General features: G+C 71.4%; 45 protein-coding genes (1 of these 45 cut by a window edge). 24 read left to right on the top strand and 21 right to left on the bottom strand.

The features are described 5' to 3' along the window. Both ACZ63J_RS17210 and ACZ63J_RS17215 read left to right on the top strand, forming a co-directional pair. Nucleotides 1-1,486: the 3' portion of a DUF885 domain-containing protein gene (locus ACZ63J_RS17210; RefSeq protein ID WP_465404888.1), read on the top strand. 203 nt of this gene lie to the left of the window's left edge; 1,486 of the gene's 1,689 nt are visible here — the last part of the coding sequence; its start codon lies off the left edge, out of view; it ends in the stop codon at nt 1,484-1,486. Nucleotides 1,487-1,702: 216 nt separating this feature from the next. Beyond that, nucleotides 1,703-2,578, top strand: coding sequence for a DMT family transporter (locus ACZ63J_RS17215; protein ID WP_465404886.1), 876 nt, complete (start codon nt 1,703-1,705; stop codon nt 2,576-2,578). A gap of 28 nt (nt 2,579-2,606) precedes the next feature. On the opposite strand, the gene ACZ63J_RS17220 is transcribed toward ACZ63J_RS17215, so the two are convergent. Continuing rightward, complete coding sequence (locus ACZ63J_RS17220) at nt 2,607-3,179, bottom strand: GNAT family N-acetyltransferase (protein WP_465404884.1); 573 nt, start codon at nt 3,177-3,179, stop codon at nt 2,607-2,609. Then, entirely contained in the window at nt 3,176-3,688 is a 513-nt protein-coding gene (locus ACZ63J_RS17225) for a YbaK/EbsC family protein (RefSeq protein WP_465404882.1), read from the bottom strand. Before ACZ63J_RS17225 ends, ACZ63J_RS17220 begins: the two co-directional genes overlap by 4 nt. 1,072 nt (nt 3,689-4,760) lie before the next feature. Between ACZ63J_RS17225 and ACZ63J_RS17230 the strand changes: the two genes are divergently transcribed. The 5 genes from ACZ63J_RS17230 (at nt 4,761) to ACZ63J_RS17250 (ending at nt 8,709) form a co-directional block, all read left to right on the top strand. After that, complete coding sequence (locus ACZ63J_RS17230) at nt 4,761-5,174, top strand: SAV_6107 family HEPN domain-containing protein (RefSeq protein WP_465404880.1); 414 nt, start codon at nt 4,761-4,763, stop codon at nt 5,172-5,174. Beyond that, nucleotides 5,164-5,931: a maleylpyruvate isomerase family mycothiol-dependent enzyme gene (locus tag ACZ63J_RS17235; RefSeq protein ID WP_465404878.1), complete on the top strand. Its 768-nt coding sequence runs from the start codon at nt 5,164-5,166 to the stop codon at nt 5,929-5,931. Before ACZ63J_RS17230 ends, ACZ63J_RS17235 begins: the two co-directional genes overlap by 11 nt. A 59-nt stretch (nt 5,932-5,990) precedes the next feature. Beyond that, a complete protein-coding gene (locus tag ACZ63J_RS17240; RefSeq protein ID WP_465404876.1) occupies nt 5,991-6,722 on the top strand; it encodes a VOC family protein in 732 nt (243 codons plus the stop codon). Between the two features lie 14 nt (nt 6,723-6,736). Continuing rightward, entirely contained in the window at nt 6,737-7,573 is an 837-nt protein-coding gene (locus ACZ63J_RS17245; RefSeq protein WP_465404874.1) for an alpha/beta fold hydrolase, read from the top strand. Nucleotides 7,574-7,647: 74 nt separating this feature from the next. After that, nucleotides 7,648-8,709 (top strand): GNAT family N-acetyltransferase, encoded by a 1,062-nt coding sequence (locus tag ACZ63J_RS17250; protein WP_465405036.1) that lies wholly within the window; start codon nt 7,648-7,650, stop codon nt 8,707-8,709. Nucleotides 8,710-8,715: 6 nt separating this feature from the next. Here the strand turns inward: ACZ63J_RS17250 and def are convergent, their stop codons facing one another. The 6 genes from def to ACZ63J_RS17280 form a co-directional block, all read right to left on the bottom strand. Continuing rightward, nucleotides 8,716-9,216, bottom strand: coding sequence for a peptide deformylase (gene def / locus ACZ63J_RS17255; RefSeq protein WP_465307895.1), 501 nt, complete (start codon nt 9,214-9,216; stop codon nt 8,716-8,718). A 428-nt stretch (nt 9,217-9,644) separates the two neighbouring features. Continuing rightward, nucleotides 9,645-14,309, bottom strand: a complete 4,665-nt coding sequence (locus ACZ63J_RS17260; RefSeq protein WP_465404872.1) for a DEAD/DEAH box helicase — start codon at nt 14,307-14,309, stop codon at nt 9,645-9,647. Then, nucleotides 14,287-15,087, bottom strand: coding sequence for a DeoR/GlpR family DNA-binding transcription regulator (locus tag ACZ63J_RS17265; RefSeq protein ID WP_465404870.1), 801 nt, complete (start codon nt 15,085-15,087; stop codon nt 14,287-14,289). Before ACZ63J_RS17265 ends, ACZ63J_RS17260 begins: the two co-directional genes overlap by 23 nt. After that, complete coding sequence (locus ACZ63J_RS17270; protein WP_465404868.1) at nt 15,059-16,336, bottom strand: MFS transporter; 1,278 nt, start codon at nt 16,334-16,336, stop codon at nt 15,059-15,061. The genes ACZ63J_RS17265 and ACZ63J_RS17270 overlap by 29 nt, the downstream gene beginning before the upstream one ends. Further along, nucleotides 16,333-17,361 carry a 4-hydroxythreonine-4-phosphate dehydrogenase PdxA gene (gene pdxA / locus ACZ63J_RS17275; protein WP_465404866.1) on the bottom strand — a complete coding sequence of 343 codons (1,029 nt, stop codon included), beginning with the start codon at nt 17,359-17,361 and terminating at the stop codon, nt 16,333-16,335. Before pdxA ends, ACZ63J_RS17270 begins: the two co-directional genes overlap by 4 nt. After that, on the bottom strand, nt 17,358-18,608 hold the full coding sequence (locus ACZ63J_RS17280; RefSeq protein ID WP_465404864.1) for a four-carbon acid sugar kinase family protein: 1,251 nt from the start codon (nt 18,606-18,608) through the stop codon (nt 17,358-17,360). The genes pdxA and ACZ63J_RS17280 overlap by 4 nt, the downstream gene beginning before the upstream one ends. Nucleotides 18,609-18,791: 183 nt before the next feature. Between ACZ63J_RS17280 and ACZ63J_RS17285 the strand changes: the two genes are divergently transcribed. The 4 genes from ACZ63J_RS17285 to ACZ63J_RS17300 all read left to right on the top strand — a co-directional run bounded on the left by ACZ63J_RS17285 (nt 18,792) and on the right by ACZ63J_RS17300 (nt 22,898). Continuing rightward, a complete protein-coding gene (locus ACZ63J_RS17285) occupies nt 18,792-20,636 on the top strand; it encodes an Hsp70 family protein (protein WP_465404862.1) in 1,845 nt (614 codons plus the stop codon). Between the two features lie 49 nt (nt 20,637-20,685). Next, a complete protein-coding gene (locus ACZ63J_RS17290) occupies nt 20,686-20,880 on the top strand; it encodes a DUF3046 domain-containing protein (RefSeq protein WP_465404860.1) in 195 nt (64 codons plus the stop codon). Between the two features lie 238 nt (nt 20,881-21,118). After that, nucleotides 21,119-22,165: a recombinase RecA gene (gene recA, locus ACZ63J_RS17295; RefSeq protein WP_465307879.1), complete on the top strand. Its 1,047-nt coding sequence runs from the start codon at nt 21,119-21,121 to the stop codon at nt 22,163-22,165. A gap of 187 nt (nt 22,166-22,352) precedes the next feature. Next, on the top strand, nt 22,353-22,898 hold the full coding sequence (locus tag ACZ63J_RS17300) for a regulatory protein RecX (RefSeq protein ID WP_465307877.1): 546 nt from the start codon (nt 22,353-22,355) through the stop codon (nt 22,896-22,898). Nucleotides 22,899-22,911: 13 nt separating this feature from the next. On the opposite strand, the gene ACZ63J_RS17305 is transcribed toward ACZ63J_RS17300, so the two are convergent. From ACZ63J_RS17305 to edd, 4 genes are all read right to left on the bottom strand, one after another. Then, nucleotides 22,912-24,174: an MFS transporter gene (locus tag ACZ63J_RS17305; RefSeq protein WP_465404858.1), complete on the bottom strand. Its 1,263-nt coding sequence runs from the start codon at nt 24,172-24,174 to the stop codon at nt 22,912-22,914. Between the two features lie 22 nt (nt 24,175-24,196). Next, on the bottom strand, nt 24,197-26,179 hold the full coding sequence (locus ACZ63J_RS17310; RefSeq protein ID WP_465404856.1) for a PEP/pyruvate-binding domain-containing protein: 1,983 nt from the start codon (nt 26,177-26,179) through the stop codon (nt 24,197-24,199). Between the two features lie 213 nt (nt 26,180-26,392). Next, the gene (eda, locus tag ACZ63J_RS17315; protein ID WP_465342242.1) at nt 26,393-26,998 is read right to left on the bottom strand and encodes a bifunctional 4-hydroxy-2-oxoglutarate aldolase/2-dehydro-3-deoxy-phosphogluconate aldolase; all 606 of its coding nucleotides are present in this window, start codon (nt 26,996-26,998) and stop codon (nt 26,393-26,395) included. Beyond that, entirely contained in the window at nt 26,995-28,875 is a 1,881-nt protein-coding gene (gene edd, locus ACZ63J_RS17320) for a phosphogluconate dehydratase (protein ID WP_465404854.1), read from the bottom strand. Before edd ends, eda begins: the two co-directional genes overlap by 4 nt. 254 nt (nt 28,876-29,129) lie before the next feature. On the opposite strand from edd, the gene ACZ63J_RS17325 reads away from it, so the two are divergent. From ACZ63J_RS17325 to ACZ63J_RS17355, 7 genes are read left to right on the top strand one after another with little or no spacing between them, the layout of a single operon-like run. Beyond that, nucleotides 29,130-29,417: a hypothetical protein gene (locus ACZ63J_RS17325; RefSeq protein ID WP_465307867.1), complete on the top strand. Its 288-nt coding sequence runs from the start codon at nt 29,130-29,132 to the stop codon at nt 29,415-29,417. Then, nucleotides 29,414-30,238: a hypothetical protein gene (locus tag ACZ63J_RS17330; RefSeq protein WP_465307865.1), complete on the top strand. Its 825-nt coding sequence runs from the start codon at nt 29,414-29,416 to the stop codon at nt 30,236-30,238. Before ACZ63J_RS17325 ends, ACZ63J_RS17330 begins: the two co-directional genes overlap by 4 nt. 52 nt (nt 30,239-30,290) lie before the next feature. Then, nucleotides 30,291-32,207 (top strand): fumarate reductase/succinate dehydrogenase flavoprotein subunit, encoded by a 1,917-nt coding sequence (locus tag ACZ63J_RS17335; protein WP_465404852.1) that lies wholly within the window; start codon nt 30,291-30,293, stop codon nt 32,205-32,207. Continuing rightward, a complete protein-coding gene (locus ACZ63J_RS17340) occupies nt 32,204-32,956 on the top strand; it encodes a succinate dehydrogenase/fumarate reductase iron-sulfur subunit (RefSeq protein ID WP_465404850.1) in 753 nt (250 codons plus the stop codon). The genes ACZ63J_RS17335 and ACZ63J_RS17340 overlap by 4 nt, the downstream gene beginning before the upstream one ends. Continuing rightward, a complete protein-coding gene (locus tag ACZ63J_RS17345; RefSeq protein WP_465439542.1) occupies nt 32,953-33,543 on the top strand; it encodes a hypothetical protein in 591 nt (196 codons plus the stop codon). The genes ACZ63J_RS17340 and ACZ63J_RS17345 overlap by 4 nt, the downstream gene beginning before the upstream one ends. Nucleotides 33,544-33,555: 12 nt before the next feature. Then, nucleotides 33,556-34,080 carry a GNAT family N-acetyltransferase gene (locus ACZ63J_RS17350; RefSeq protein WP_465404847.1) on the top strand — a complete coding sequence of 175 codons (525 nt, stop codon included), beginning with the start codon at nt 33,556-33,558 and terminating at the stop codon, nt 34,078-34,080. Continuing rightward, nucleotides 34,077-35,192 carry an amidohydrolase family protein gene (locus tag ACZ63J_RS17355; RefSeq protein ID WP_465404845.1) on the top strand — a complete coding sequence of 372 codons (1,116 nt, stop codon included), beginning with the start codon at nt 34,077-34,079 and terminating at the stop codon, nt 35,190-35,192. The genes ACZ63J_RS17350 and ACZ63J_RS17355 overlap by 4 nt, the downstream gene beginning before the upstream one ends. On the opposite strand, the gene ACZ63J_RS17360 is transcribed toward ACZ63J_RS17355, so the two are convergent. After that, entirely contained in the window at nt 35,179-36,030 is an 852-nt protein-coding gene (locus ACZ63J_RS17360; RefSeq protein WP_465404843.1) for a helix-turn-helix domain-containing protein, read from the bottom strand. The genes ACZ63J_RS17355 and ACZ63J_RS17360 overlap by 14 nt on opposite strands. A 303-nt stretch (nt 36,031-36,333) precedes the next feature. Here ACZ63J_RS17360 and ACZ63J_RS17365 point away from each other — a divergent pair, with 303 nt between their 5' ends. Beyond that, nucleotides 36,334-37,023 (top strand): YoaK family protein, encoded by a 690-nt coding sequence (locus tag ACZ63J_RS17365; RefSeq protein WP_465404841.1) that lies wholly within the window; start codon nt 36,334-36,336, stop codon nt 37,021-37,023. Here ACZ63J_RS17365 and ACZ63J_RS17370 read toward each other — a convergent pair. From ACZ63J_RS17370 to ACZ63J_RS17390, 5 genes are all read right to left on the bottom strand, one after another. Next, nucleotides 36,977-37,714, bottom strand: a complete 738-nt coding sequence (locus ACZ63J_RS17370; protein WP_465404839.1) for an SDR family NAD(P)-dependent oxidoreductase — start codon at nt 37,712-37,714, stop codon at nt 36,977-36,979. The two genes, ACZ63J_RS17365 and ACZ63J_RS17370, sit on opposite strands and share 47 nt — an antisense overlap. A gap of 75 nt (nt 37,715-37,789) precedes the next feature. Beyond that, entirely contained in the window at nt 37,790-38,653 is an 864-nt protein-coding gene (locus ACZ63J_RS17375; RefSeq protein ID WP_465404837.1) for an amino acid ABC transporter permease, read from the bottom strand. Continuing rightward, nucleotides 38,650-39,297 carry an amino acid ABC transporter permease gene (locus tag ACZ63J_RS17380; protein ID WP_465404835.1) on the bottom strand — a complete coding sequence of 216 codons (648 nt, stop codon included), beginning with the start codon at nt 39,295-39,297 and terminating at the stop codon, nt 38,650-38,652. Before ACZ63J_RS17380 ends, ACZ63J_RS17375 begins: the two co-directional genes overlap by 4 nt. Nucleotides 39,298-39,380: 83 nt before the next feature. Further along, nucleotides 39,381-40,307, bottom strand: coding sequence for a glutamate ABC transporter substrate-binding protein (locus ACZ63J_RS17385; protein ID WP_465404834.1), 927 nt, complete (start codon nt 40,305-40,307; stop codon nt 39,381-39,383). Between the two features lie 56 nt (nt 40,308-40,363). After that, complete coding sequence (locus tag ACZ63J_RS17390; protein WP_465308270.1) at nt 40,364-41,092, bottom strand: amino acid ABC transporter ATP-binding protein; 729 nt, start codon at nt 41,090-41,092, stop codon at nt 40,364-40,366. Nucleotides 41,093-41,320: 228 nt separating this feature from the next. Here ACZ63J_RS17390 and ACZ63J_RS17395 point away from each other — a divergent pair, with 228 nt between their 5' ends. Together ACZ63J_RS17395 and ACZ63J_RS17400 are read left to right on the top strand one after the other, a co-directional pair. After that, entirely contained in the window at nt 41,321-41,995 is a 675-nt protein-coding gene (locus ACZ63J_RS17395; RefSeq protein ID WP_465307841.1) for a response regulator transcription factor, read from the top strand. 4 nt (nt 41,996-41,999) lie between these two features. After that, on the top strand, nt 42,000-43,391 hold the full coding sequence (locus ACZ63J_RS17400) for a sensor histidine kinase (protein ID WP_465342229.1): 1,392 nt from the start codon (nt 42,000-42,002) through the stop codon (nt 43,389-43,391). Here ACZ63J_RS17400 and ACZ63J_RS17405 read toward each other — a convergent pair. Further along, entirely contained in the window at nt 43,388-44,314 is a 927-nt protein-coding gene (locus ACZ63J_RS17405; RefSeq protein WP_465404832.1) for a TAXI family TRAP transporter solute-binding subunit, read from the bottom strand. The two genes, ACZ63J_RS17400 and ACZ63J_RS17405, sit on opposite strands and share 4 nt — an antisense overlap. Before the next feature lie 81 nt (nt 44,315-44,395). Here ACZ63J_RS17405 and ACZ63J_RS17410 point away from each other — a divergent pair, with 81 nt between their 5' ends. Then, the gene (locus tag ACZ63J_RS17410; RefSeq protein WP_465404830.1) at nt 44,396-47,104 is read left to right on the top strand and encodes a transcriptional regulator; all 2,709 of its coding nucleotides are present in this window, start codon (nt 44,396-44,398) and stop codon (nt 47,102-47,104) included. Here ACZ63J_RS17410 and ACZ63J_RS17415 read toward each other — a convergent pair. Then, nucleotides 47,082-47,765 (bottom strand): DUF4097 family beta strand repeat-containing protein, encoded by a 684-nt coding sequence (locus tag ACZ63J_RS17415; protein ID WP_465404828.1) that lies wholly within the window; start codon nt 47,763-47,765, stop codon nt 47,082-47,084. The genes ACZ63J_RS17410 and ACZ63J_RS17415 overlap by 23 nt on opposite strands. A gap of 109 nt (nt 47,766-47,874) precedes the next feature. After that, complete coding sequence (locus ACZ63J_RS17420) at nt 47,875-49,065, bottom strand: pentapeptide repeat-containing protein (protein WP_465404826.1); 1,191 nt, start codon at nt 49,063-49,065, stop codon at nt 47,875-47,877. A gap of 87 nt (nt 49,066-49,152) precedes the next feature. Here ACZ63J_RS17420 and ACZ63J_RS17425 point away from each other — a divergent pair, with 87 nt between their 5' ends. Together ACZ63J_RS17425 and ACZ63J_RS17430 are read left to right on the top strand one after the other, a co-directional pair. After that, entirely contained in the window at nt 49,153-51,351 is a 2,199-nt protein-coding gene (locus ACZ63J_RS17425; RefSeq protein ID WP_465404824.1) for a tetratricopeptide repeat protein, read from the top strand. Between the two features lie 36 nt (nt 51,352-51,387). Beyond that, the gene (locus ACZ63J_RS17430) at nt 51,388-54,156 is read left to right on the top strand and encodes a TIR domain-containing protein (RefSeq protein ID WP_465404822.1); all 2,769 of its coding nucleotides are present in this window, start codon (nt 51,388-51,390) and stop codon (nt 54,154-54,156) included. The last annotated feature ends 89 nt before the right edge of the window (nt 54,157-54,245 follow it).

The raw sequence follows: 54,245 nt of genomic DNA on the forward strand, positions 1-54,245 counted from the left end.
GGACGCCGCCGAGCGGGCCGCGAAAGCCGTCTTCACCGAGCGGGTCGGCCTGGAGCTGGAGATCCACGAAGCCGGCCTCGACGTGGCGAGCCTGAACGTCATCTCCAGCCCGGTGCAGGAGCTGCGGATGGCGTTCGACCTGATGCCGCTCGACACCGAGCAGGACTGGTCGGTCGTCGCCGCCCGGATCGGCGAGGTGCCGCAGGCGCTGGCGGGCGTCCGCACCGGCCTGCTGGCGGGAGCCGACGCGGGGCGCGTCGCGGCGCTGCGTCAGGTCGCGAAGGTGGCGGAGCAGTGCGAGACGTGGGCGGGCCTGCAGGAGGAGAAGGGCTACTTCAGCGAGCTCATCGGCGGAGCGGCTTCGCAGGGTGAAGCGCTGAAGGCCGATCTCGCCCAGGGCGCGCGGGCCGCCGAGGAGGCGTTCGCGGAGTTCGCCGGGTTCCTCCGCGCGGAGCTGGCCCCGAAGGCCCCGGTCAAGGACGCCGTCGGCGAGGACGTCTACCGCCTGTGGTCGCGGTACTTCGTCGGTGCCGCGCTGGACCTGCGGGAAGCCTACGAATGGGGCTGGGCGGAGTTCGCCCGCATCGAGACCGAAATGCGCGCGGTCGCCAACCGCGTCAAGCCGGGCGCGACCCCGGCGGAGGCCGCGGCCCACCTCGACGCCGACCCGCGGTACCGCATCCAGGGCCGCGCCGAGTTCGAGGCCTGGATGCAGCGCCTCTCCGACGACGCGCTGAAGTCGTTGCGCGGCAAGCACTTCGAGATCTCCGACCGGGTGATGGCGCTGGAGTGCCTGATCGCCCCGCCGGGTGGCGGCGTCGGCGCGTACTACACCGGGCCGAGTGAGGACTTCACCCGTCCGGGCCGCATGTGGTGGTCCCTGCCGGCCGGGCGCGAGGAGTTCGTCACCTGGCGCGAAACGAGCACGGTCTACCACGAGGGCGCCCCGGGCCACCACCTCCAGATCGCGACGGCGGTCGACCAGTCGGAGGTGCTGAACAAGTACCAGCGCCTGATGGCGTTCACCTCGGGCCACGCGGAGGGCTGGGCGCTGTACTCGGAGCGCCTGATGGAGGAGCTGGGCTACCTCTCCGACGACGGCGACCTGCTGGGCATGCTGTCGGAGCAGCTCTTCCGCGCCGCGCGCGTGGTCGTCGACCTGGGGATGCACCTGGAGCTGGAGATCCCGTCGGGCACCGGCTTCCACGAGGGTTCGCGGTGGACGCCCGAGCTGGGCCTGGAGTTCATGCTGACGAGGACGATCACGGACCCGGCCCACGTCCGCGACGAGATCGACCGCTACCTCGGCTGGCCGGGCCAGGCCCCGGCGTACAAGATCGGCGAACGCCTCTGGCTGGCGGCGCGCGCGGAGGCCCAGGGCCGGGCCAGCGGCGCGTTCGACATCAAGCGGTTCCACACGGAGGCGCTGAAGATGGGCGGTATGGGGCTCGACACGCTGCGAGAGCAGCTGGCCCACCTGGACTGAGACGGGCGGACGCGGCCACCGGAAAACCGGTGGCCGCGTTTCGCTGTCGCCACTACGTTCGCCCTCGTGCGCCGAATCCTGTTCGTCACCCCACCGCCCCGCGCCTGAGCGGGGTGGTCCTCCGCCGCGTGGCCTGAGTGCCCGCGGCTTTTTCGGTGTGCCCGCCGCCCCACGTCGTCGACTTCCGTTTTCCTTCGACGCAGGAGCGTTCTTCCGATGTCTCTCGCCCTACCCGTGCGCGCCCGTTCGTCGGCCGCGCTCGTCCTCGCCGGTGTCCTGTGGGGCACCGGCGGCCTCGCCGGCTCGCTGCTCGGCCGGCTCGCCGACCTCCACCCACTCGCCGTCGCCGCCTACCGGCTGCTCGTCGGCGGCGCGGTCGGGACGCTGTTCGTCCTCCTCAACGGCGGCGCCGTGCCGCGCAGCCGGGAAGCGGTCATCCGGCTGCTCGCCGTGGGTGGCCTGTTCGCCTTGTTCCAGGCGAGCTACTTCGCCGCCGTCGAGCTCAGTTCGGTCAGCCTCGCGACGATGACGACGATCGGCGCCGCGCCGGTCATCGTCACCCTCGCCGGCGCCCGGAAACCCCGCGGCTGGACGCTGGTCTCGGTGGCCGGCACCCTTGCCGGGCTGGTGCTGCTGCGCTGGTCGCCCGACGAACCCGCCCACCTCGTCGGCGGTCTTGTGTTCGCCCTCCTCGCGGCGGCCGGGTTCGCGGTGTTGACGATGCTCACCGCGAAGCCGGTCGAAGGCCTGGAACCGTTGCCCACGACGGCGTTCGGCTGCCTCGTCGGCGGTGTGCTGCTGACCCCGCTCGCGAGCTGGTCCGGCATGGCGCTGCCGCTGCACGCGGATGTCCTCGTGGTGGCCTGCTACCTCGGCGCCGTCCCGACCGCGCTCGCCTACGCCGCGTACCTGCGCGGCCTGGCGGACGCGCACCCGGTGCTGGGCGCGCTGTCGGCGGTCCTCGAACCGCTGACGGCGGCGGTGCTCTCCGCGGCGCTGTTCGGGGAACGGCTGGGCGTCACGGCGTGGTGCGGCGCGGCCGTGCTGGTCGCGGCGCTGGCCGTCGGCTACTGGCGGCCCGAACCGCGGTGAACCCCGGCGCTGCCCCTCGGCGCCGCTCTCAGCGTGGCTCGAGGGGCAGCGCCCGCCCGAGGATCGCGAACGGCCGTGGGTCGCCGGCGAAGTGGTAGTCGCGCAGGACGTCGACGAAGCCCGTGCGGCGGTAGAGCTTCCACGCCCGGCTGGTGCCTTCCGGCGTCGAAAGCAGCACGTTCGCGCTCGGCACGCCGTCGAGGAGGGCGCGCAGCAGGTCCTCGCCGATCTGGTGGCCCTGGTTCTCGGGCCGGACGTGGATCTCGGTCAGCTCGAAGTAGTCCGCCAGCCAGCGCTCGGCCTCTTCGGGCCCGGAGCGGCGGCTGAGCCCGTGCCGCACCTGCTCGTGCCACCACTGCCCGGCGCGGCCGCGGTAGCCGTAGGCGACCCCGAGCAGGACGTCGTCGGCGTCGAGGGCGGCCATGCAGCGCCAGCCCTCACGCAGCGCGTGGGTGAGCCACATCGGCGCACGCTGCTCGGCGGTGCCCGCGGGGTACCGCATCGCCCGGACGTAGATGGCGAGCGCCTCGGGCAGGCGCGCGCGGAACTCGTCCGCGGAGAGCTGGACGTAGCGGGAGCAGCCGGCGGGCATCGCGGTCACGGGTGCCCATCTTCCTCCGCGCCGGAGAGCGCGCCCGGGGTGCCCCCGGTCAAGGCCACCAGCCCGGCGAAGGTGGTGGGGAAGACGGTCTTGGGGTGCCCGGCCGCGGCCCACACGACGTCGTGGGCGCGCAGCGCGGTGTCGACGAGCGTGGGCAAGGGTGCCGGGTGCCCGACCGGGGCGACCCCGCCGATCGGCTGCCCGGTGACCGCGCGCACGAAGTCGGCGTCGGCCTTGCCGGTTTCGGCCCCGGCCAGCCGGGCGAGCGTGGCCGGATCCGCCCGGTGCGCGCCCGAGGTCAGCGCGAGGAGCGCTTTTTTGTCGGACCCCAGGCGGAAGATGAGGCTGTTGGCGATGGCCCCGACCGGCACGCCGAGCGCTTCGGCCGCCTGCGCAGCGGTCCGCACCTCGGCGGGCAGGACCCGGATGCCCTCGGCGGCGGCCTGCTGCCCGGCTTCGGCGAGCGCGGCCGCCACCTTGGCGACGGCGGGGTGGTCCAGCGAACTCATGAGCCTATGAGATCACGCCACCGACCTGGTGTCCCGCACCACGTCCGGGGATTCCACCCGTGGGGTTGAGCGGACGCCGGGTCGGGGGTTACTCTGGAAATCGTTCGAACAGGCGTTCGACATTCGGTGAGCGCGCACCGGTCAGGCGTCCGCCGCCGGGACGGGGGAAGCGTCTCGGCGGCGGGCCCGGATCGGGCTCACCCCGCGCAGGAGGAGGGTCGTCATGTCCGTCAAGGTCGTGTCCCCCACGGATCCCGGGCAGCCTCAGCTGCCCCTGTCCCCGCACCCGGCCACGGTGCCGGCGGTCACCCGCCGCCACTCGACGGAGCCTGCTCAGGCGCAGCTGCCCCTGTCAGCCCCGGCGCTGGCGACCCCACCCCAGACCCGGCGGCGCTTGTCGGCCCCGGTGGTGGACTCGCCGCGGCCGCCGTTGCCTGCGCTGCCCGCGCGGTCGTGTTCGACGGCGGTGCAGCCAGGCCGCCGACGCCCGGCGGCTTCGGCGGTGGAGGCTGATCAGCCGCAGTTGCCTTTGTCACCGCGCTCGACAGCCCCGACCTCGGACCCCGCCCAGCTTCAGCTGCCTCAACCGCCGCGCCCGGCAGCGGTCCGCGAGCACCCCGCGGATCCGACCTCGGACCCCGCACGGCAGCCCTCGGCTGCCGATGAGCCCCGCCGGCAGCCGACGACTCCGGCTGTGGCCCAGCCGCTGCTGCCTGTGCCGTCGCGTTCGGCCGCGGTCTCGGCGGCCACCGGCGAGCCCCATCAGCAGCCGTCGGCGGCGGTGGACTCGGCGCAGGCCCAGTTGCCTCTTTCGCCGCGCCCGGCGGTCGCGGCGACTGCCCCGGTGGTGGACCAGCCGCCGCTTCCCGTGCCGTCGCGCTCGGCAGCCCCGACCGCGGGCCCTGCCCAGTCGCAGCTGCCTGCGCCGCCGCGCCCGGCCGCAGTCCGCGAGCACCTCGCAGCCCCGACCGCGGACCCCGCCCAGTCGCAGCTGCCTCTGCCGCCGCGCCCGGCAGCGGTCCGCGAGCACCCCGCGCAGCCGCCCGCCGATCCCACGCAGTCCCAGCTCCCCATGTCCCTCCGCCCTCCCGCCCCGCCCGTGGCCGCCGGTCTGCTCGGTCAAGCGCGTCGGATCCTGGCCGAGGCCGAGCGGGAAACCGACCCCGCCGAACAGTTCATCGGCGCGTACCTCGCCGCCCTGCGCGGCGCCGCCGCCGTGCTGGCCGCGCGGGGGCGGCCGCACCGGGGGCGGGCGCGGCCGGCCAGCACCTGGGTGCTGCTCGACTCCGTTGCGCCCGAGCTGCGGGAATGGTCCGCCTTCTTCGCGGGCAACTCGGCCGCGCGCGCCGCCGCGCAGGCCGGGATCACCGGGAAGGTCACCGCCGAGTCGGCCGCGCAGCTGGTGCGTGCCGCCACGCCGTTCCTCGAGCTCGTGCGCCGGCTCGTGCACGGCCTGCCGATCACCGGGGAAGCCCATGTCGCGTGAGCACGGCCCGGTCGACCAGGGGCGGCTGCTCACCGCGTTGGGGATCGAAGGCCGGGTGCTGGTCGAAGCCGTCGACGCGGCCCCGGCCGAGGCGCCGGTGCCGGCCTGCCCCGGCTGGACGCTCGGCGAGATCCCCCGGCACGTCGGCAGCCTTTACCGGATGGTCCGCCGCCGGCTCGTCGAGGGCCGCGTCCCGGAAGAGTGGCAGCGCGACCCCGAACCCGGCCAGGGCCTGGCCGAATACCTCGAGACGGGCCTCACCGAGCTGCTCGACGAGCTCGCCGCCCACGACCCCGAAGAGCCCGCCGACACGTGGTGGCCCGCCGACCCGACGTTCGGGTTCTGGCGGCGCCGGATGCTCCACGAGACGCTGGTCCACCGCGTCGACGTCGAGCAAGCGGCGGGCACGCCGGAGCGCGGCATCGACGAAGACCTCGCGGTCGACGGCATCGACGAAGCGCTCACCCTGTGGTTCGGCCAGAAACTGCCGATGCTCGGGCTCACCGGCACCAAGGCGGGCTCGGTCGGCGTCCGGACCGGCGCCCACAGCTGGATCGCGCGAGCGGGCCCGGAAGTGACGGAGGCCTGGCGCTGTTCGGCCGAGGAGGCCGAGGCCGCGGACGACGTCGTCACGGCCGAACCCGGGCGGCTCTACCTGTGGCTCTGGGGCCGGGCGTCCCTGACCTCTGTGACCGTGCGAGGAGTGCACGACCAGGCGGCCCAGCTCTGGGCGCTGCTGCGGCTCGCAACCCGATGAACCCGGCCGGTGGGGAAGCCGAACCGGAACTGTCGGAGGTGGCGGCTAGCCTGCGCCGCATGAGCACGCGCCTGGTGAACCTGGTGATCGACGCGGCGCGGCCGGAGGCCCTGGCGGGCTTCTGGGCCGCGCTGCTCGGCTGGCGCGTCGCCGTGGAGCCCGATGGCGAGGTCGACGTCCGGGCTCCGGCGACCGACGGCTGGGACCTGGACCTCGTCTTCCTCCCGGTGCCCGAGCCCAAGGAGGTGAAGAACCGGACCCACCTCGACCTGGCGAGCAGGACCGCCGCGCACCAGGCCGAGCTGGTGCGGCGCGCCCTGGAGCTGGGCGGGCGCCACGTCGACGTCGGGCAGGGTGACGTGCCGTGGGTGGTGCTGGCGGACCCCGAAGGCAACGAGTTCTGCGTCCTCGAGCCGCGCGAGAAGTACGCGGATTCGGGCGCGGTGGCGGCGATCCTGGTCGACACCCACCACCCGGAGCCGCAGGCCGCGTTCTGGGCGCGGCTCACCGGCTGGCCGATCCAGGACCGGGAGGGTGACGTCCTGGTCGGCCTGCGCGCGCCGTCGGGCCGCGGGCCGTGGCTGGAGTTCCTCCGCACCACCGACGTCAAGAGCGTGAAGAACCGGATCCACCTGGACATCGCGCCGCCGGCCGGCGCGGACCACGCGGCGGCGGTGGCGGAGATCGTCGCGCTCGGCGCGGCGCCCGCGGACCTGGGCGGTCCCTCGCTGCCGTGGCGGATGCTGGCCGATCCGGAGGACAACGAGTTCTGCGTGCTGACCCCACGCTGACCTAGCTTGGGATCATGGAGACCTTCGAGTGGCACGGGCGCCGGATCGCCTGGGACCGCGCCGGAGCCGGGCCCGCGGTGGTGTTCTGCCACGGCACGCCGTGGTCGTCGTGGCTGTGGCGCCCCTTCGCCGAAGCGCTGAGCGACGACTTCACCGTCTACCTCTGGGACATGCCCGGCTACGGACGGTCGTCCAAGGACTCCGGTCACGCGGTCGACTTCGGCGTCCAGGCCGAGGCGTTCCAGGCGCTGCTCACGCACTGGGGTCTCGACCGGCCGCACGTCGTCGCCCACGACTACGGCGGCGCCGTGTCGCTGCGCGCCCACCTGGTCCACGGGGTGCCGTACGCGTCGCTGCTGATGGCCGACGTCGTGGCGATCCCGCCGTCGGGCTCGCCGTTCTTCCGGCTGGTCAAGGAACACCCGGACGTGCTCGCGCAGGTGCCGCCGTACATCCACGAGGCACTGGTCCGGGCCTACATCGGCAACGCGAGCTTCCGCGAGCTGCGGGAAGCCGACCTCGCGGAGCTCACCGCCCCGTGGCTGGGCGACGAGGGCCAGCCGGCCTTCTACCGCCAGATCGCCGCTTACGACGAGCGCTACCTGGTCGAAAACGAGGAGCGGCTCGGCGGGATGGACCTCCCGGTGCGCGTGCTCTGGGGCGTCGAGGACACGTGGATCCCGGCCGAGACCGGCGAACGGCTCGCCGCCGGCATCCCCGGCGCGACGTTCACCCCGCTCGCCGGCGCCGGCCACCTCGTCCAGCTGGACGCCCCGGTCGCGCTGGCGACCGAGCTGCGGTCCTGGCTGACGCGTGTTTCGCCCGGGTTGCCGGGGCGCGCCGAACGCTGACCTGCGCGAAACACCGGCGTCCTGGCGCGGCAACAACCCCGCGGGACCGTGGTGACATGGAGACCTCTCGAGCGTTGCCCCAGCCGGGCCGGACGGCCGTCGTCGAGGAGCCCGCCACCCGGTCCGCCTGGCGGGTGCGGGTCCGGATGCACGACCACCCGGGCACGCTGGCCCGCCTCGCGATCCGGCTCGCCGACCTCGAGTGCAACATCCTCGGCCTGTCCGTGCTGCCGGTGCCCGGAGGTGTGCTCGACGAGATCGTGCTGCGCCCCGCGATCGGCCTGCCCCGGCGCCGCCTGGTCGAGGCCCTCCGCGCCGAGGGCTGTGAGTGCACCGCGATCATCGACGCCGACGTCCACGAGCTGGTCGACCCGTCGTCGTCGACGCTGCTGGCGGCCCGCCGCGCGATCGACGACCCGGCCCGGCTCACCGAGGTGCTGAAGGAGGTGCTGGCCGCCGACGTCGTCACGCTGGTTCCCGCCGCGGAGGCCAACCCGGCCCGCACCGAGAGCGGGCACCGGGCGGTGTTCGAGGTGGGCGCGGGCCAGGCGCTGGTGGCGCGCCGCCAGTGGGCGCCGTTCGTGCAGCTGGAGCTGACCCGCGCCGAAGCGCTGGTGACGCTGCTCGCCGCGACGGTCCGGAACGTCGCCGGCCCGGTGGTCCTCGACCGCCCCGACGGCGCCGCGATCGTCCTGCGCAAGGGACTGCCCGGCGACGCCGACGCGGTGTCCGAGCTGCACCGCCGTTGCTCGATGGCCACGCTCTTCCGGCGCTACCACACGGGAGTGCGGACGGTCCCGCGCCGCTGGCTGCACCGGCTGCTGGTGCCGCCGCGCGGCACGAGCGTGCTCGCCGTGTTCGGCCGCGAGGTGATCGGCCTGGCCCAGCTCATCCCGGCGGCCACCGGCGAGGCCGAGATCTCCCTGCTGGTGGAGGACGACTGGCAGCGTCAGGGCATCGGCACGGCGCTGCTGTCCCGGCTGGCGGTGCTCGCCGAGGCCCAGGGCATCACCGAGCTGAAGGCCGACTGCCTCCCGGGCGACGACGTCCTGCCCCGCACCGCGGCCCGCGCGGGCCTGCGCACGGAACGCGGCCCCGAGGACGAGGCGAAGCTCAGGCTGTTCCTGCCCGCTTGAGCCGGGTCAGCGCTTCCAGAACCAGTCCTTGTCGCGCGCTTCGCGCAGGGCGGTCTTCTTGCGCTCGGCGGTGAGCCGGTCGAGGTAGAGGACGCCGTCGAGGTGGTCGGTTTCGTGCTGCAGGCACTGCGCCAGCACGTCTTCGCCCTCGACCTCGATGGGCTGGTTGTGGATGTCGACCCCCCGGACCTTGGCGTGCACTGCCCGCTTGGTGGGGAACCACAGCTCCGGAACGGACAGGCAGCCCTCGTTGATCTCGTGCGTCTCTTCGGACAGCTCGACGACCTCGGGGTTGACGACGTACCCGCTCAGCCCGGCGACGTCATAGCTGAAGATCCGCAGCCCGACCCCGATCTGCGGCGCGGCCAGCCCGGCCCGCCCGTCCGGCTTGACGGAGTCGACCAGGTCCCGCACGAGAGCCTCGAGCTTCTTGTCGAAGACGGTGACCGGATCACAGACGGACTTGAGGATCGGGTCCCCGAAATAGCGCAGTTCGCGCATGGCCATGAGCAGAACATCCTTCGTGCGAGTCGGACTGGCAGCTTAGGCCAGCCCGGAACCGGCCCGCCGGGCAATCGGAAACCGGCGGCCACGGGGCCGGGCTTGCGGTCCGCGGCGGGCGAAGCGAGGTTGGTTGCGAAGCTGAGTTGGCCACGAGGCCAGGCCTGCGGTGAGGCCGATTTGGCCGCGCGAGGCCGGCCAGCCGCGAAGCCTGGCCAGCGAGGTCATGCGTGCCGCGAAGCTGAGTTGGCCGCGCGCAGCTGAAGTCGGCCGCGAAGCTGAACCGGTCGCCGCGCCAAGCCGGCCGTGGTGCCGAGATGGCCGCGAGGCTGGGTTCCTCGCGCTCGCCAGGCCAGCCGCGAAGCCGGACCTGCGGCGAGGCCGGGCCAGCCGCCAACCCGAGCTGCCGCTCGGCCGGAGTCGGGGGCCGTCGCTCAGGCTCGTAATCGTAGGCCGGAGGGGGTTGCTCGGAATCCTGCCTCCCTCAGTACCTCCGCCAGCTCCGAAGTCAGCGCCTGCTCGCCGTCCGCGCGTTGGACTGACAGCTGGCCCAGCCAGCCTTCGCGGACCGCTGCCGACAGGGCCTGGGCCGCGTCCGACAAGGGTTGGCGTTCCTCCGTGAAGCTCAGCAGTGATCGTCCTCCTCGCTCTACGTACAGCGCCGGGACTCCGTCCACCAGTACCGCCAAAGCTCCGGCCTTACGGGCCGGGCGGTGCTTTGTGTCGCCTGTTGCGGCCGGCCAGGGGAGTGCCGCGCCGTAGGGCTGGGCCGGGTCGGCTGCTGCCAGCACCACTGCTCGTCCGGGCGCTGGGCGGCCGGGGCCGGAGAGGGCGCGGAGGCGGTCGACCGCTCCCTTGGCCGCGAACTGGGCCGCGCCCAGGCCCTCCACCACGTAACCGCGGATCACCTGGCCGGTGTCTTCCATGCCGCGGAGCACCTTGTAGATCCCGGAGAACCCGCCGGTGACCCGTTCGGTGTCCAGCGCGCCCCGGGTCAGGACGCCGTGGCGCTCCAGGAACGCCTCGGTCCGCGCGTGGGCTCGCCGGGTCGCGTCGGTTTCGCGGACCGGGGTCAGCGCCCAGCGGCCGGCGACCGTCGGCGGCCCGGACCGCGAAGGCATCTGCGGCCGCCCCGCCCGCAGCCGTGCGTACCGGCCGCGGGGTGCTTGCCGCCGCGGTTTGTGGGCTCCGTGCCCGGCGACCTGGGCCCGCAACGGCCCCAGTGTGTCGCCCGTGACCAGCCCGGCCCACACCAGGTCCCACAGCGCGGCCACGACTTCAGCGTCACTCGGCGCCTTCTCCACCAGCACGGTCGCGCGGTCCACCAGCTGGCGGAAGAACAGTGCTCCACCCTCCAAAGTGGACACGATCGCGTCGTGCAGCGGGCCGGTCGGGATGTCCTCGACCACCTCGGGCAGCAGCAGGTCGGCGACGTCGGTAGGGGCGAGGGCGATCCAGCCGTCCCCGCCGGACAGCGCGCCGCAGCCCGCCCACGTGACCTCGCCCGCCGTCGTCAGCTCGTCCAGCAACGCGGGGGAGTAGCCCGGCAGCCGGCCGGGCAGGATCAGCGACTCCACCGCGCTCGCCGGCAACGGCGCCCCGGCGAGCTGCTCGACCACCGACAGCACGTCGTCCGCCGTCGGCGCCGCCCGGACGCGGCCGCCGAACCCGTGCCACGACGGCAGGAACCGGCCCAGCGCCGCCGGTTCGACCGGCTCCACCTCGGCCCGCAGCTTCGCCAGCGACGCCCGCCGCAGCCGCCGCAACACCGCCGAATCGCAGTATTCGATGCCGACACCATGGGTGTCCGGATGTCCGACCGGGCTCAGCTCGCCTCGGACGAGACGCCCCTCCCCGGTCATCCGGTCGAGGACACCGGTGACGACCGCCATGCCGAGCCCGAACCGCTCGGCCACCGTCGCGGCCGCGAACGGGCCCCGGCTCCGGGCGTAACGCGACAGCAGGTCGCCGAGCGGGTCCGCGACCGGTTCGGTGAACGCCTCGGGCACGCCCACCGGCAGCGCGGTGCCCAGCGCGTCCCGCACCTTGCCGGAGTCCTCGATCGCCAGGAACCGTTCCGTGCCGCCGATCCGCACCCGGATCGCCCGCCGCGCCGCTTCCAGCTCGGTGAGCCACTCGGCCTGGATTCCGCGCTCGGCCGCCTCTTCGACGGTCAGGTCGCCGAGGAACCGCAACAGGTCGGCGGCGTCTTCGGCCGAGCGCGCGTGGCGGTCGGGATCGAGCCGTTGCAGCGACCGCTCCACCTCGGTGACCGCTTCGGGATCCAGCAGCTCCCGGATCGCCTCGGTGCCCAGGAGCTCGGCCAGCAACGCCGAGTCCAGCGACAGCGCCGCCGCCCGCCGCTCGGCCAGCGGCGCGTCCGTCTCGTACAGGAACATCCCGACGTAACCGAAGAGCAGGCTGCGCGCGAACGGCGAGGCGGCCGGCGTCTCGACCTCCACCAGCCGGACCTTGCGCGCCCGGACGTCGGCCATCAGCTCACGCAGCCCGCCCACGTCGTAGACGTCCTGCAGGACTTCGCGCATCGCCTCCAGGACGACCGGGAACCGCTCGTACTTCGCCGCGACCGACAGCAGCTGCGACGCGCGTTGCCGTTGCTGCCACAGGGGAGTGCGGCGCCGCGGGTCCCGGCGCGGCAGCAGCAGCGACCGCGCCGCACACTCCCGGAACCGCGCCGCGAACACGGCCGAGCCGCCGACCTCGGCGACGATCAGCTGCTCGACCTCTTCGGGATCGAGCAGGATGTCGTCGGCGCTGATGGTGACGTCGGCGCCCTCGGCGTCCAGCGCGTCCGGGAGCCGCAGCACGATGCCGTCGTCGGAGTGGGCGATCTGCGCGTCGACCCCGCGGTTTTCCCGCAGCCGCGCGGCGATCGCCAGCGCCCACGGCGCATTCACCTGCGCGCCGAACGGCGAGTGCACGACGATCCGCCAGTCGCCCAGCTCGTCGCGGTAGCGTTCCAGCAGGATCGTCCGGTCGTTCGGCACGTGGCGGGTCGCGGACTTCTGCTCCGCCAGGTAGGCGAGCAGGTTGTCACACGCCCGCTCGTCCAGACCCGCCGCGGTGGCCCGCTCCCGCGCCTTGACGTCGTCCGATGTGGACAGTTCGCGGACGAACTTCCCCAGCGCCCGGCCGAGTTCCAGCGGACGGCCCGGCGCGTCGCCCTTCCAGAACGGCATCCGCGCCGGCTCGCCCGGCGCGGGCACCACGATGACCCGGTCGTGCGTGATGTCGGTGATCCGCCACGACGACGTGCCCAGCAGGATGGTGTCGCCGACCCGCGACTCGTACACCATCTCCTCGTCGAACTCGCCGACGCGCGAACCGGGCTTGTCGTCCCCGCCCGGGGTCATCACGGTGAACAGCCCGCGGTCCGGGATGGTGCCGCCGGAGGTGACGGCCAGCCGCTGGGAACCCGGCCGCCCGCGCAGCTCGCCGCTGATCCGGTCCCAGGTGATCCGCGCCCGCAGCTCGCCGAACTCCTCGCTCGGGTAGCGGCCCGCGAGCATGTCGAGCACCGCGTGCAGCGCGTCGTCCGGCAGGGAGGCGAACGGCGCCGCCCGCCGCACCAGCGAGGCCAGGTCCGGCACGGCCCACGGTTCGAGCGCCACCATCGCGACGACGTGCTGGGCCAGCACGTCCAGGGGGTTGCGCGGGTAGCGGACCGCCTCGATCGCGCCGCTCGCCATCCGCTCGGCGACCACCGCGCAGGAGACGAGGTCACCGCGGAACTTGGGGAACATCACCCCGGAGGACACCGCGCCGACCTGGTGCCCGGCCCGGCCGACACGCTGCAGCCCGGACGCCACCGTCGGCGGCGCCTCGATCTGCACCACCAGGTCGACCGCGCCCATGTCGATGCCCAGCTCCAGCGACGACGTCGCCACCACGCACGGCAGCCGCCCGGACTTGAGGTCCTCCTCGACGTGGGTGCGCTGCTCCCGCGACATCGAGCCGTGGTGCGCCCGCGCGATCACCGGCGCCGCGCCGGTGCTCACCCCGGACTGCCCGACGGCTTCGGCCGGGAACGTGTCGCTCGGCGTGAGCTCGGTCTGCTCGGCGGCGAGCTCGTTGAGCCTCGCGGTCATCCGCTCGGTGAGCCGCCGCGAGTTGGCGAACACGATGGTCGAGCGGTGGGCCCGGATGAGGGCCAGCACCCGTTCCTCCACCGCGGGCCAGATCGACGGCCGCTGCACCGGGTTGCCCTCGATCTCCTCCAGCGTGCCCAGGCCGCCGGGCGCGATCTCGCCCGGCGGGAACACGGTGGTCAGCGACTCCAGCTCGTCGAGCGGGCTCGGCGCCGGCCCGCCGCGGGGCGCGTCGAGGTTGCTCATGTCCTCGACCGGGACCTCGACCCGCACCTCGATGGTCTTCGCCAGCTTCGGCTGGACGACCCGCACCGGACGGCCGCCGGCCAGGAACGCGCTCACCTCGTCGACCGGGCGGACCGTCGCCGACAGGCCGATCCGCTGGGCCGGCTTCGGTAGCAGCGAATCCAGCCGCTCCAGCGAAAGCGCGAGGTGCGCGCCGCGCTTGCCGCCGGCCACCGCGTGCACCTCGTCGACGATCACGGTCTCGACGCCGCGCAGCGACTCCCGCGCCGACGACGTGAGGATCAGGAAGAGCGACTCCGGCGTCGTCACCAGCACGTCCGGCGGGGTCTTGCCGAACGACCTGCGCTCGGCCGCGGTGGTGTCGCCGGTGCGCATGCCGACCTCGATCTCCGGCACCGGGAGGCCGAGCCGCCGCGAGGCCTGCGAGATGCCGGCGAGCGGCGCGCGCAGGTTCCGCTGGACGTCGACGGCGAGGGCCTTCAGCGGCGAGACGTAGAGGATCCGGCAGCGTTTGGTGGCCTCCGCCGGCGGCGGCTCCACCGACAGGCGGTCCAGCGCCCAGAGGAACGCCGACAGCGTCTTGCCGGACCCGGTCGGCGCGACGACGAGGGCGTGCTCGCCCGCGTGCGCCGCCCGCCAGGCGCCTTCCTGCGCCGCGGTGGGCGCCGCGAAGGCCCCCGCGAACCAGTCCCGGGTCGCGGGGGAGAAGAGGTCGAGCACGTCACCTGCCACGTCGTCCATCATGCGCGGCACCACCGACAGTTTCCGGCGAGCTTGCCAGGATCACGCTCTCGGCGAACTGCGGATAAGTGACGTCGACCTTCGGCTCGTCGGTGATCAACCGGTACTCGCGGTCGAGCGGCGCCCAGTACGAAAAAGGTGCCTGGCCCAGCTTGGAGTGGTCGGCCAGCACGTACGCCTCGCCACCCGCGTGGAGCATCGCGTGCTTGACCACCGACTGCTCGAGTGAGGGGCAGCACAGGCCACGCTCGGCCACCAGGCCGTCCGCGCCCAGGAACACCCGGTCGGGTGAGATGTGCCGCAGCTGCGCCAGCACGCTCTCGCCCAGGATCGCTTCGTTGGGGTGCCGCAGCCGGCCGCCGAGGACGATCAGGTCGATCCCCGCGAAGCCGGCCAGCTCGCGGATGGCGTTGACGCCGTTCGTGACCACGGTCAGCCCCTCGCGGTGGGCGAGGTGACGGGCGAGCCGCCCGGTGGTCGTGCCTGCGTCGAGCAGCACGACCTCGCCGTCGCGCACCAGCGCGGCGGCTTCCCGGGCGATGGCGTCCTTCGCCGCCGCGTGCTCGTGGTCCTTCTCGCGAGGACTGCGTTCGGTGTCGAGCGCGCCGCCGTACGTGCGCACGACGTGCCCGGCCCCGGCGAGCGAGGCGAGGTCGCGCCGGATCGTCGACTCCGAGACGCCGAACTCTTCGGCCAGCTCCGTGATGCCACCCGAGCCGTCGCGGACGGCTTCGAGCAGCATCGCGCGCCGGTCACGGGTTCCTGGTCGCGGCTGGGACATGCGCCAAGTCTTCCACGGGAGCGGGCTTGAGCCCGAAGAACGCCAGCGCCGCGGCCACGGCGAGGAATGCGGCCAGGACGACGAACCCGGTGGTCGCGCTGCCGGTGACGTCGGTGAGCCAGCCGACCAGGTAGGGCCCGGCGAAGCCGCCGAGGTTGCCCAGCGCGTTGATCAGGCCCATCGCCACGGCGACGACCTCGATGCCGAGGATCCGGCTGGGGATGGCCCAGAACGGCCCGTACGGCATGTAGACGCCGGTCGCGACCACGCAGAGCAGCACCAGCTGCACCGCCGCCGGCCAGTGGACGAGGTTGCCGAGCAGCAGCCCGGCGATCGCGACGAGCAGCGGCACGGTGACCGCGAGCCGCCGGTTGCCGGTCTTGTCCGACCAGTGCGCGCACGCGACCATCCCGGCCAGCGCCAGGACGTACGGCACGGCCGACAGGAACCCGACGGCGGTGGCCGAGCCGCCGGTCATCGTCTTCACCACCGACGGCAGCCACAACGAGAACCCGTAGAAGCCGGTGATCCAGAAGAAGTAGACGCCGATCAGCAGCAGCACCTGCCGGTTCGCGAGCGCCTGCCGGTAGCCGAGCTTCGCGAACGCCGGCTTCGCGTCTTCTTCGGCCTTCAGCGTGGTTTCGAGGTAGTCGCGTTCCTCGGACGAGATCCACCGCGCCTTCGACGGCCGGTCGGCCACCGCGAACCACCAGACGACGGCCCACAGCAACGGCGGCAGCCCTTGGATCACGAACACCCAGCGCCACGACATGTGGTCGAGCATCAGGCCCGACAACGGCGACATGACGATCGCCGAGATCGGCAGGCACGTCATCCACAACGCGTTCGCCCGCGCGCGTTCCGCCTGCGGGAACCACGACGCCAGGAGAATCAGCACCGCGGGCCAGACGCCGCCTTCGAACAACCCCAGCAGCAGCCGCGCGAGGTGCAGCTGGGTCTCGTTCTGCACCAGGCCGCACAGCACCGCCGCGACCGCCCACGCGACCATCAGCACCAGCACCGTCTTGCGGGCGCTCCACTTCACCGCCAGCACGGCCGCCGGGATCTGCAGCACGAGGTAGCCGAGGAAGAAGATGCCGCTCGCCAGCCCCTTCGCGCTGGCGGACAACGGGAAGTCGTCGCCGATGTAGGGCAGGATCACCGCGACGTTCGTGCGGTCGAGGTAGGCCAGCATGTACATGACCACCGCGACCGGGATCACGTACGCCCAGCGCTTGCGGGGGATCACCGGACGCCCGGTGGGTAGATGGCGGGCAGCTTCCGCGCGTACGGCGCCAGTGTCGCCGCGGCCTTGAACGCCGCGACCATCGTGCCGTGCGAGGCCCGGCCGGTGCCGGCGATGTCGAACGCCGTGCCGTGGTCGACCGACGTGCGCAGGATCGGCAGGCCGACCGTCACCGAGACCGTGCCGTCGAAGTCGTACGTCTTCGACGCGATGTGCCCCTGGTCGTGGTACAGCGACAGCACACCGTCGAACCGGCCCTGGATCCCTTGGTGGAACACGGAATCGGCGGGGATCGGGCCGACGACGTCGAGCCCGGCGACCCGCGCGGCGGCCACCGCGGGGGCGATCGCGATGATCTCCTCGTCGCCGAACTTGCCGTTCTCCCCGCCGTGCGGGTTCAGCGCCGCCACGGCGAGTCTCGGTTTCTCGGTGCCGAACACTTCGAGCGCCGTGTAGGCCTCCCGGATCGCGTGCTCGATGTTCTCCCGGGTGATCTGGTCGATCGCCTGGCGCAGCGAAAGGTGCCGGGTGGCGAAGAAGATCTTCAGGCCGGACACCCAGAACATCGTGTTGAACCGGGTCGACCCGGTGAGCTCGCCGAGCATCTCGGTGTGCCCGAGGTGCTGTGAGCCGGCCGCCCAGATCGCCTCCTTGTTGATCGGCGCGGTGACGACCGCGTCGACCTCGCCGGCCAGCGCGAGCCGGGTGGCCACTTCGATCGCGCCCACGGCGGCGGCGCCCGCGGTCGCGTTCACCTCGCCCCACGGCAGGTCCTCCCGGACGACACCGAGGTTGAGGATGTCGATCACCCCCGGGGTGAAGCGCGCGTCGGCGACCGTGGCGATCGGGTTGATCTCCAGGTTCAGGCCGAGGTGGCGGACCAGGCGTTCCAGCACGATCGCGTCACCGACCGCGACCCCGTGCGCCAGCTGCAGGGACTCGGGCTCGGCGAGGGTCTTGAGGGTGATCTCCGGGCCGATGCCGACGGGGTCGCCGAGGGTGACGGCGAGGATGGGGAGGTCGCTCACGGGTTCTTCCTTCCGGTGGCCAGCACGTGGTTCAGGTGTTCCAGACAGGCGACGGCGGCGTCGCGCCCGCCGATCAACCCGCCCTTGGTGGCGAAGGGCAGCCCGGTGTGCGGGCCGCCGGAGAGCCGCCCGGCGACCGCGAGCGGCAGCACTTCGGTGTCGATCTCGAAGCCGTCGGCTCCGAGCGCCTTCGTGATCTCGACGGCGATGTCGCCGCCGGTGGCGTAGAGGCCGCCGATCCGGTGCGCGCCGAGGACCAGCCGGGCGGCTTCCCCCAGCGCCGGGGGGATCTTCGCGGCCACCTCCGGATCCACCGGCGTGCCCGGGGCGGGCGCCCGGGTCCGGATACCCACCACACGGTGCCCGGCGGCGAGGAGTTCGCCCGCGGCCGCGGCGATCGACGGCGGATCGAGCTTCTCCGGATCGACGTCGACGTACCGCGCGTCCAGCACCAGCTCGGTTTCCAGCAGCTGGTCGTGCGTTTGCCCGGTGATGCTGCCGACCACGGCGAGCACCGGCGGGACGGTGCCGTGGCCGGGCGCGAGGCCGAGCGCCGCGGCCAGCCGGACGCCGAACGGGCCCGAGTCCACCGAGATCCACCGGGTGCCCTCGGCGGCCAGCCGGGCGGCGGCGCGGGCCACGGTGGTCAGGTGCCGGTTCGTGGTGGCGTCGCAGACGACGATCGCGGCCGGGCGACGCAAGGCCGCCTCGACCGCGTCCACCCCCTCTTCGACGACGTCCAGTGGTAGTTCGGCGATCTCCCGGTCGGTGGGCTGCAGGAGCGCGCGGATCCGCGACGTCTTCACCGGGGCCAGCGGGTCGCGTGACGCGGGGCTTTCGGCCAGCGGCACGCCGTCGACCAGGTGCAGCCCGCCGAGGGTGACCCGCCCGGCGTCCGGGAACGCGGGCACGACAAGGGCGCGGGCGTCCGGCGCCGAGGCCAGGACGGCTTCGGTCTCCACGCCGACGTTGCCACGCAGTGTCGTGTCCACGCGCTTCACCGTCAGCTCCACCGGCCCGGCCACTTCGATCGCGGTCCGCACCGCCTGCGCGGCGTGTGGTGGCGAGGCGTGGCGGGTACCCAGGTTCACCACGAGGGCGTCGATCCCGCTCTCCGCGCGGAAGCAGGGCGCGTCCGGTTCGAGCGGCGCGTTGACGGAAACCGCGCGCAGCCCGAACCGCGCATACAGCGCTCCGGTCGCGTTGCTGCCGGTCAGGTCGTCCCCGAGGACGAGCAGCTTCGGCACCGAACCCTCCCTTCTGCGCGATCTGTGCAACTCGGATGATCGAACTGCGCAACTATCGTGCACCGAGATCACGTCCCGAGTCAAGGAGCGGCGACTTTCGCGGGTCCGCACGCACGGTCACCGCGCGCATGGCAGCATCACGGCGAACGCCGTCAAGGCGTGTTTTTCGTGAAGGGGAGTGCTGTGCGGATCCTGTCGGTGGACCTCGGGACGTCCAACACCGTCGCCGTGCTTTCGGCGCACGGTATGCCGCCCCGGGTCGTCGAGGTGGACGGCTCGGCCAACATGCCCTCGGCGGTGTTCGCCACCGAAGAGGGCACGATCATGGTCGGCCGCGACGCCGAGCGCCGCGCCCGCCTCGACCCGACGCGCTTCGAGCCGAACCCCAAGCGCCGCATCGACGAGCAGACCCTGCTGCTCGGCACCGACGTCGTCCCGGTGACCGACGCGCTGGCCGCCATCCTGCGCCGCGTGCTCGAAGAGACGTCCCGCCAGCTCGGCGGCGAGCAGCCCGACGAAGTCCGGCTGACCCACCCCGCGCAGTGGGGCCAGACCCGCCGCAACGTGCTGATGTCCGCCGCCCGGCTCGCCGGGATGGGCCCGAACATCCTGCTGGTGCCCGAACCGGTCGCCGCGGCGGCGCACTTCGCGTCGTTCCCGGGCAAGGCGCTGGCCCCCGGCCAGGCGCTCGCGGTCTACGACCTCGGCGCGGGCACCTTCGACGTCGCCGTCGTCGGCGCCACGCAGAACGGCTTCACCGTGCTCGCCGAGGACGGCCTGCCCGACCTCGGCGGCCTCGACGTCGACCAGGCGCTGATGGTGCACGTCGGGCGCGAGGTCTCGCACTCCGACCCGCAGCGCTGGCAGCGGCTGCTGCGGCCGGAGTCGACCGCGGACCGGCGCACGCGGCGCGCGCTGCAGGAGGACGTCAAGGCGGCCAAGGAGGCGCTGTCGCGGCACCCGCAGACCGAGGTGCCGATGCCCGAGCCGTTCAAGGACGTCCTCGTCACGCGCGGTGAGCTGGAAGGCCTGGTCCGCCCGGCGATGCTGCGCAGCGTCGAGCTGCTGTCGCGGACGCTGCGCTCGTCCGGGCTGGCCCCGGACCGGCTGGCCGGCATCTACCTCGTCGGCGGGTCGAGCCGGCTGCCGCTGGTCGGCACGATGATCGCGGAGAAGCTCGGGGTCGTGCCGGGCAGCCTCGACCAGCCGGAGACCGCCGTCGCGCTCGGCGCCCAGCACGTCGCCCGCGACGGGCTGGGGACGCGCACCCAGAACGTCGAAGGGGCGGTGGCCGCCGGCGCGCCGCCGCAGCGCCCGCAGTACGCGCCGCCGTCGCCTCCGCCGCAGTACCCGGGGTACGCGCCGGCGAACTTTCCGCCCAACGGCCCGCAGCAGATGTCGAACTTCCCCTCGTACTCGCCCGCGCCCGAGCCGGCCGAGCCGAAGCCCGGCGGGAAGAAGAAGCTGTTCATCGGCATCGCGGTCGCGGTCGTCGTGGTGCTCGCCGCCGGGCTGACCTTCTTCCTGACGTCGTCGTCCGCCACGACCACCTACACCGCCGACCAGTGCAAGACGCCCGGCCAGGCCGACGACAAGGGCCTCACCGGCTGCCTGCGCCAGCTCGCCGGGAAGATCGCCGACACCGGCGACTGCAAGCCGGGCATGGGCAACGGCCCGGCGGCGCCGGCGGAGAACCTCGGCGCGGCCTCGACCTGCTCGGCGCCGGGCCGCGCGGGCACGCAGGTCACCTACGTCCAGGGTGACAGCGCCGACGCGCTCAAGCAGTACACCGACGGCCTGCTCAGCTCGGCGGGCGGCGACCGCACCGAGGCCGACTGGGGTGGCAACGGGCTCAAGGGCCACTACTCGTCGGCCGCCGGCAAGACGTCGGCGGTGCTCGTGTTCACGGTGTCCGACCGGCCCCTGGTGGGATTCATCTACCAGCTGAACTCGAGCGACCAGGCCGCGGCGACCACACCGGGCACCCTCGCCGACTACTTCGAGGCGAGCGTCCAGCCCGGCGAGTAGCCACCGGGCGCGAACGGGCCGTTCGCGCCGCCCGGATACCATGGGTCCGATGCGGATCACGGTTTTCCGGCGCCTGATGGCCGAGGAGTTCGGCCCCGGCCGGGCCCAGGTGCTGGCCAGGGACCACGTGCTCAGCGCGCTCGGCGGGCGCACCGTCGACCAGGCGCTGACCGCGGGAATTTCGGCGAAAGAGGTCTGGCGGGAGGTCTGCGCCGCCTTCGACATCCCACCCGAACGGCGCTGACCTGCGCGGATCCGCCCAGGTCATGACCCGGGCGGGCGAAAATCCTAGCGCAAGGGTGTGTCGCTGCCGACCTCGAACAGGTGTTCGTCTATGGTGTTGTCCACATCGGGTCCAGCGATCCACAGATTGGGCGCCGCGCCTGGAATTGTCGGTCCCCGCCGCTAGCGTCGGACCGGACAGCTGAAGAACAGACAGACAAGAGCCCTCGACGGGGCTCGGACCAGCGAGGTGGACTTCCATGCCTGCAGCACCCGACAAGGACAAGGCGCTCGAGCTCGCGCTCGCGCAGATCGACAAGCAGTACGGCAAGGGCTCGGTCATGCGGCTCGGCCAGGACGGCCGCGCGCCCGTCTCCGTGATCCCGACCGGCGCGATCGCCCTCGACGTCGCCCTCGGCATCGGCGGGCTGCCCCGCGGCCGCGTGATCGAGGTCTACGGCCCGGAGTCCTCCGGTAAGACCACGGTCGCCCTGCACGCCGTGGCGAACGCGCAGAAGAACGGCGGCATCGCGGCGTTCATCGACGCGGAGCACGCGCTGGACCCGGAGTACGCCAAGAAGCTCGGTGTGGACACCGACGCGCTGCTCGTGTCCCAGCCGGACACCGGTGAGCAGGCGCTCGAGATCGCGGACATGCTGATCCGCTCCGGCGCGCTCGACATCCTGGTCATCGACTCGGTGGCCGCGCTCGTGCCGCGCGCCGAGATCGAGGGCGAGATGGGCGACTCGCACGTCGGCCTCCAGGCCCGCCTGATGAGCCAGGCGCTGCGCAAGATGACCGGTGCGATGAACAACTCCGGCACCACCGCGATCTTCATCAACCAGCTGCGCGAGAAGATCGGCGTCATGTTCGGCTCCCCGGAGACGACGACCGGTGGCAAGGCGCTGAAGTTCTACGCTTCGATCCGGCTCGACGTGCGCCGCATCGAGACGCTCAAGGACGGCGGCGAGCCGGTCGGCAACCGCACCCGCGTCAAGGTCGTGAAGAACAAGATGGCCCCGCCCTTCAAGCAGGCCGAGTTCGACATCCTCTACGGCCACGGCGTCTCCCGCGAGGGTTCGCTCATCGACATGGGTGTCGACCAGGCGATCCTGCGCAAGTCCGGCGCCTGGTACACCTACGAGGGCGACCAGCTCGGCCAGGGCAAGGAGAACGCGCGGAAGTTCCTGCGCGACAACCCGGACATCGCCAACGAGATCGAGAAGCGCATCAAGGAGAAGCTGGGCATCGGCGCGCAGGTCGACGCCGAGGCCGTCGAGGCTGTGCCGGCGCCGGTCGACTTCTGATCGAGGTCGTCGGGGATGGGGGAAGTGAGCTCGCGGAGTGCGCTCGCCTTGATCCCCGCCGCCGTGTTTTCCGGGGGTCGAACCCCGGACCCCCGCCAGGGGGGCAAGCCCCCTGGACCCCCGGTGTGGTCGCGCTGTGTGGTGAGCGCGGCTTTGAAGGCTCTGTGAACAACGAGGAGTGATCGAGGTGGCGAGGGCGCCCAAGGTCCCGCCGGCCGAGTTGCCTCCCGAGGAGCGGTACAAGAAGGCCAAGGAGATCTGTTACGACCTCCTGGCCGTGCGTGCGCGTACTCAGGAGGAGCTCCGGCAGGCGTTGCGCCGCAAGGGGTTCGACGAGGAGACCAGCGAAACCCTGCTCGGCAAGCTGGACCGGGCCGGGTTGGTGAACGACGCCGAGTTCGCCGAGCTGTGGGTGAAGTCCCGGCACGAGACCCAGGGGCTCTCCCGCACCGCGCTGATGGCCGAGCTGCGGCGCAAAGGCGTCGACGACGAAGTCGCGGCGCAGGCGGCGGGTGAGGTCGACCGCGAGTCCGAGGAGCAGATGGCCAGGGAGCTGGTCCGCAAGCGCCTCGGATCGCTGGGCAACGTCGACGAGCAGACGGCGCTGCGCCGGCTGCTCGGCTTCCTGGCCCGCAAGGGTTATCCCCAAGGGCTGGCGTACACGGTGATCAAGGAGGAGCTCCGCGAGTACGGCGCGGAGTCCACCCTTCTCGACGACGCCTACATCGACTGACCTCGCGGTTGTCTCACGCCGTGGTGACCGGCACCGCCTCCCGCTCGGCCGGCCTGCGCCGGTCCGAGCGGTGCTTGCGGACGACCAGCAGCAGCACCGCCAGCAGCGCCATCACCACACACGTGACCACGGCCGAAAGCACCAGGAACTCGTCCAGCTCACCCGCCGCCAGGTACGCGCCCAGCGCCACGGCGACCAGTGCGCACACCGCTCGGTCCACAATGGACTCCATCGACAGCAGCGTCGCGCGGTAGCGGGAGTCCGGGATGGAGTCGTTCAGCAGCTGCTTCTGGACGGGGAACGAAATCCCCGTCGCCACCGCGAAGACGCACAGCAGCACCACCGTCGGGAAGGAGCCCAGCGGGACCACAAAACCCAGGCACAGCGCCATCACGACCGTCAGTGTGAACACCGTGCCCACCGGGCCGATCGCCCGGCGGAGGCGGTGCGGGCGGGCCGCGCCCAGGGCTTCGAACACCGTCATCGCGGCCAGGACCGCGCCGTACCAGTTCACCGACAGGGACTTCGACTCCAGGATCGGCTGGAACAGGTTCACCTGGCAGATCCGCACGAGCGTGAACATCGCGATGCCCTGCACCATCAGCAACATCAGCCACCGCGACGAACGCAGCGCCGACAGCGCGCCGCCGACTCCGGCCAGCAGCGACGCCGTCTTGCCCGCGGCGCGGCGGCCGCCCGGGATCGCCGGGAGCTTCAGTGCGAACAGCAGGGCCACCGCGGCGTTGATCGCCGTCAGCCAGTACGGGGAAGGGAGGTTCCACGTCATCAACAGGCCGATCACCGGCCAGTACACGATCTTGCCGACCAGGCTGTACGCGCGGCCGACCCCTTCCACGCGCAGGTAGTGTTCCCCGGAGCCGTGAGCGTGCAGGTACTCGTACAGGTACGCGCTCTGGGCGCCGGAAACCAGTGAGCGCGCCAAGGCGATCAGGATGAAGTGCACCAGGAACCCGGTGTACGAGCCGGAAAGCACCGGCACCAGGTTCGCCGCCACGAGTACGCCAGCACCCGTGGCCAGCGAGGTGCGGTAGTCGAACCGGTCGGCGATCATCCCGGTCGGGATCTCCAGCAGGCAGAACACGAGGTAGTAAATGCTCTGGATGCCGAAGATCTCGCCGTCGGAGAGCCCGGAAAGCTTCTGGTACTGGTAGAAGATCGGCACCCACAGCAGCAGGCCGAAGAAGAACTGGAACCCGTAGGTCAGCCGGACGGTGCGCTGCACGGCCGGTGGTGCGGGCAGGCGAAGGCCCAGCATGGTGAGGTCTCCCGGAAGAAGGTCAGGCCGAATAGGGGCGCAGCTGCACGATGTGGACGTGGTCGCCGTCGGCGAGCCACTCGATGTCCACCGGCGAGCCGAACGTGTAGTCCGGCGAGAAGTGGCCCTGCAGCAGCCGGCCGGCGATCGCCAGGCGCTGCAGCTGGTCGTGGGCCCGCGCGTCGAGGTCCGCCGCCGCGTCGCCGAGCGACACCGTGCGGCCACCGCCCTCGACCGTCGAGTACAGGTACTGCATGGGCAACGCCGAACCGTCGACGACGTCGGTCACGCGAGGCGACACGTTGACGTACACCGTGCGGAAGTCCGCGCGGTTCATCGGGTTCGTCGTCACGAGCACACCGCCGAAGTCGGCCGAGACCTGCTCCTGGATCACCACGCCCATGTAGCACTCGTCGAGGGAGATCCCGGCCTGCCGCCGCAGCCGGACGCTGCGCACCGACACCAGTGAAGCCCAGACTTCCTTGACGCTGGCGAAGATCCGCTCGGCCGTCGTGACGTGGTTGAGCGACTCGTAGATCCCGGCGGCCGAGAACCCGGCGAGGTCTTCGGCGTTCGACGAGCTGCGTACGACGAACGTCCGCACGCCCGCGAGCTGGGACACCAGCGCCGAGTCGATCTCGCCGGCGAGCGCGCCCGGCATCCGGGCCGACCGGATCAGCGCCTGCAGCTCGACGCACAGCGGCTCGATCTCCCGCGCGTCCAGCTCCAGGGCCATCTTCAGCTTGCCGATGGCCTGCTGGATCCGCGGTGACGACTCCAGGAACCGCCGCTGCAGCGAGAACGGCAGCGCGATGCCGCGGGGCACACGGACGTGGTCGTCGAGCAGCCGGTGGGCCGCGGCGGCCAGGTCGGTCGCCGAGGCGCAGGCGGGGATGTCCAGCAGCCGCGCCAGGTGAGGGAGGAGGTTGTCCCGCGGCGGCCGCGGCACCTGGTAGAAGCCGAGCAGCCGCTGCGAGCCGTGGGCCAGCACGTGGTGCAGCTCGCCGAGGTTCGCCGCCTTCGTGCCGTAGCGGTACCGGTCGGCCGCGCGCAGCCGCGCGAGGTTCAGGATCGGGCTGTGCTCGGCTTCGGGCTCCTCCAGCGTGACCCGCTGGGCGTACCAGGACGGCGGAGTCGTCCCGGCCGGCTCCTCGACCTCCCGCCAGGACACCGCCGACGCCTGGGCGTCCACCGTGTACTCGACCCACTTGCCGTCGAGGCCGCGGCGCTCGATCTCGGCCAGCGCGCCGAGCTGGACGGCGTTCGGGATCTGCCAGCCGGTGGCCAGCACGTTGGTGTGCGACAACGGCGTGGTGTGCCGGGCGTTGACGATGCCGGCCAGGCGCGGGACGTCGTCGGGCACGCGGTCCATCACGATGATGTCCGACCAGTCCAGCGTCGCGGCCCGGTACTCGGCCTCGCTGCGGAACGCGCGTAGCCGGCCCGTGGCCGTGCCCGGGTTCAGCGCGACGAACGGCGCCGTCGAGAACAGCTCGTGCGCGAACACCCGCGGCAGCTCGGCGGCCGGGATCTCCCGGACGAGCCGTTCCTGCCGCTGGTTGGCCGGCTTGAACAGCAGCGGCAGCGCCGGGTCGACGTACCGCGCGACGAAGGCGTGGAACTCGCGGATCAGCTCGGCCGGCATGGTGTCGACCTCGACCGTCTCCAGCGAAAGCATTCGCGGGTGCTGGGCGAGGATGCCGAGCAGGAACCGGCGGTCCGGCGCGTGGTAGAACGCCTGGTTGTACTCGTCGATCTCCGCGCGCACGCGTTCTTCGGGGATCCCGAGGATCTCTTCGCCGATATAGATCGCGTGAAAGGAATGGCGCGCGTCGTTCAGGAAGTGGATGACCGACTTTTCGCGGTCCACCACGACCTTGACGAAGGAATAACCACCGAGGGTGCCGCCCAGCTGGTGGAGGGCGGACAGCGAAAGACGTTCGCCGATGAGTGCGGCGACGTTCTCGGGGGCGGGACTGGGGGCGACCACATCGGTCAGGGACACCGGATCTCCTCGCTCGAAACAGCGAGGAGGAACGATAACAGGGTGTGAATCACCGACCGTGGCGCAAATGGCCCGCTCACTGGCACAAACGGGCGAACGCATGACCGCCGCCACACCCGTTGGGAGCACCGTTCCAGCGCGTGGGAACGGTGCTCCCGGAATCCGGACGTCGATTCCGCCGTTCGGGTCCGTAATTCCGCGGGGTGATCTCGGCTACAGCTTCGCGGCTTCCGCGGCCAGTTTCTCGATCGTCGCGGAATCGAGCGAGGCCGTCAGCCACGAACCGCCGATGCAGCCGACGTTCGGCAGCGCCAGGTACGAAGGCGCTGAAGCGACCGTGATCCCGCCCGTCGGGCAGAACTTCAAGCCGGGCAACGGACCCGCGATCGACTTCAGGTACGCGACGCCGCCGGACGCCTCCGCCGGGAAGAACTTCAGCGCCGTGAGCCCGCGTTCGGCCAGCTTCATCGCCTCCGACACCGTGCTCGCGCCGGGCAGGAACGGCAGCCCGGTCTCGAAGCACGCGTCGACGACCGCGTCGGTGCAGCCGGGCGTCACGAGGAACTTCGCGCCGGCGTCGGCCGCCTGCTTCGCCTGGTCCGGCGAGGTGACTGTGCCCGCGCCGAGGACGATGTCCGGCACCTCGGCCGCGACACGCTCGATGGCGGACAACGCCGCCGGGGTGCGCAGGGTCAGCTCGATGACCCCGATCCCGCCGGCGAGCAGCGCCCGCGCCGTGGGCACCGCGTCGTCGGCGTCGTCGATCACCACGACGGGCATCACGGGGGACAGCTCGAGCAGGTCCTGACCGGTGGTCACTGACCGACCTCCTGGGTTGCGAAAGCGGGCGTTCCGAAGTGCTCCGGCGTCAGGCCGCCGAACACCGAAGCGCCCTGGTCGGCGGGGCCGACGGCACGGCGCAACGCGGCGAACAGCTCTCGGCCGGTGCCGGTCCAGGATGCTTCGGACGGCGGTGCGTCCACAAGCTCACGCCGGGCGAGTTCTTCGTCACCGACCAGCACGTCCAGCGAGCCCGAAGACGCGTCGAGCCGGATGACGTCGCCGTCGGCGATGCGCGCGATCGGGCCGCCCGCCGCGGCTTCCGGCGTCACCTGGATCGCGGCCGGGATCTTGCCCGACGCGCCCGACATACGTCCGTCGGTGAGCAGCGCCACGGCGTGCCCGCGGTCCATCAGCACACCCAGCGCGGGGGTGAGGCCGTGCAGCTCCGGCATGCCGTTCGCCTGCGGGCCCTGCTGCCGGAGCACCACGACGACGTCGCGGTCCAGCTCGCCGGCCTCGAACGCCGTCTTGAACGCCTCCTGGGAGGTGAACACCCGGGCCGGCGCCTGGACGACCCGGTGCTCGGGCGCCACGGCGGACACCTTGACCACCGCACGGCCGAGGTTGCCCTCGACCATTCGCAGCCCGCCGTCCGCGGCGAAGGGCCGCCACGCCGGGCGCAGCACCTCTTCGTCGAGGCTGCGGGTGGGGACGTCGCGCCAGACGAGCTCGCCGTCGGACAGGATCGGCTCGGCGCGGTAGCGCTGCAGCCCGAACCCGGCGACCGTGTGCACGTCCTCGTGCAGCAGCCCGGCGTCGAGCAGCGTGCCGACCAGGAACTGGATGCCACCGGCGGCGTGGAAGTGGTTGATGTCGGCGCTGCCGTTGGGGTAGACCCGCGCCAGCAGCGGCACGACGGCCGAGAGGTCGGAGAAGTCGTCCCAGGTCAGCTGGATGCCCGCCGCCGCGGCGACGGCGACCAGGTGCATCGTGTGGTTGGTCGAGCCGCCGGTCGCGAGCAGCGCGATGACGCCGTTCACGAACGCCTTCTCGTCGAGGATCCGCGAGACCGGCGTGTACTCCTCGCCGCGCGAAATCGCGACGATCCGCCGTCCGGCCTCCTCGGTCAGCGCCTGACGCAGGGCCGAACCCGGCTGGACGAAGCTGGCGCCGGGCAGGTGCAGGCCCATCACCTCGACGACCATCTGGTTCGAGTTGGCCGTGCCGTAGAAGGTGCAGGTGCCGGCGGAGTGGTAGGACGCCGCTTCGGCGTCGAGGAGGTCTTCGCGCGTCGCGAGGCCCTCGGCGTACAGCTGCCGGACGCGCGCCTTCTCCTTGTTCGGCAGGCCGGAGTTCATCGGCCCGGCGGGAACCAGCACGGCCGGCAGGTGCCCGAACGACAGGGCGCCGATCAGCAGGCCGGGCACGATCTTGTCGCAGACGCCCAGCAGCAGGGCCGCGTCGAACATGTCGTGCGAGAGGGCGATCGCCGTCGACATCGCGATGACCTCGCGGCTGAAGAGGGACAGCTCCATGCCCGCGCGGCCCTGGGTGATGCCGTCGCACATCGCGGGGACCCCGCCTGCGAACTGGGCGACCCCGCCCGCGGAGCGCACCGACTTCTTCAGCCAGGCCGGGTACTCCTGCATCGGCTGGTGCGCCGAGAGCATGTCGTTGTAGGACGAGACGATCGCGACGCCCGGGGCGCGCGCGGCCCGCAGGGCTGCCTTGTCGCCGCCTTCCATGGCGGCAAAGCCGTGGGCGAGGTTGCTGCACGCGAGGCCGCGGCGGACCGGGCCTTCTTCGTGCGCTTCGGCCGTGCGGCCGAGGTAGGCGGTGCGGGTCGCGGCACTGCGCGCGGTGATGCGGGCGGTGACTTCGGCGACGGTCGCGTTCAGGGAGGTGGGGCTCATGTCCGGCTCCGGATCACTGGTGTGTGGTGGTCCGCGGGACGGCAGCGCTGACGCCTCTGGGTCGTGACACTGGCCACAGTACCTCGGGAAAACGCCGAATCAAAATCGATTCAGAAGATCCACCCGCGTGACCCCGATCACCCCGGGAACCGTTAGTGTGCTAGTTGTCACATCTGCACGACGCGTGGCAAAGCCCTACGGCGAGCGATCGCCCGGCCGGCTCCCTGCCAGCCCCACCACCACCGGGAGGAATGATGTCCACCTCCGAGATCGCCGAGCTGCGGCGAACCATCGGCCAGCTCAGGCAGTGCGTCGGCGCACTGCGCTCTCGTTACGGCGACGCGTCGGCGGTGCGCCGGCTCGCCAACGACGTGGAGCGCCTCGACATCGACACCGCGGACCTCGACGGCACGCCGCTGGCCGTGCCCGCCCAGGCGAAACCCGCCGAGCGCGTCCCGGTACCCGACACCCCCTACGACCCGTCGCTGTGGCACGGCGCGGACGACGAAGGCGTCGGCGGCTACAAGCGCGACCAGCGGTGAGCGCTCCGGCTGACAACGGCGTCGGCACCGGCGTCCGGTCCCCGAAGCGGGCCCGGATCGCCGAACGCACCCTGCGGACCGACCGATGGTGGCTCCAGCCCCTGCTCACCGTGCTCGGGCTGGGCGCCTTCATCATCTACGCGACGGTCCGGTCGTTCGTGCGCACCGCTTACTGGGTGCCGGACTACCACTACCTGACGCCGTTCTACTCCCCGTGCCTGTCCACCTCCTGCGTCGAGGGCTCGAGCCACTTCGGACACTGGTTCGGCGACCTGCCTGGGTTCATCCCGCTCGGGTTCGTCGTGTTGCCGTTCCTGCTCGGGTTCCGCCTGACCTGCTACTACTACCGCAAGGCCTACTACCGGGCCGTGTGGTTCTCGCCGCCCGCGTGCGCGGTCGCCGAACCGAAGGCGAAGTACACCGGCGAGACGCGGCTGCCGCTGATCATCCAGAACGTCCACCGCTACTTCTTCTACGTCGCGCTGGTCGTCTCGCTGGTCAACACCTACGACGCGATCACCGCGTTCCACGGCAAGACCGGCGGCTTCGGCTTCGGGCTGGGCAACCTCATCCTGCTCGCGAACGTCGTCCTGCTCTGGGCCTACACGCTTTCCTGCCACTCGTGCCGGCACGTCACCGGGGGCAGGCTGAAGCACTTCTCCAAGCACCCGGTGCGGTACTGGATCTGGACCCAGGTGACCAAGCTCAACACCCGCCACATGGCGCTGGCCTGGACGACGCTCGGCACGCTGGTGCTGACCGACTTCTACGTCATGCTCGTGGCCAGCGGCGCGATCTCGGACCTGAGATTCGTCAACTAGCGCTTCCCTCTCCCGACAAGCGACGTCCCCAGTTCCGAGGTGGAATTCTTTTATGACCGAGGTCGAACGCCACAGCTACGACGTGGTGGTGATCGGGGCCGGCGGCGCCGGTCTGCGCGCCGTGATCGAAGCTCGCGAGCGCGGTTTCCGCGTGGCCGTCGTGTGCAAGTCCCTGTTCGGCAAGGCGCACACGGTGATGGCCGAGGGCGGGTGCGCCGCCTCGATGGGCAACGCGAACTCGAACGACAACTGGCAGGTCCACTTCCGCGACACCATGCGCGGCGGGAAGTTCCTCAACAACTGGCGGATGGCCGAGCTGCACGCCAAGGAGGCGCCCGACCGCGTCTGGGAGCTGGAGACCTACGGCGCCCTGTTCGACCGCACCGCCGACGGCCGGATCAGCCAGCGCAACTTCGGCGGGCACACCTACCCGCGGCTGGCGCACGTCGGTGACCGCACCGGGCTCGAGCTCATCCGCACGATGCAGCAGAAGATCGTGTCGCTGCAGCAGGAGGACTTCGCCGAGACCGGGGACTACGAGGCGAAGATCAAGGTCTTCGCCGAGTGCACGGTCACCGAGCTGCTCACCACCGACGGGAAGATCGCCGGCGCGTTCGGCTACTGGCGTGAGAGCGGCCGGTTCATCCTGTTCGACGCGCCCGCGGTCGTGCTCGCGACCGGCGGCATCGGCAAGTCGTTCAAGGTGACGTCGAACTCGTGGGAGTACACCGGGGACGGCCACGCGCTGGCCCTGCGGGCGGGCGCGAAGCTGATCAACATGGAGTTCGTCCAGTTCCACCCGACCGGCATGGTCTGGCCGCCGAGCGTCAAGGGCATCCTCGTCACCGAGGGCGTCCGCGGTGACGGCGGCGTGCTCAAGAACTCCGACGGCAAGCGGTTCATGTTCGAGTACGTGCCCGAGGTGTTCAAGGGCCAGTACGCGGAAAGCGAAGAGGAAGCCGACCGCTGGTACGCCGACGCGGACAACAACCGGCGCACGCCGGACCTGCTGCCCCGCGACGAAGTGGCCCGCGCGATCAACTCCGAGGTCAAGGAAGGCCGCGGCTCCCCGCACGGCGGCGTCTTCCTCGACATCGCGAGCCGGTTGCCAACCGAGGAGATCAAGAAGCGGCTGCCGTCGATGTACCACCAGTTCAAGGAGCTGGCGGACGTCGACATCACCGCGGAGCCGATGGAGGTCGGCCCGACCTGCCACTACGTCATGGGCGGCATCGAGGTCGACCCGGACACGGCGGCGGCGAGCGTGCCCGGCCTGTTCGCGGCCGGCGAGTGCTCGGGCGGCATGCACGGCTCCAACCGGCTCGGCGGCAACTCGCTGTCCGACCTGCTGGTGTTCGGCCGCCGCGCGGGCCTCGGCGCGGCCGAGTACGTGGACGGCCTCGCCGACCGGCCCGCGGTCGCCCAGTCCGATGTGGACGCCGCGGCGAAGATGGCGCTCGCGCCGTTCGACCCGCCGTCCGGTGCCACGGCGGAGAACCCGTACACCCTGCACACCGAGCTGCAGCAGTCGATGAACGACCTGGTCGGCATCATCCGCAAGGCCGGCGAGATCGAGCAGGCCCTGACGAAGCTCGCCGAGCTGCGGCAGCGGATCCTGCGCGTCACGGTGGAAGGGCACCGGCAGTTCAACCCGGGCTGGCACCTCGCGATCGACCTGCGCAACATGCTGATGGTCAGCGAGTGCGTCGCGAAGGCGGCCCTGACGCGGACCGAGAGCCGCGGCGGGCACACCCGCGACGACTTCCCGGGCATGGACGCCGAGTGGCGGCACAAGCTGCTGGTGTGCTCGGCGTCCGAGGGGGACAACCCGGTCGTCCCGGACATCGGTGTTGTGGTCGAGGAGCAGGTGCCGCTGCGGCAGGACCTGCTGGAGCTGTTCGAGTTCGGCGAGCTCGGGAAGTACTACACCGACGACGAGCTCGAGGCGCACCCCGGGAGCAAGGCATGAGTTATAAAGCGAGTTTCCGGGTCTGGCGCGGCGACGACACGGGCGGCGAGCTGCAGGACTTCACGGTGGAGGTGAACGAGGGCGAGGTCGTCCTCGACATCATCCACCGGCTGCAGGCCACCCAGGCGTCGGACCTCGCGGTGCGCTGGAACTGCAAGGCGGGCAAGTGCGGCTCGTGCTCGGCGGAGATCAACGGCAAGCCGCGCCTGCTGTGCATGACGCGGATGTCGACGTTCACCGAGGAAGAGGTGATCACGGTGACACCGATGCGGACGTTCCCGGTGATCCGCGACCTCGTCACCGACGTGTCGTTCAACTACACGAAGGCGCGGGAGATCCCGTCGTTCACCCCGCCCGCGAACCTCAAGCCCGGTGAGTACCGGATGCAGCAGGTGGACGTCGAGCGGTCGCAGGAGTTCCGCAAGTGCATCGAGTGCTTCCTGTGCCAGAACACCTGCCACGTGGTGCGTGACCACGAGGAGAACAAGGAAGCCTTCGCCGGCCCGCGGTACCTGATGCGGATCGCCGAGCTGGAGATGCACCCGCTCGACGTCGCGGACCGCCGTGACGCCGCGCAGGAGGAGCACGGCCTCGGGTACTGCAACATCACCAAGTGCTGCAGCGAGGTCTGCCCGGAAGGCATCCACATCACCGACAACGCGCTCATCCCGATGAAGGAGCGCGTCGCCGACCGCAAGTACGACCCGATCGTGTGGCTGGGCAACAAGCTCTTCCGCCGCGATCAGTGACGCTGTCCCGTTCGACGCTCGCGAACCGTGTGCTTGCCGCTCTTGAGGCGGCGGTTGCCGGTTCGCGAGCGTCGTTACGGGGTTCGCTCGCGCTGGGGACTGCGGACGCCTACAGCGACATCGACGTCGAGTGGCAGGTGCCCTCGGCCGCGTTCCCTTCCTGTGTGGACCTCGCGCCGGTGCTGGCCGCGGTCCAGCCGGTCGTCTCGGTGCGGTTCTCGCCGGACTTCCTGCACTCGCCGGTCCAGCGACTGGTTTTTGTGCGCTTCCAGGGAGTTCCGCTGTTCTGGCGACTCGACCTGGACGTGCGCACCGAGGCGGCCGACGACGTTCCCGTGCCCGCCGCTGACGGCGAGTGGTCGCGTCCTGCCAGTGCGCTGGCCAATGCGCTCGGCGCGGTGAAGGCCGTCGCGCGCGGCCGGTTCGACGATGCACGGGGGCTGCTCGACCGGGGTTTCGAGCGGATCGGCTCGGCCGACCGGGCCACCGGCGAATGGGCCGCCGACATCGCGCGGCTCGCGGACGCGTGCTCGCGCCGGGAAGCGGACCTCGGTGGGTTCGCGGCGGAGATCGTCGCGCTCGCGTGACAAGGTGGCAGCATGGAGATCGAGCTGCTGCCGCCGTCCGCCGGGCCCGCGCTGGTCGCGCGGATCACCGCTCTTGTCAACCAGGTCTACGCCGAGTCCGAGAAGGGGCTCTGGCTCGGCAGCACCGACCGGACCTCGGCCGACGAGGTGGCCGGGTTCGTGCGGGCCGGGGAGATCGCCGTCGCCTTCGTGGACGGGGACTTCGCCGGGTCGGTGCGGGCCCGGCGGCTCGACAGCACCACCGGGGAGTTCGGCATGCTCGCCGCCGATCCCGCGCGGCGCGGGCTTGGCCTCGGGCGGGAGCTGGTGGCCTTCGCCGAGCGGGTGAGCCGGGACGCGGGCTGTCGTGAGATGCAGCTGGAACTGCTGGTGCCGCGCGAATGGACCCATCCGTCGAAGCAGTTCCTCGCCGAGTGGTACGACCGGCTCGGCTACCGCGTGACCCACCGCGCCGACCTCGCCGAGGACTACCCGCACCTCGCGCCGTCGCTGGCCACGCCGTGCGACTTCCTCATCTACCGCAAGGATCTCGCGTGACGCTGCTGGCCGGCGCGCGCGTCTTCGACCCCGAAACCGGCGAGACGACCCGCGCCGACGTCCGCCTCGACGGTGACCGGATCGCCGAAGTCGGCACGGGTCTCGACGGCGAGCGGGTCGACTGTTCCGGCGGGCTGCTGATCCCCGGGCTCATCGACTGCCACGTGCACATCGCGTTCCGGCGGCCCGGGTCGTTGCCGCGCAGCGCGCGGATCCTCGAAGCCGTGCCGGTGCTGCGCGGGTTGCTAGCCCGCGGGGTCACCACCGTCCGGGACGCCTGGGGCGCCGATGCGGGCTTCAAGCACGCGCTGCGCGATGGCTGGATCACCGGGCCGGACCTGCTGGTCAGCCTGCGTCAGCTGGGGCCGACTGGCGGTCTCGGTGACACCTGGGACGCGACCGCGGGCGCCGTCGACAACTACGGCGACCCTTCGCTGCCGGACCCGCTGTTCGACGGGCCGGACGCCGCCCGCGCGGCTGTGCGCCGGATGGTGCGCGCGGGCGCCGACTGGATCAAGGTCGGCGCGAGCGGCGCGATGCGGGCGATCCGCGAGGGCGTGGACGTCCGCCCGACCGACGACGAGCTCACGGCGCTGGTCGACGAAGCCCGCCGCTGCGGCCGGGACGTGCTGGCGCACGCGCACACGGCGGAGGCGGTGGTATCGGCCGCTCGCGCCGGGGTGCGCAGTGTCGAGCACGGCACGTTCCTCGACGACACAGCCGTCGCCGCGCTGGCCGACGCCTGGTACGTCCCGACACTGTCGCCCCTGCACGACAGCGAGTTCGCCGGCACACACCAGCGCTCGCTCCGGCTCGCGGTGGAGGCGGGGGTCCGGATCGCCGCAGGCTCGGACCTGGCCCCGCGTCCCCATGTCGACTTGACGACCGAGCTGCGGCTGCTGGCCGCGGTGCTCGGCGACGCGGCGGCCCTGAAGGCAGCCACCTCCGAAGCGGCGCGCCTGCTCCGCCTCGACGACGACCGCGGTCGCGTCGAGCCCGGCCTGCGCGCGGACCTCGTGCTGCTCGACGGCACCGACCTGGACGTGTCGGACCTGCCCGGCCGGATCCGGGCGGTCTGGCACGACGGGATCCGGGTTGTCACGTCTTCATGAGGTCGAACTCCTCGGTCAGGCGGACGAGGAACTCCCGCGACTCCCGTTCGGACAGCGCGGCCTGCTCCAGCCGGGTGCCGAACCCGTAGAACGCTTCGACCGCCGCCCGCTCGTCGATGAACAGCCCGGCGGAGAAGGTTTCCTCGTAGGCCACCGACGGGTGTTCGGCGAACTCCAGGATCGTGAAGCGGCTGCCGACGAGGTGGTACGGCGGCGCCGACGCGGGGACGACCCGGATCGTGCAGTGGGGCAGGTTGGTCGCCAGCACCAGGTACTGGAGCTGTTCGTGCATCAGCGCCGGGTCGCGCAGGATCGATCTCAACGTGTGTTCGTAGAGGAAGTAGACGCACTGGGGCGGGTTTCGGCGCTGCAGCAGCCGTTGGCGGTCGATCCGCTCCTGGGCCAGCAGCTTCAGCCGGTCGGTCGGGTACTGCCCGGACAGTTCGTGGAGCGAGCGGACGTAATCCTCGGTCTGGAGCATGCCGGGCAGGGCCGCGGGACTGTTCGAAATCACCTTGGTGGCGAGGTTTTCCTGGACGATCAGGGACTTCGCCGGGTCGACGAGCGGGTCGAAGTACGGCCGTACCCAGTACAGGTCACCGGGGGGTTTGGTCAGTTCGAGGAGCCGCGCGCGCTCGGCGGCCTTCGTGCCGCAGTGGGCGAGGTAGATCGCGGCGTCGACCGGGGAGATGCGCCGGCCGTTCTCCCAGGCCGACACCTTCGACGCGGACCAGTCCGCGCGCCGGGCCACCTCGCGCAGGCTCATCCGCTTCAGTTCCCGCTGCCCCTTGAGTTCGACGGCCATTTCCCGGGTCCGCACGGTGCTCTTTTCGGTCATGCCCGCACGCTAGAGGGGACCCCCGACAAAACGCCCCGTGCCGCGCAGGGATTCACCGCAAGGAGGTCAGTGTTCCGCCTGTGTGACAACGGATTCCGCTCGCGAAGCGCTGCGAAGCAGCTTCGCATGGTGAAGCGCGCTTCGCGCGTGAGAGAGTGGTTGATAGGCGAGTTTCTTTGGCGGTGGCGGGTAAGGAAATGAATCGTTCGGTGAAGGTCGTCTCCGGAATGGAACTGAGCCGCCGGTCGTCGCGACACTCGAAGACGGGCCGCGAACCGGCCCGCCGGGTGGTTGACTTCGTCCATGGCTGAGACGAAGGCGCGGAACCTCGCCGCGCTGCTGCTGACGCTGACCGTGGTGACCGGGGTGGTCGACGCCGTCAGCTTCCTCGGGCTGGGGCGCGTGTTCGTCGCGAACATGACCGGCAACGTCGTGTTCCTCGGGTTCGCGGCGGCGGGCGAGACGACGTTGTCGGTGCTCGCGTCGCTGACGGCGGTGCTGGCCTTCCTCGCCGGCGCGCTCGCCGGCGGGCGCCTGGCCCGCACCGAAGACGAGTACGACACGCTTCGCCAGGCAACGGCGGTCCAGGCGGCGCTGGTGGCGGTGGCCGTCGTGCTGTCGGCGACGCTCGGCAGCGGGACCCGGCTGGGCAGCGAGCTGCTGATCGTCGTGCTGGGCGTCGCGATGGGCCTGCAGAACGCCGCGGTCCGCCGGATCGGCGCGCCCGACCTGACGACGACGGTGTTGACGATGACGTTGACCGGCTTCGCGGCCGACTCGAAGGCGGCGGGCGGTCAGGGGGCGCATCCGGTGCGGAAGGTCGCCGCCGTGGGCGCGATGCTGGTCGGCGCCTTCGCAGGCGGGCTGCTGCAGCTGCACGTGGCGATGTGGACCGCGTTGACGCTGGCCTTGATACTCATCCTCGGCGTGCTGGTGGTGCTGCAGCTCAGCCGAGGGCGCGCCCGCCGTCCACCAGCAGACGTTGGCCCGTGATGAAGCCCGCCTCCTGCGACACGAAGAAGCTCACCGCCGCCGCCACGTCGTCCGGGGTGCCCAGGCGGCCCACCGGCACGCCCGCGCGGTAGGCCTCGCGCTCGGCCTCCGGGACCTCCGCGTGGCGCTCCACCGGGACGAACCCCGGGGCCACCGAGTTGACCGTGATGCCGTCCGGCGCCAGTTCGCGGGCCCACGAGCGGGCCAGGCCGACCTGGGCCGCCTTCGCCGTCGCGTACGCCGAGCGGCCGACCGGCGGGCGGTCCGCCACCTCCGAGTCGATGTGGACGATCCGGCCGTACCCGCGGGCGCGCATGCCCGGGAGCACCGCATGACCCAGCAGCACCGGGGACCGCACGAAGAAGTCCAGGTGCCCCAGGTGGTCCGGCCAGTCCACTTCGGACAGGAAGACGTCCGGCTGCGGGCCCGTCGCGTTGACGACCAGGACGCTGATCGGGCCCAGCAGCGCCGTCACCCCGTCGACCAGCTCGCCCACCTGATGGCGGTCGGTGACGTCGGCGGCGAACGCCGCGGCCTTGCCGCCCTCGGCGAGGACCTCCTGGGCGGCGGTCTCGAGGTCGGGGTCGTCGTGCAGCGCGTTCACCGCCACCGCGAACCCGTCGCGGGCCAGCCGCCGGGCGATCGTGCGGCCCAGCCCTCGTGAGCTTCCGGTCACCAGTGCGACACCCATGCGCCCGACGCTAGGGGAGACCCCGGGACAGGACAAGGCCCCCGGGACGGATCCCGGGGGCCTCGAACGGGTGACTCAGGCGGCGGAGACGAGAGCAGCCTCGCCCGTGGCCGGGGGTGTGGCGCCCACGACCTTCTTGTTGCGGCGGTTGCGCCGCTCCAGGTACGTCGCCAGCGCCGTCAGCAGCAGGCACATCACGATGTAGATACCGGTGGCCACGATCGTCGACGGCACGATCGGCCGGCCGAACGCGCCCTGCGAGCCGATGTAGCGCGCGTAGTACAGCAGCTCCTGGTACGTGATGATGAACCCGAGCGCGGTGTCCTTCAGCAGCACGACGAGCTGGCTGATGATCGTCGGCAGCATCGCCCGGATCGCCTGCGGCAGCAGCACCAGGAACATGACCTGCGTCTTGCGCATGCCCAGCGCGTACGCGGCTTCGCTCTGGCCCTTCGGCAGCGACTGGATGCCCGCGCGGAAGACCTCCGCGAGCACCGAGCCGTTGTACAGCGTCAGGCCGAAGACCACACCGAGGAACGGCGTGATCGGCACGCCGAGCGTCGGCAATCCGAAGTAGAAGAAGAACATCAGGATCAGCGCCGGGATGGCGCGGAAGAACTCCACGACGAACCCGCAGATCCCCCGGATCCAGGCGTGGTCCGACAGCCGTCCGGCCGCGAAGACCGCGCCGAAGATCAGCGCCAGCACCGTCGCGGCGGCGAACGCCTCCACCGTCGCGAGCACCGCGTTGGCCAGGTCGCTCTGGACCTGCGCGTACTGCAGCCACTCCCACTTGCGGGCGGTGAACTGGCCGCTGTCGTAGAAGCGCCACCCGATGTAGCCGACGAACGCGACGACCACGATGACGCCGACGACCGCGTAGGTCCGGTAGCGCAGCCGCGCCTTCGGACCGGGGACGTCGAACAGTACGTTGCTCATCGGGCCACGCTCCAGCGCTTCTCCAGGCTGCGTTGGACGAACGACAGCACGGCGACCAGGATGATGAAGCCGAGGGCCACCCACAGCAGGCCGACCAGCTGGTTCTCACCGCGTTCGGACAGGTACGAGCGGATCGCGCCGGCCTCCGCGACGGAGAAACCGGCGGCGATCGTGGTGTTCTTCAGCAGCGCGATCAGGGTGCTGATCAGCGGCGGCACGACCGAACGCAGCGCCTGCGGCAACACGACCTGGCCGAGGATCTGGCCGAAGTTCAGCCCCAGCGCCCGGCCCGCCTCGGCCTGCCCGACCGGCACCGTGTTGATGCCCGAGCGCACGACCTCGCAGATGAACGCCGAGGTGTACACGGTCAGCGCCGTCACCGCGGCCGGGAAGTAGTCGAGCTTGACGATGTCGAGCAGCGGGTACGCGAACACGAAGAACGCGAAGACCAGCGTGAGGGGCGTGTTCCGGGCGATCGTCACGTACGCCGTGCCGACGGCGCGGAAGACGGGCACCGGGCTCACCCGCAGCATCGCGAGGATGGTGCCCAGGATCAGGCTGCCGATGGCCGAGAGCACGAACAGTTCGATCGTGCGGAGGAAGAACGGACCGAACAGGTCCAGGTTGTTGAAGAGGACGTCCATGGAGCCTTCCCCGCGTCCGTGGTCAGGTGGATGTGATGAGGCCGGTGGACCGGGCGCACCCGATCCACCGGCCTCGTGTCACGTCAGTACTTCTCGAGGGTCGGCTTCTTGGCGGCCGAGCCCGACTTGCCGAGGGTCGCGTCGTAGATCTTCTGCCAGGTGCCGTCGTCCAGCGCCTTCTGCAGGATCTCGTTGACCTTGTCGCGCAGGACCTTGTCATCCTTGTTCAGGCCGATGCCGTACTTCTCCGTGGAGAACGGCTGGCCGACGACCTTCAGGCTGTCCGGCTCCTGGGCCGCGTAGCCCTTGAGGATCGCGTCGTCGGTCGTGACGGCGTCGACGTCCTTCGACTGCAGCTTCTCGACGCACTGCGAGTACTTCTGGAACTCGACGATGTTCGCGGCCTCGGTCAGGTTGTCCTGACGGATCTTCTGGATCGGGGTCGAACCGGTGACCGAGCAGACCTTCTTGCCCTTGAGGGTGTCCTTGCTGGTGATGGACGAGTCGTCCTTGCGCACCAGCAGGTCCTGGCCGGCCACGAAGTACGGGCCGGCGAAGGAGACGAGCGCCTTGCGCTTGTCGGTGATCGAGTAGGTGCCGACGTAGTAGTTCACGTCGCCGTTCGCGATCGTCTGCTCACGGGCGCCCGAGTCGACCGTGCGGAAGGTGATCTTCTCCGGGTCGAAGCCGAGGCCGGCCGAGACGAGCTTCGCGATCTCGATGTCGAAGCCGCCGAACTTGCCGGTCGTCGGGTCCTTCTGGCCCAGGCCCGGCTGGTCGTCCTTCGCGCCGACGGTCAGCGCACCGGCCGACTTCATCTTCGCGAACACCGGGGAGCCGGCCAGGTCGACGCCGGTCGCGACCGGGTAGGTCGGCAGCGCGGCGGCGTTCGAGCCGCTCTGGTCACCCGCGCCCGGCGAGGCCGGGGTGCCTTCCTTGCCGCAGGCGGTCATGGTGGTCAGCGTCAGACCACCTACGAGCAGTCCCACCGCGAGGGTGCGGATCCTCATGTGAATCTCTCCTGTGTGTCGTCACCCGTGACGCGAACGGCGTCGCGGAACGTTTCTCAGTGGGTCAAGATCTTGCCGAGGAAGTCCTTCGCGCGCTCGCTCTTCGGCGCGGTGAAGAACTCTTCGGGCGTCGTGTCCTCGACGATCTCGCCGTCGGCCATGAAGATCACCCGATCGGCGGCCCGGCGGGCGAAGCCCATCTCGTGCGTGACGACGAGCATCGTCATGCCGTCCTTGGCCAGGCCGGTCATGACGTCGAGGACCTCCTGGACCATCTCCGGGTCCAGCGCCGAGGTCGGCTCGTCGAACAGCATCACCTTGGGCCGCATCGCCAGCGCCCGCGCGATGGCGACGCGCTGCTGCTGGCCGCCCGAGAGCTGCGCGGGGTACTTGTCGGCCTGGTTGGCGATGCCGACGCGCTCCAGCAGCTCCATCGCGGTCTTGCGGGCCTCGGCCTGCGCGGTCTTGCGGACCTTCACCGGCGCGAGCATGACGTTCTCGACGATCGTCTTGTGCGCGAACAGGTTGAACGACTGGAACACCATGCCGACGTCGGCGCGCAGGGCCGCGAGGGCCTTGCCCTCGGCGGGCAGCGGGACGCCGTCGACCGCGATCTCGCCGGAGTTGATCGGCTCGAGCCGGTTGATCGCGCGGCAGAGGGTCGACTTGCCCGACCCGGACGGGCCCAGCACCACCACGACCTGGCCGCGGGGCACCTCGAGCGTGATCTCCCTGAGCACGTGCAGGTCGCCGAAGTACTTGTTCACGGCGGCCGCCTTGATCATCGGCGCCGCCACCTCCGCGGTCATCTGGCCTCCAGGGTCGTTCGAATGCGGCGTGGGTCACCCGCGATGGCGAGAACCTACCGTTGCTTTACCGGCTCGCAAGGCGGCTTGACCAATACTTAGGGTTTCAACTGAGTATCGATGTCCGATTCGGCGGCCGCCGCGGTGAGGTCCTAGAGTTCGTCGATACCGGCCGGGGGTGAACCAGGTCACCAGGGAGGGTGAACGGTGCGGGTGCTGCTGGTGGAGGACGACGACCGGGTCGCGGGCGCGCTGATCCCGGCCCTGACCCGCCGCGGCCTGGCGATCGCGCGGCTGGCCACCGGCGCCGGGGTGCTCGACCGGGTCCACGAGGTCGACGTCATCCTGCTCGACCTCGGCCTGCCGGACATCGACGGCGTCACGCTCTGCCGCCAGATCCGCGCGGTCAGCGACGTCGCGATCATCGTCGTGTCGGCGCGCGGCGAGGTCGACGACCGGATCCAGGGCCTGCGCGCGGGCGCCGACGACTACCTCGTCAAGCCCTACGACGTCGAGGAGCTGCTCGCACGGGTCGAAGCGGTGCGCCGCCGCCGCGGCGAGCACACCACGGCCGAGCCGGTGGTGATCCGGGCCGGCGACGTCAGCGTCGACCTCTCCCGGCACGAGGTGCTCGTCGACGGCCAGGCGGTCGCGTTGTCCCGCAAGGAGTTCCAGGTGCTCGCGCTCGTCGCGGGCGCGCGCGGCGCGGTGTGCTCGCGCGAGCACGTGCTCACCGAGGTGTGGGGCCACCGCGGCCCGGCGGAGAGCCGCTCGCTGGACGTCCACGTCGCGACGCTGCGGACGAAGCTGGGCCGCCCGGCGCTGATCGAGACGGTCCGCGGGGTCGGCTACCGGCTCGGCGGCCAGGTCGCCCGGAGCTGACGGCGTGCGCGTCCGCCTGCAGGGCATCGTGCTGACGCTGGTCGCGTTGCTGGTGTTCGGCCTCGGCATCCCGCTGGCCATCTCGATCGCGGCCGGCGCGCAGCAGGACCTGTTCCTCGACCGGCTGACCGACACCGCCCGGTTCGCGTCGCTGGCGCAGCGGCCGCTGCTGGACAACAAGCCGTGGCTGCTCGAACCCGACCTGACCCGCTACACCGAGGTGTACGGCGTCGAGGTGATCGTCGTCGACCAGGACGGCAAGCCGGTCACCGGCTCGGCGGGCGCGGACGCCGTCGACCTCAAGGCCGAGCGGTTCAGCGACCCGGTCCACGAGGCGCTGGCCGGCCGCCGCTCGCAGCCCGCCGGCGTGCTGATGCCGTGGGACGCGACGCCGCTGGTGCTGGCCGAGCCGGTGCTCGCCGACGGCGAGGTGCGCGGGGCCGTGCTGAGCGTGTCGGACACCGGCACCGAACGCGCCGACGTGCTCTGGTGGTGGCTGCTGCTCGCCGCGGGCGGGATCCTCGCGTTCGTGCTGGCGCTGGCCGTGGCCATCCCGGTGGTCCGGTGGATCCTGCGGCCGGTGCACCGGCTCGACGACGCGACCGGCGCGCTCGTGGCGTCCGTGGTCAGCGGGCGGGAGGCCGAGCCGGTGGGGGAGAGCGGCGGGCCGCCGGAGCTGCGGCAGCTGGGGCGTTCCTTCGACCGGATGGCCGAGAGCGTGTCCGGCGCGCTGGCCGCGCAGCGCGCGTTTGTCGCCGACGCCTCCCACCAGCTGCGCAACCCGCTGACGGCGTTGAAGATCCGGCTCGGCAACCTCGACGGCCACGTCGTGGACGAGCAGTCCGCCGCCGACCTCGACGCCGCGCGCGTCGACGCCGGGCGGCTGCACCAGATCCTCGACGGCCTGCTCTCGATGGCCCGCGCCGAGGCGTCCGGCGGCGAGCTGGACCCGGTGGTGCTGGACGAGGCCGTCGCCGAGCGCGTCGCCGACTGGACGGTGGTCGGCGAAGCCCGTGACGTGCGGCTGGTCGTCGACACCGCCGGCGACGGCGCCCGCGTCCGGATGCCGCCGCGCGGGGCCGAGACGATCCTGGACGCGCTGCTCGACAACGCGCTGAAGTTCACCGCGGCCGGCACCGAGATCCGGATCGCCGTCGAGCACGAGGCGGAGAAGGTGCGGCTGTCGGTCCGCGACCACGGCCCCGGCCTGCCGCCCGACGAGCTCGACCGCGCGCTGGACCGCTTCTGGCGCAGCCCGGCCCACCAGAACGTGCCCGGTTCGGGGCTGGGCCTGGCGATCGTCAGCGAGCTGACCGCGCATTCGGACGGCGAGCTGGCGCTCGACCTGCCCGAGGGCGGCGGCCTGCGGATCACGATGACCTTCCCGGCCGCCTAGGTCTTCTGCCCGCGGTAATAGCGCAGCGCGCCCGGGTGCAGCGGGATCGGCTGGGTCTCGATGCCGGGGTGCACGTCGATCGACAGCGCCGCCGGGTTGGCCGCGGCGAGCTGCTGGCGGGCGTCGAACAGGCCGCGGACCAGCGCCTCGGCGACGTCGTCGGACATCGACTTCGGCACCACCAGGACGTTCGGCACCAGCAGCGTGGTCACCGGGCCGGCCTGGTTGTAGGTGCTGGCCGGGATGGACGCGGTGCCGTACACCTGGTTGAGCTCCTGCATCTTCGGCATCACGTCGGCGATGTCGAGCAGGCGCAGCGACTTCGAGTCGTTGTAGTCGGCCAGGAACGGCGTCGGCAGGCCCCCGGACCAGAAGAACGCGTCGACGTCGCCGTTGAGCAGCGCCCGGACGGAGTCGGGAAGGCCGCGCGTGGACGTCGTGACCGATCCCTGGAGCCCGGTGACCCGCAGCAGCCGGTCGGCGATGTACTCGACACCCGAGGACGGCGAGCCGATCGCGATCCGCTTGCCCTTCAGCTGCCCGACGGTCCGGATGGGGGAGTCGGTCCGCACGACGATGTGCAGGTAGTCGTCGTGGATCCGGGCCAAGGCGGCCAGCCGCGGATCGGTCTTGTACCGGTCGGAGGCGACGTCGGCGGCGACGAAGGCGACTTCGGCCGCCCCGGCCAGCACCTTGTCGACGTTGTCGGGCGAGCCCTGGGTCTGCAGCACCTGCGGCCGCCCGATGTCCAGGCCCGCCTGCCAGGTGGTGGCCAGCGTCTGCGCGAGCTTGTCGTAGACCCCGCCGGGGTTGCCCGCCGCGATCCGCAGCCGGAGGTCGCCGAAGCCGGCGGTGCAGGCGGAGAGGACCAGCAACAGGGCGGCCGCCAGCACGAGTCCACGGGTCCGCCGGGTCCTGACCATCGCCTGATCGTGCCAGATCCCCGCGCCGATCGGGGCCGAAGCCGGGTCGGCCACCGGCTGTCGCGGCTAGGATCCCGCTCCGTGACCGCGCCGCCCGCATCGCCGACCGACGTCCGCACCGAGTCCGGCGAGGAGGACGCACTGCTCGGCGAGCTGCGCGAACGCCTGCCCCGGCTGGCCGGGCAGGTCCTCGAGGAGCGGGTGTCCGGGCCGGACGGCGCCCGGGTGAACGAGGCTGTCGTCGCCCGCGTGGTGGCCGGCGGCGACTTCGTGCTCCGGGAGACCAACCAGCAGATCTCCGTGCTGCGCGGCGCGCGGGAGAAGCTCGCGGGGTTCGAGTCGCCGCCCGAGCGCGCGCCCCGGCTGCCGGACCCCGACGACCGGACCGGGCACGCCGTGCTCGGGTTCCTCTCGTGGCTCGGGATCCTCTTCCCGCTGCTCGTCTGGCAGCTCGGCCGGCTGCCCGTGACCGGCGGAGCATGGGTCGGCGTCCTGGCCGCGCTCCTCGTGGGTCTGGTCCTCGCGCTCGTGCTCGCCCGCCGGCTCGTCATGGGGCTCGGCACGCGGTTCGGCGGCAAACCGGCGGTCGGCGGGGGCAAGTGGCCGATCGTGACGGGGCTGGCCATGACGTACGCCCTGCTGCTGTGGCGCCTCTGGTCGTCGTCGCAAGCGGCGATGGGGACGATCCTGGCCGTGCTGTTGTGGGTGGTCGCGGGCTGCGTCGCCTTCTTCCTGTCCCTGGCCTTCTATCTGCCGGACTCGCGTGTCGCGGAAGACGAGCAGCTGCCCCGGGCCGTCGGCCAACGCGCGTTGTTCGGCGCGGTCCTGGCGGCGGCTGCGGCGTTCGCCGTGCTGGCCTTTCCCCCGCCGCTGCCGGAGTGGGCGGTGTTCGTCGTCGCGGACGTCGTCGCCCTGCTCGTCTCGCTCCTGGCGGCGCCGGTCATGGCCAGCCCCGGGCTGTTCCCGGCCGCCCTGTCCCTCGATCCCGGACGGCGCGGCAGTCCACAGTGGAACCAGCTGCTGAGGACGTTGCGCGAGGAGGTCGCCGAGGCCGAAGCGGACTGGGACACCGCCGCGCTGGAGACCGTCGGGCAGCAGGTCACGCAGTACCTCAACGAGCTGGTACACCCGTCGTTCGGCACCACGCTCGGGGTGCTCGACCCGCAGGCGCTGGGGCAGATGCGCGCCGGCGACCGCGTGGTGACGTCGCTGGCCTCGGCCGACCGGCTGAAAGCGCTGATGGCGGGGATCCGCGGTGGCGCCGTCGGCATGGCCGGGCCGCGCGGCGCGGGCAAGTCCACCCTGCTCGAGGCCTATCAGGCGGGCCGGCTCAGCACGGCCGGCCGCACTCACATCGCGGTGCTGGAAAGCGTCCCGGTCCGCTACGACGCCCGCGAGTTCGTCCTGCACCTCTACGCCCGGACCTGCGCGGCGGTGATCGAGTTCTGCGACGAGCGCCGTGCGACCGCCGCGCCGCGGCCCGGCCGGTGGGCCGAGCGCCGGGCCCGCTGGCGGCGGTGGTGGCCGTTCGCCGCCGTGGTCGTCGTGGCGGTGGCCGCCGGGGTCCTCGGTTCGCTCGCGACGCGCGGCGCGCGGTTCGACCCGGCCACCTGGTTCACGGCGATCTGGTGGCCGCTGGTCTGCCTGCTCGGCGCGGCCGGCCTGCTCGCCGTCGCCGCGCGGCGGCGTCCGGCGGTGGTGCCCACACGGGTCGAGCCGGCGCCCGCGGTGCCACCGGGAGACCTGCAAGCCCTGCGTGTCCGCGCCGAGTGGGCGATCGGCGACATCGAATTCCAGCAGAAGCACACCTCGGGCTGGTCCGGGAAGGCCGGCGTGCCGGCGGGCGCCGACATCGGCGTGACGAGGACGCACGAGGTGAGCCGCCAGCCGCGCAGCTACCCGCAGATCGTGCACGGCTTCGGCGAGTTCCTCCGCGCCACGATCGGCGGTGTCGCCCCGCTCGAGGGCATCGCGACGCCGTCGGTGGTGATCATCCTCGACGAGCTGGACAAGATCGTCGCCCCGGACGCGGCCCAGGACTTCGTCAACGAGGTCAAGGCGCTGTTCAACCTCGACGTGCCGGGTTTCCTGTTCCTCGTCTCGGTTTCGGAGGACGCGCTGGCCGCGTTCGAGCGGCGCGGGCTGCCGGTGCGCGACGCCTTCGACAGCGCCTTCGACGTCATCTTCCGCGTGGAGTACTTGAAGCTCGAAGACGCGCGGCAGGTGCTGTCCCGGCGCGTCCTCGGCCTGCCCGACCCGTTCGTCTGCCTGTGCCACTGCCTGTCCGGCGGGCTGCCGCGCGAGCTGATCCGCGTCGCCCGCCAGGTGATCTCCGGCGGCGGCGCGCTGGCCGGCGTCGCCCGCCGCGTGGTCGCCGAGGACCTCGCGGACAAACGCGCCGGCCTGCGCACGATCGTCGCCCGCGGCGGCTACGACGACGTCCTGGTCGGCGACCTGGTCCGGCACGTCGACGCGCGCGCCGCCGCCGACCCGGCCGCCCTGGTCGAAGCGGCGGCCACCCCGCCGGTCGAAGGCGGGGACGAACCCCTCCGGCGGCTCCAGGTCGAGACGCTCGGGTACCTCTACTACCTGGGCACCGTCTTGGAGGTGTTCGGCCCCGCGCTCGACGAGGCGGACATCGAGCGCGGCGGGGTGGCCGGCGACGGGTCGTTCGACGCGCTGGCGTCGGCGCGCCAGCTCTTCCCGGTCAACGCCCGGCTCGCCTGGCTGACGATCAGCGCGTTCCGGACGGTGTGGGACCTGCGCGTCATCCCGCCGCCCGGGCGGTGAGGCTGCGCGCCTCGATGTCACCGCGCGCGGTAGTGGCGTGGATGCGCAGCTCGGCGGCGCCGGTGCTGGTCAGGCTGTTGCTGATCCGGCCGTGGGAGGTGCCGGCGTCCAGCGAGGCGGACACGCCGGCGGCGGCGACGACGGAGATGTCCCCGGACTGCGAGCTCAGCTCCACGGTGCCCGGCCCGGCCTCGCTGACGCGGATGTCGCCCCGGGCGGTGCTGATCCGGGCGGACCCGCCCAGCCGGCCGACCTCGACGTCCCCGTCGGTGGCGGTGAGCTGGACGCTCGCGGCCTGCTCCAGCTTGATCCAGCGGTAGGCGCCGTCGAAGACGACGTCCCCCAGCGGGCCGGTGCCGTCGAGCTCGGCGCTGCCGGCCTTGGCCTCGACCCGCGAGCCGGCGGGCAGTTCGACGGTGACGTCGAGGGCCCCGGAGGGACCGAAGTACTGGTGCTTGGCCTCCGGAGCCTCGATCCGCAGGACACCGTCGGCAAAGCTGACGCTGGTCTGCTCGGCGGCCTTGACATCCCGGCTCTTCCCGGCATCGGCGGGCCGAACGTCGACGCTGGTGTCGTCCCGCTCACCGGCGACGAGCCGCACGCGCCCGGCGGGGATGGTGAGGAAGGCGGTGATCGGGGCGGGGGTGGCGAAGTTCTGCATCGTGCTCTCCTGTGGTTTCCGGCCCCCTCGGTGGGGCTGTGAGGACCACATTCGCCGGGCCCGCTGACATGGAGCGGCCACGCTCCTGACACGCCGTCGCGGACGCGTGTCAGGAGGGCAGCAGCCTCTGCCAGCTACCTCCGGAGCCCGGCGACGGCTCGTCCGTGGTGGTCGCCGGAGCCCAGCCCGGCGGCCACAACGAGCGGCTGGTGGGACGGGCCCAGGCGTCTCTGAACATCTTCGGCTGGTCCCGCCGGTCGAAGGTCGCGTCGTGGAAGCGCGCGTTGCCCTCGAACAGGGCGCCGTCGAACCGGACGTCCTGCCCGAAGTGGGTCTGGGTGAACCAGACACCGCTGCGGAAGACGGCGTCGCCCAGCCAGACGTTGCCGTGGAAGTGGGATCCGGTGAACCGGGCGTCCCCGCGGAAGGTGGTGGCCCGGAACCGGGCGGCGGCCAGGAACCGCACGGTGCGGAACCGGGCCTCGTCGGCGAAGGTCGCTTCGCTGAACCGGGCTTCGCCGTGGAAGGTGGTGCGGTCGAACTCGGCGCGTTCGAGGAAGACGGTGCCGCCGAAGTTCGCGGCGCCGTCGAACGTCGCCTCGGTGAACTGCGCGGACCGGACCCGGCAGTGGTCGAACCGGAACTCGACGAGCGCGGCGCCCATGAGGTCCAGGTCGGTGTCCGCCCAGAACGTGTCGGCGGGCGCTGCCGGGTCCGATCCCGGGCGCAGGTGCTGGGTGAGGATGCGCTGGGCGGCGATCCGGACGTGCCGTTCCTGCACCGGGTCGCGCGACGGCTCGGCCGCGTCGCCGGCCGGTTCGAACGGCATCCGCAGGTACGCGCACAGCACGTTGACGACGGTGGTCCGCTGCGACCGGGTGGTCTGCGCGAGCCGCTCGAGCGCGTACAGCCCGCCCAGCCGGACCGGGGCCTTGTCCGACCCGAGCTGTTCGACGGCCTTCGCGTACAGCTCGGTGATCCGCCGCTCGGCGGCGTCGGTCTCGGTGTGCTGCTGCACGTGCTCCTTGAGCACGAGATCACGGCGCTTCTCCACCAGGTCCTGTTCGGCGGTCTGCTGCCGGCGCGCGGCCAGCAGCAGCCCGACGGCCCCACCGGCGCCGAGCACGATGGTGCCGACGGTCCGGATCGCCTCGAGCCCGAGCCCGTAAACGGCGAGCAGCGGCCACCCGACCCCGGCGGCGACCAGCACCAGCCCCACCGCGCACCAGGCGATCACCCGGTTCGACAGCACCTTGCCGGTGGCCGGGGGCGGTTTCACCCGGGACTGGTCGTCGCTCATGCCCGCCATCTTCGCCGATCCGGGGTGAGGGACGTGCCGGTCCGCGGGGCAACGGCGATACTGGAACCGTCGGCGAGGGGAGCAGTTGTGGGAGAGAACCAACTGTTCGGCGCCGAACTGCGGAAGCTCCGGCAGGGCGCAGGGCTGTCGCTGGCCGGCTTGGCCGCTCGCACCTACTACAGCAAGAGTTATCTCAGCAAAGTCGAGAATGGGCTCAAGCCGCCGAACGCGACGCTGGCGGCGGTGTGCGAGACCGAGCTCGACGCTCAGGGTGTACTCATGGCCTTGGTCCATTCAGGCCCGCGCCGCGCCAGCTCGCGATCCACGGTCGGCGTGGTGCCCTCCGGGTTGCCGCCGGCGACCACTTCCTTCGTCGGACGGTCGAAGGAGCTGCGCGCGATCCGCGACGCGCTTGGGACCGAATCCGCGACGTGCGTGATTTCCGGGTTCGGTGGCGTCGGTAAGACCGCACTGGCGATCCAGTGCGCGCACAGCTTCGCGGACGGCTTCGCGGACGGTTGTGTGTTCGTCGATCTCGGTGGGCGAGGCGAGGCCGCCGTCCCGCCGTCCGTGGTGCACGACCGGTTGCTGCGCATCCTCGGTGTACCCGTCGAGCGAATCCCGGTCGATCCGGATGATCGCGCGGCTGTGTACCGGTCGGTCTTGCGGGAACGCGCCATGCTGCTCGTACTGGACAATGCGGGAAGTGCCACGCAGGTCCGATCCCTGCAGCCCGGCGGATCGAAGTGCTGTGTGCTGGTCACCAGCCGCTCGCGGCTGGCGGCGCTGGACGATGTGGAGCACGTCTCGGTGGACGTCCTTCCGGACAGTGCGGCGGCCGAGCTGTTCGCGGCGCTGACCGGTGTCGACGCGGTCGAGGAGGCCGTCGTCCGCGTCGTGGGGCGGTGCGGGCGAATTCCGCTGGCCATCCGGATCGCGGCCGCTCGGTTACGTGCGCACCCCGCTTGGGACGTGGGCGAGATCGACCGCCGGCTGGCCGACGAATCCGCCCTGTTCGCGGAGCTGGACGACGGCGAGCGCAGCCTCGCCGCCACGCTCGGGCTTTCGGTGCGGGACCTCGATCCCGCCGAAGCTCGGCTGCTGGGCCTGCTCGCGTTGCACCCTGGTGCGGATTTCGACGTCGCTGCCGCCGGTGCCCTCGGAGGACTGGAGTCGCGAGAGACCGACCGCATACTCGATCGCCTCCACGACGCTCACCTGATCAGGCAATCGGCTGCGAACCGCTACGGCTTCCACGACCTCGTGCGAGCCTTCGCCGGGACGTTGACGATCGGGCGTGACGAAGATCCAGCCGCGCTCCGCAGGATGTTCGGCTACTACCTTTCGACTGCCGCTCAAGCCGACCGGTTGATGACGCCCGGCCGGTTCCAGGTGGTCGAGAGCTCCGAAACCGAAGTCCGCCGTGACTTCCGAGGCGTCGACGACGCCCGGGAATGGGTCCGCTCCGAACTGCCCGCCCTGGTTGCCCTCGTACGTCATGAAGAGCACGGCTTCGATGTGCAGCGCTGGCAGCTGGCGTTCACCCTGCGCGGCTATTTCTACCTGGCCAAGGAGATCGATGCCTGGTTGGAAACCCACGTGGCCGCCTTGACGGCCGTGCACCGGCTCGGCGATCTCTACGCCCAAGCCGTCACCCGGAACAACCTGGGCATGGGACTGGCCGCTGCCCAGCGGCTGGACGAAGCTGTCGAGCAGCACACTTTGGCTTACGAGCTCTTCGAGCGGCTGGGAGACCAGCACGGTCTGAGTGACTGCCTTGCCAATCTAGGCGCTGTGCTGGCTCGGCGGGGGCGCTTTGACGACGCGTTGACACACCAGCGAAAAGCGTTGGCGTACTACTCCGGTGCAGGGCTCGCCCGCAACACCGGCATCACGCTGCGAAGCATGGCTACCGCCTACCTCGCTCTCGGAGAACTGCGCGACGCCGTCCGGTGTGCGGAAGAAGCGCTGGACATCGCGATCGCGCGGGATCACGACATGGACATCGCCCAAGCTGCCAATGCCCTCGGCGCCGCACGGGAGCTGGAGCAGGACCGCAAGCGCGCCGAAGCCGCATGGCGGCGGGCCTTGGTACACGGCGAGCGATGTGGCAGTGCTCACGAGCAAGCCGCGGCGCATTGGGGACTGGGCAGGATCGCGGCGACGGAAAACAGGTTCGCGGAAGCCGAGAATGCGCTTGTTGCCGCCCGGGAACTCTACGACCGCATGAATTCCCCCCATGCTGCCGAGGTGGCGAAGATCCTCGCGGCGTTGCGCGAGCTGTGAAGGGCGAAACACATCAAGATGGGATATCCTTCGTGTGTGCCGTTCGCTTCCAGTGCAGGTCAAGAAAAGATCTTCATTTCCTACTCTGGCGAAGAGTATCCCCGCATGGAGCAGTTGATCGACCGACTCAGGGATCGAGGGCACCTCGTCTTCGTCGACCGGCAGGGAAATCATCTCGGTGACCCGGTGACGTCGAAGCTCGAGCAGGAGCTGCTCGGCAGCACGATCTGTCTGGTGTATTACTCACGTCGGTACGCGGAGCGGCACGCCTGCCAAAGCGAACTGATGCAGGTGCTGGTCGCCGATCAGCGCGAAGGTGGCCTGGCGCGGACTTTGGTGATCAATCTTGAGCCGACCAAAGCCCATATACACCCGGCGGTTCTCAGAGATCAGATCTACCTTCCCGACGACCAAAGCGAAGCTGCGCTCGAGCGGATCGTCGGTGAGGTGGAACTCCGGTTGTCGCGACTGACCGGTACCTACCAGGGTATCGACTTCACTTCGCTGCCGCGCACGGTAGGCGGCCGGCCGGGCGTCACGTCCTTGGTCCGGCGCTACGGTGCCATGTGGGAGTTGCACACGGCCCTGCACTCACAGAGATACGCGCTGACGCACCAGGCGACAAACGGGATCGCCGTGCTCACCGGCCTGCGCGGAGCCGGCAAGACCACACTCGCCGACGACTACTTGCTCCACTTCGCTCACGAGTACGAACTGGTCGTGCGAATCGATCTCAGCGACGTCGACGGTATGGCGGCGAAGTCCGCGTTGGCTGAGGCGGGAGCGAGGATGGAAGCGAGGCTCAGGGCGTCCACCGGACAGGTGCTGGTCACCATCGACAACATCCCGGCCGGTGTCCCGCGCGACTTCTTCACCGCGGTCCTCGACGATTCGGACGTGCTGGTGCTGCTCATCACCGAGCACCCCGAGTACGCCAAGCTGGGAACGAAAGTGCGTCTCGCCGGATTGACCGACGGTGAAGCCCGCGCGTTGTTCAACCGTCTCCATCCGTTCGATCGGAACGATGAGGCCACGCTGCGGCTGGTGAACGAACTGATGGCCGCCGTGGACAATCATGCGCTGGCCATCGCACTGGTGGCCGCCGCCGCGACCACCGAGCATGGGCTCACCACGTTGACGGAGCTCGTGGGACGAGTGCTGGACGGCTCGTCCGGCACCACCGATCGGCTGGCCGATCTCGTCACCCGGCAAGTGGAGGCCGTCGACGGTTACGAGCTGACCGTACTGCGGCTCATGGCGGCTTGCGGTCCGGCCCCGATGCCGGTGCGGCTGATCCGGGACATGGTGAGTACGTTGGGGATGGAGCCGAGCAGAGTGCCCGACGTCCTGGATCGGCTGCGCGCCAAAATGATCGTCACCCCGAATGAGGGCTTGTGGTCGTTGCACGCGCTGTTCAGGCCGGCGGTAAGACGATCGCACGGCGAGGCCGCGGTGGACTGGCTCGCGGCGGCGTGCGCCGAACACCTGGCCGGCGTACTCGAGGCCGGGAGCGAAACCCACGCGATCGGCGAGTGGAGACTGCTGGTCCGGCACGCCCGATACGTCGTGGACCGAACGACACTGTCGCCCGCTACGACGAACACGCTACTCGCTTCGATCGCCAAGGGCCTACGGGAAGACGGGCAGCAAGCGTCTGCCGCACGCTACCTGGACCGGCTGCTCGCCTCAGGCGCCGCCGAACCGAGCCTGCTCGTTGACGCGGCCTCGGACCACTACGAGGTTGGCGAATACCAGGACGTCGTGAAGATCGCCCAGAACCCTCCGCCTTCGTGTCCGCCGCGGGAACGCGTTCTCCTCGCGTGCCTTGGCGCCGCGGCCTTGGACGCGATGGGTGATTTCATTGGCGCCGACCCGTACTGGCGCCAAGCGATCGACCCGGCGAGAAGCGGTCTTCTGCCCGAGACCGATCGGATCCGGATCCGGATCCTTTGGCTACGCGGCCGTCGCCTGCGGGGGATCGTGCGGGAGAACCTCGTCGAGCTCCAGGAAATCCTTGAGGTCGAAGCGCGGCTGCCGGAGCACTTCGTGCACCTCGCCAGGCTCGAAGCCGCACACCTCTGGTCCGTCACGGGAGATCAGCGCAGAGCCCGCGAGCACGCGCGGCGTGTTGTCGACTATTACGCGCGCGAAGCGCAGCAACACCACCCGATCGCCGTCGAGGCGGAGTACGTGCTGGCCACCGCGGAGCTGCGACTGCATTTCACCGATCTTAAAGTCGATCAGGAGCAGTGGACCAGAGCCGAGACGGCGCTACGCCGCGTTCTGCGACAACGCGAAGAAGGCCTGGGAGCGCGCAACGTCGACGTCCTGGCCACCAAGGTGAGCATCGATCTCGCCGTAGTCCAGCAGGGCCGGCCCAAGGAAGCTCTCGCCGGCACCGATGTCCTGCTTCCCGTGCTCGCCGGCAAGCTGGATGAGAACCACCCGATCGTCTTGCGCGAATACTACGTTCGCGGCCTCGCCTGCTCGCAGCTCGGCCGGTTCGGCGACGCGGTCGAGGCCCTCGATCGGGCCCATCGAGGGCAGCTCACCGTTCTCGGCATCGCCCACCCGGACACCTTGCAGACACAGTTCGAGCTGGCGATGGCCCTCAGCCTCCGGAATGAGCTCGGTGACAAGCAGCGCGCGAGCGAATTGGCGAACCAGGTGCGTCAGCGGGCTCCGAAGGCGGTTGGACTGCTGACCGATCTGCCGTGGCAAGCCTTGATCTCCACGCTGACCAGGTTCGCGCCGGCCGGGTTCGCGCGATGGGTTCACAAGCAGAGCCACCAAGACAAGTGGTGAGCTGGCGGTGGGGGGGGGGGGGGGGGGGGGGGGGGGGGTGGGGGGGTGAGGGGAGCAACGAGGGGGGGGGGGGGACGGATGCAGATGAG

This window comes from Amycolatopsis sp. NPDC104863, from assembly GCF_055582965.1.

Coding starts and splice junctions, on each gene's coding strand:
- ACZ63J_RS17215 (WP_465404886.1), top strand. CDS start 1,703: ATGTCTCTCGCCCTACCCGTGCGCGCCCGTTCGTCGGCCGCGCTCGTC.
- ACZ63J_RS17225 (WP_465404882.1), bottom strand. CDS start 3,688: ATGAGTTCGCTGGACCACCCCGCCGTCGCCAAGGTGGCGGCCGCGCTC.
- ACZ63J_RS17230 (WP_465404880.1), top strand. CDS start 4,761: ATGTCCCTCCGCCCTCCCGCCCCGCCCGTGGCCGCCGGTCTGCTCGGT.
- ACZ63J_RS17235 (WP_465404878.1), top strand. CDS start 5,164: ATGTCGCGTGAGCACGGCCCGGTCGACCAGGGGCGGCTGCTCACCGCG.
- ACZ63J_RS17240 (WP_465404876.1), top strand. CDS start 5,991: ATGAGCACGCGCCTGGTGAACCTGGTGATCGACGCGGCGCGGCCGGAG.
- ACZ63J_RS17245 (WP_465404874.1), top strand. CDS start 6,737: ATGGAGACCTTCGAGTGGCACGGGCGCCGGATCGCCTGGGACCGCGCC.
- def (WP_465307895.1), bottom strand. CDS start 9,216: ATGGCCATGCGCGAACTGCGCTATTTCGGGGACCCGATCCTCAAGTCC.
- ACZ63J_RS17260 (WP_465404872.1), bottom strand. CDS start 14,309: ATGATGGACGACGTGGCAGGTGACGTGCTCGACCTCTTCTCCCCCGCG.
- ACZ63J_RS17265 (WP_465404870.1), bottom strand. CDS start 15,087: ATGTCCCAGCCGCGACCAGGAACCCGTGACCGGCGCGCGATGCTGCTC.
- ACZ63J_RS17290 (WP_465404860.1), top strand. CDS start 20,686: ATGCGGATCACGGTTTTCCGGCGCCTGATGGCCGAGGAGTTCGGCCCC.
- recA (WP_465307879.1), top strand. CDS start 21,119: ATGCCTGCAGCACCCGACAAGGACAAGGCGCTCGAGCTCGCGCTCGCG.
- ACZ63J_RS17305 (WP_465404858.1), bottom strand. CDS start 24,174: ATGCTGGGCCTTCGCCTGCCCGCACCACCGGCCGTGCAGCGCACCGTC.
- edd (WP_465404854.1), bottom strand. CDS start 28,875: ATGAGCCCCACCTCCCTGAACGCGACCGTCGCCGAAGTCACCGCCCGC.
- ACZ63J_RS17325 (WP_465307867.1), top strand. CDS start 29,130: ATGTCCACCTCCGAGATCGCCGAGCTGCGGCGAACCATCGGCCAGCTC.
- ACZ63J_RS17335 (WP_465404852.1), top strand. CDS start 30,291: ATGACCGAGGTCGAACGCCACAGCTACGACGTGGTGGTGATCGGGGCC.
- ACZ63J_RS17340 (WP_465404850.1), top strand. CDS start 32,204: ATGAGTTATAAAGCGAGTTTCCGGGTCTGGCGCGGCGACGACACGGGC.
- ACZ63J_RS17350 (WP_465404847.1), top strand. CDS start 33,556: ATGGAGATCGAGCTGCTGCCGCCGTCCGCCGGGCCCGCGCTGGTCGCG.
- ACZ63J_RS17360 (WP_465404843.1), bottom strand. CDS start 36,030: ATGACCGAAAAGAGCACCGTGCGGACCCGGGAAATGGCCGTCGAACTC.
- ACZ63J_RS17365 (WP_465404841.1), top strand. CDS start 36,334: ATGGCTGAGACGAAGGCGCGGAACCTCGCCGCGCTGCTGCTGACGCTG.
- ACZ63J_RS17370 (WP_465404839.1), bottom strand. CDS start 37,714: ATGGGTGTCGCACTGGTGACCGGAAGCTCACGAGGGCTGGGCCGCACG.
- ACZ63J_RS17375 (WP_465404837.1), bottom strand. CDS start 38,653: ATGAGCAACGTACTGTTCGACGTCCCCGGTCCGAAGGCGCGGCTGCGC.
- ACZ63J_RS17380 (WP_465404835.1), bottom strand. CDS start 39,297: ATGGACGTCCTCTTCAACAACCTGGACCTGTTCGGTCCGTTCTTCCTC.
- ACZ63J_RS17385 (WP_465404834.1), bottom strand. CDS start 40,307: ATGAGGATCCGCACCCTCGCGGTGGGACTGCTCGTAGGTGGTCTGACG.
- ACZ63J_RS17390 (WP_465308270.1), bottom strand. CDS start 41,092: ATGATCAAGGCGGCCGCCGTGAACAAGTACTTCGGCGACCTGCACGTG.
- ACZ63J_RS17405 (WP_465404832.1), bottom strand. CDS start 44,314: ATGGTCAGGACCCGGCGGACCCGTGGACTCGTGCTGGCGGCCGCCCTG.
- ACZ63J_RS17415 (WP_465404828.1), bottom strand. CDS start 47,765: ATGCAGAACTTCGCCACCCCCGCCCCGATCACCGCCTTCCTCACCATC.
- ACZ63J_RS17420 (WP_465404826.1), bottom strand. CDS start 49,065: ATGAGCGACGACCAGTCCCGGGTGAAACCGCCCCCGGCCACCGGCAAG.